The organism is Cohnella thermotolerans DSM 17683 (assembly GCF_000429825.1).
GTDB classification, from domain to species: domain Bacteria; phylum Bacillota; class Bacilli; order Paenibacillales; family Paenibacillaceae; genus Cohnella; species Cohnella thermotolerans.
On record NZ_AUCP01000046.1, the window covers coordinates 1 to 53546 of the forward strand.

Below are 53546 nucleotides of genomic sequence, written 5' to 3' on the forward strand. Positions count from 1 at the left end.
CTAAGTTAATCTGGTATTGAGCCATATCAAATTCTCCTCCTGTTGAATGTTGCATCGACACCATCATTCTAACTGAGGGATTTGAATATGGCTCCCTTTGTTCGTTCTTGGAAGTCTACCATTTTACACAATTATATGGACTCAACTTCTTCATAAGAAGAAGCAGAAACAATGAAATACGTCATTTTTTTGTTTTCACCCCAATTACTCGCAATATTTATATGTTCAAAATTATCATCAAACCAGATGGTACCCAATGTGACAAAGTCCCATGGCTTTGAGGGTTTATGATAAACAAGATTACCCATATTGATCCCATTATTTTTATCAAGTATGTATGTAGGTAAAGTGGAATTTTGTTTTGTAAAATCAAAGCCATCGATCGTCACTGTACCTTTGAATTCGTGTTGGCGAAAAAATGGCCGGTACAAAGTTCCTGATACTCTTATTGAAGTACGATTGATGGAAGAAGAGTCTTTCTCGTAAAAGCTAACAGCAGGACGAACTACATCCACTTTTTGAGGGAATTTATAAAAATATAAAATGAACAATGTTACAATTCCAAATACAATGACAAAATATAATGCAGCTTTAAAAATTTTGGATACCATAAAGAAACCTCATCTCTTCCGGAAAATGGATAAGATTTGTGCGAAGTTATTCATCACACTCCAGCACAAATCTTATCATCTATTATGGCATTACAAATTATTATGGCATTACAAATGGGCTTGAAGGTGTTGCGACAGGCACCGTTTTAATTAATTTATTTTCAAACCCTCTCATCTCAGCTGTTGTCACATAAGAATTTCTCGGTGCATACGGGTCAAGATAAGCAGCAACAGCGAAAGAACCATTCCTATGTGCACTAGTGTTGTAATAATTGAAGGATTTACGACATTACCGAGGTCGGTCAAATAGGAACCGATGTGATTCGCAATCCTTCAACTACATGAAGCACGACAGTAGGAGATATGAAGGTCGTAAATATATCGTTTTCCCGGACCACGTCGGGCACCGTCAAATTCATGATTTACTGCTCATATAGAAAAAAGGACCTATAGGTTGTTAAACCTGAGGTCTTCTTTGTTTCCGATAATTTCCTTAGTACATTGACAACTTCTAAAACACTTGCAAAGCACCAAGAATCAAATAACCAGGTTTGTCTATCTATTCCTTTTCTTTTTAAAGTAGATCGAAGTTGTCCCTACGAGGACTATAACTGCGGTAACAATAAGAAAAATACCATAATATATATGTATTCCGCTTTGAGCTGAAACTTTATAAATACCGAGAGCAAGAACAAGGATAGATAGGATAAAGAAGCCTAAATTATTATCTTTCACGAAAATCCACCCTTTATGTTCGGCTGATATGCCTGTGCTTTTATAAAGCTGAATTTAAAACCTGTTTCCAAAAAATTCGTATTTGAGACTCTTGCCCTAACAGTCCACTTTCTGGTGTCAATAAATTTTTCATTAGAAAAGCAGCAAAAGAATGAACGTTTATAATTTTTGTGTGAGTCAGATTTATTAATTAGTACAGGAAGTATATCATAAATTGTGTCATTTGAAAAAATCTCCAGTAACAAAATAAAGTCAAACCTTACATTTTCAAATTCACACCAGAGATTGATTAAGTCATTTTTGTTATTTAGTGTTTCAGTTCTGTTAATTGGAAAGTATTTTTGATTGGATTGTGAGTATCCTAAATGTTCACAACAATATAAATCGATTATTTTAATCGATTCAAGGTTGTTTTTAATGCTTGTAGGAATTGAATATATTTTGTCATCTTTTCTTATGAAATCTTTACTAAGATCAGGTATAACAATTTCATTGTTAATAATCAACTGATATTCGTCAAGTGATGCAATTACAAGATTCCACGAGTGAGAATCGAACGACAAGGGAATCAGATTATTTTTCATTTTTAGGTGAACCGATGTTACTGGTAGATTCTTGGGATCAAATTGAACAACGTGATTCATGTAGGCACCCTTTTCGTTTATAGGTGGAGGGACTAATAACATTTTACTGTTGGCCAGTCAGATATTTGTTAAGCCCTTTTACTGCATTAATGCCATAGTTTGCTGCAAATTCTACAACAGCTCCCGCAGCAGAGCCTTTGGCAGCGGACAGCACTCTCGAAGCAGCGGCGCCGCTACTAGTTGCTGCGCCATAGACAGTTCCAGAAGCAGGACCAACAATGGAACTACTTTTGACAGTCTGTTTGAAAGGGTCAACGATAATGTCCTTAACCCCTCTGGAAAATTCTTGCTTTACAATTGTTGAAGTAGTATTTACAAAAGACTTAGCATTATTGTAAGTGGAAGTGACTTCCTTTTTTGCACTGCTAAGAGTGCTTTGAATATCCTTCCCTAGGTTGTTCAGGGTCTTCCCAATGTTAACACCCATTATCCTATCCTCTCCCAATAATGGAATTAGTCCCTCCGTTCATAGTAAACATTGAAAGGATAAAAAGGTAAATATCACAAAATGGAGCAAAATTGCTCATTCGAAATCTTTAAACCCATTATTCACCAGCATGAAGGTTTTTTGGTGAGTTACAGTTTGTATCTTTATTGAATTTTTAGCTTTGGGATTCGCTTGAGATAGCTGCGAAAAAACTTGCATTTTGCAATGTTTTGGCATCAAGAAGGCGTATCACTCTATCACCTCCCTTGCTCATACTCTTGTTAGGATATGCGGACAGGCGAAGACGGCTTGAATGAATGGAACCGGGGGCTTATTCAAGGCCATCGTCCTTCGCCGGCGGATGTTCCCCGGTGTCGTTCGCCGGATTCGGGCGATTCACGTGCGTCATTCATCCAAGAACCTGTCCTTCTGTCCGAGTATTTTATAAGTATACTCAGGGAAAGGAGGCCATACGATGGATGTAGCGACGGTATCGTCCGGGCGGCAGCTTGCGAGCAAGTGGATCAAGACGAACGCGCTGTTGTCCAGTCCGTACGTTGCCCGCCATATCCCTCCTTCGAGTCTGTTTAACGCCGGCAATTTAAGATCGATGTTGGGAAGATACGGCATGGTCGTAATCAAACCGGTGTGCGGAGGCGGCGGAATGGGCGTCATGAGAATTACTTACGGAGGCGGCCGCTACAGGTGCACATACATGTCCCGTACGAGATCGTTCACTTCCTTCGCCGGCCTGCTCGCGCATGTGAACCGGTCGAGGCGGGGCAGAGCTTATTTGATCCAGAAGGGGGTCCATTTGGCGACCATTGCCGGAAGGCCGATCGACTACCGGGTAAAATATGTGAAGCAAGACGGCGTTTGGACCTTTCGCTCCATGGTCGGAAGGGTGGCCCGGCGAGGGCTGTTCGTCACCAATCTGTGCAGAGGCGGACACCGGTTGACCGCGGCCCAAGGCATTCGGCGTTCGTTGTCTTCGCGATGGGTCGCCGCCAAGAAGCGCGAAATGAGACAATTGACGAAAGTTGCCACAACGCTGCTGGAGAGCCGTTTTCCGGGCATCGGGCAACTCGGCTACGACTATGGAATCGACCGAAACGGACACGTTTGGATTCTGGAAGTCAACACGCGACCGCAATAATCGTCATCGTTTTACAATAATTTCTATTAAAGGGTTTGATGGCGGCGAAAATCACTATCAAAGTTTTTTATGAAACGCCAGAGAACATTTTCTGTGTATAAGTTCGTCCACATTATCCACCTTGATTTGACTGTGTTCGGGACATTTTTCAACATTAAGTCCACACGTTATCCACGAATGATTGTGGATAATCGGGAGCCTTGTCCCCTTTCCAGACCCATGCTATGATGCCATCAGCCAATCAATCGAATGGAAGGAAAGAAGGGAAAGCGGTGCTAGTGCTTCTATCGGATGAAATGTTGTTGGAAGCTTACCATCATGCGCTTCGGATGCAACTGGACAGGGACTTCATTTATTTGCTGCGTACGGAAATTGTGCGGAGAAATCTTGTGCTGCCGGACGAGCAGGCGGGCTGAAGCCGTCAGAGCGGCCACAACGGGACGGAGACGGTAAAGAGGGTCCCGCACTGCGGACAGCTCGCGGCATGGCGGCAGTGAGGCTGCGCCGAAGAGCCTGCGGCGCCCATGGCGAGCTCGTCGATCGGATTATAAGGGGCGTAAGGGCCGTAGAAGTCGTCCAGACGTCCTTCGTCCGCGGCGTCTCCTCCGCAACGAACGCAACGGGGAGTCAGCGGGGCGAAGGCGTTGCAGGCAGGGCACAGCATCACGGGCATCCTCCTTGGGTACGGATCTTCCATCCGCGTTCTCCAAGGTAGGATGCCCGCTCTGCGTCCAAACTGTTCTTACAATTTCAAATTGCTGCTGTGTCCGGGAGACAATTTGGCCGCGGGGTCCACATACACCTTGGCGTTGTTGATCGCGGTCGGCGCTTCGCCGAACCCGACGGCGATCAGCTTCAGCTTGCCCGGATACGTCGTGACGTCTCCCGCCGCGAAAATGCCGGGAATGTTCGTCTCCATCCTCGTGTCGACGACGATCGAGCCGTTCTCGATGGCGATCCCCCACTCGGCGATCGGACCGAGAGAGCTGACGAATCCGAAATTGACGATCACCGCGTCGACGTCGAGTTGCGTCTCGGCCTTCGTCTTCACGTCCGTCAGCGTCACGCGCTCGATCTTCTCTTCGCCGTGCAAGGCGGTGATCTCGGTCGGCACGACGACGTTCACTTTCGATTTCATGAGCAGCTCGACGCTATGCTCGTGGGCGCGGAACTTGTCGCGGCGGTGGACAAGCGTCACCTGCTCCGCGATCGGCTCCAGCATGAGCGACCAATCGAGCGCGGAGTCGCCGCCGCCGCTGATGAGCACCCGCTGGCCGCGGAAGCGTTCCAGGTCGCTGACGAAGTAGTGCAGGTTCGACTTCTCGAACTTCGCCGCTTCCGGAAGCTCCAGCCGCCGGGGCTCGAACGCTCCCACACCGGCGGTTATGATGACCGCTTTGGCATAATGCGTCGCCTTGTCGGTCACGATCTCGAACAGCCGCTCTTCCACCTTGCGGACGTTCTGCACCTTTTCCTCCAACCGGATGTCGGTCGGGAACAGCTCCATCTGCTTTTTCAAATTGTCGACCAGCTCCTGGGCTTTCACTTTCGGAAAGCCGGCCACGTCGTAAATATACTTCTCCGGATACAGGGCTGCGAGCTGTCCGCCCAATTGCGGCATACTCTCGATCAAGGTAACCGACATCTGTCTCATTCCGCCGTAGAAAGCGGCGAACATTCCTGCGGGTCCGCCGCCGATGATGGCCACGTCCGTCGCTGCAACCGGGTTGCTGCTCATTTCCGACACCTCCGTCTATGCCTGCCCGAACCGGGTTTTGGTTGATCTTCTTCGTCGTCCGGAGACGCCGAAGGCGATTTTGCTTGGCCTGAATCTTTTCTTATTATAAGCTTGCGGTTCCGGCAACGGAATACCCGGAGGGAAAATGTCGAAAACTGTGAAAAGTATGGGAACCAATCCCTAGTCAATTTTGTGTAGATGTCCAAACAATTTCGTGTAAATGAATCTTGAAAATGCCAGGGAAAGCCTATATGATTCAAATGTACGCACGGTAAACCCTTTTCGGAGTCTTTTTGTGTCTTTTTTCACAAATATAGAGTATGAACACAACATCGGATTGGATGGGATCAACCATGAGCAGCATTCCTAAAATCGTCATTTTGGGTGCGGGATACGGCGGTGTGCTGACCTCCCTTCGTTTACAGAAAGAATTGAACTATAATGAAGCAGACGTTACCCTGGTGAATAAGCACGATTATCATTATATTACGACTCATCTGCATATGCCTGCGGCCGGAACGGATCATCCGGACAATGCGCGCGTGAATATTTCCAAGCTGATCGACGAATTCAAAATCGACTTCGTCAAATCGACGGTCGTGCAAATTCGGCCCCAGGACCGCAAAGTCATTCTCGAAGACGGCACGTTGTCCTACGACTATCTCGTGATCGCGCTCGGCGGCGAATCGGAGACGTTCGGTATTCCGGGCCTGGCCGAACACGCTTTTACGATCCGCAGCATCAACTCCGTCCGGTTGATCCGCGAGCATATCGAATATCAGTTTGCCCGCTACAAGCGGGAGCCTCACCGCACCGATTACCTGACGTTCATCGTCGGCGGCGCGGGCTTCACGGGCATCGAGTTCGTCGGCGAACTGGCGGACCGCGTTCCCGAGCTGTGCAAGCAATTCGACGTGGAACCGTCCCTCGTCAAGATTATCAATATTGAAGCGGCTCCGACCGCGCTGCCGGGCTTCGATCCGGAGTTGGTCGAATACGCGATGCAGGTGCTGCAGAAGAAGGGCGTTACGTTCCGCATCGGCACCGCGATCAAGGAGTGCACGCCGGACGGCGTCGTCGTCGGGGAAGGCGAAGAGATCAAAGCCCAGACCGTCATCTGGACGGGCGGCGTTCGCGGCAATCGGCTCATCGAGGAAGCGGGCTTCGAGACGACGCGCGGCCGGGTGAAAGTGGACGAGTATTTGCGGGCGCCGGGCCACGAGAACATCTACGTGCTGGGCGACAACTCGCTCATGTTCAACGAAGAAGGCCGGCCGTATCCTCCGACCGCCCAGATCGCCATGCAGCAAGGCGTCAACTGCGCGCACAACCTGGTGGCGTCCATTCGCAACCAGTCGCCGAAGCCTTTCGTGTTCAGCAACAAGGGCACGGTGGCGTCGCTCGGCAAGGGCGAAGCGATCGGCATCGCCTTCGGCAAGAAGTACAAAGGCCGGGTGGCGGCATGGCTGAAGAAGCTGATCGATCTGCGCTACCTGTTCATCATCGGGGGCATTCCGCTCGTGCTGAGGAAAGGCAAATTCCTGTAATGAGACACTGCAGCGTGCAGGTTCGCGGGCTTCTGACCCGGAGCGAACTGGACCGGTACAACGCGCTCATGGAAGTCGGCGGATACCTGGAGTCGCAGAAGCGATACGACTTGTCCGCGATCGTGCAGGCGGAGGTGGATTTGCTCATCCAGCCGGCGATCGAACGGCTCAAGGAGAAGGGACGCCAGCGCGACCGGATGACCCAGGAGTATCTGGAGGAGCGCCGCCGCGCCGAATGGGAAGCCCAAATGCGGCAGATGAACGACGACGATGACGAATAAGGCGAGTAAGGTTTAGCATTGCCTCCGGTTCCGCGCATGTGGGATCGGGGGCTTTTGAGCTTAGGGCGTGCCTCTGAACGCGCCCAAACAAAAAAGCGGCGCAGGATTCGATCCTGCTGCCGCTTGTCCGCGTCAATCCTTGAGCAGCTCGGCCAAACCGTCGTGCGTCAGCCGGTTGCCGACGTAGAACGCGCCGAACTCGCCATAGCGGGCGCTCACCTCGTCGAAGCGCATCTCATATATGAGCTTCTTGAACTGCAGCGCGTCGTCGGCGAACAGCGTGACGCCCCACTCCCAGTCGTCGAAGCCGATCGAACCGCTGATGATCTGCTTCACCTTGCCGGCGTAGCTGCGGCCGATCATGCCGTGGCTGCGCATCATCGCTTTGCGCTCTTCCATCGGCAGCATGTACCAGTTGTCTCCCAGCAGACGGCGCTTGTTCATCGGGTAGAAGCAAATATGGTTCGTCTTCGGCAGAATCGGCTTCAGCCGCGCGACGATCTCCGGCACCTGCATCGGATCGACGCCGGGCTGCCCCATATAATTGCTCAGCTCCACGACGCTGACGTACGAATAAGCCGGCTTCGTGAATTTGGCGAACGGCGAGCGGTTGAACGCATTTTCCACCGCGTTCAGTTCCTGCAGCGTCTCCCTCAAATGCATGAATACGAGATCGGCTTTCTGGCCGACGATCGCGTACAGCGCGAGGCTCCCTTCCTTGCGTTCCTCAACCTGTTCCCACTCGTTCACCAGACCGAACAGGCTGCGGCGCGCTTGCTCCCGCTCTTCGGGGGAAGCTTCGTTCCATGCCGTCCAGTCGATCGTGCGAAAGTCGTGAAGGACGTACCAGCCGTCCAGCGTTTGCGCTGCTTCGCTCATTTTGTCCCGTCTCCTCGTCTGTCTTCGTTTTTCAACATCTCACCTATCTATTTTAACGGAATCGTCCCGTTTCCGGCAAACAAGCCTTCTGTGAACATTGACTCGAGGGAGTCCGATTTGTAAACTGGAAATGGATACGAAGCTTGGGAGGATAGTTCGTCATGACGGAGATTATCCAAGAGATCGTCGGTACCGTGCTGTTTTTCGTGCTGTTTTTCGGGATCGGCTTTATTCTGAATATGCTGGTCAAAACGACCTGGTTCCCCACGTGGTTTTACGTGGTCGTCGTGCTGCCGCTGAGCGTCTGGTATTTCTGGAAGCCGGGCCTCAGTCTGCTCTCGTTCCTCGGCGTGTTCCTGCTTCCGTTCGCGGCGGGCATCGGCGGGGCGCTGGCGAGCGGCTGGGCCATTCAATCGCTGCGCAAGAACGGATACCGGATGTTCTGATCGCGAGCGGCGGGAGGCGGGAAGAGACGATGGCAAATCGGGAATGGCGGAAAATGGCGAAGTTCGCTCTCGTCGGCGCGATGAATACGGGAGTGGATTTCGCCGTTTTCGCGGCTTTGGTGTACGGGCTGGGCGTTCCTACGGGACTGGCGCAGCCCGTTTCTTATTTATGCGGCTTCGCGAACAGCTACCTGTGGAACCGGAACTGGACGTTCCGCACCGGCAAGCGGGCCGACGCGATGGAACTCATCCGGTTCGGCGCCGTGAACGCGCTGTCCTTCGCGCTCGCCACCGCCGCGCTGCTCGGCATCGAGCAAGGGATCGGATGGAACGCGCTCGCGGCCAAAGCGGCGTCGATCGTCGTCTCGCTGGGGGCGAATTATCTCGGCAGCCGGCTGTGGGTGTTCCGAAGCGGGGACAAAAGCGGGGAAGCGGATACGGTATAAAAGGAAGGACCGGGCGGGCAAGCTAACGGATACGATTCCAGCCTTTCGGAGGGATGTCCGTGCCTTTACTTCACATAAACGGCGCCGAACTGCACTACCATGTCCAGGGGAAAGGGACGCCGGTCGTCTTTATCCATCCTCCGACGATGGGCAGCCGGGTGTTCACGTATTTGCGCAACGATCTGTCCCGGGATCACCGCACGCTGCTGTTCGATTTCCGCGGCCACGGCCGAAGCGCGTCGTCCGCGGCATCGATTGCGTTTCCTCTGCTCGTCGAAGATACTTGCCGGCTGATGGATGCGCTTGACATTCCGTCGGCTTATTTGTGCGCGTACTCGATGGGCACGATGGTTGCGCTGGAAGCGCTGCTGACGCATCCCGGCCGGTTCTGCGGCGCGGCGCTGCTGGCCGGGATGCCGGAAGCGAGCGGACGCGCCGTCCGCTTCCTCGCGAAGGCGGGACTGGCGGCTTCCGCCATGCGCGCCAAGCAGCTCGTGGCCTTGGCGGACAGCTGGGTGCATGCGGACAACATCGAAGCGTTCCGGCGCCTGCGCGCGGAGACGGCGGCGGGGGACCCCGTCAAATGGCGGGAATATATCGCCGCGGGCCTGGCTTATTCGGCGACGGACAGGCTGCCCGCGATCGAAAATCCCGTGCTGCTGATTTACGGCCGGAAGGACAAGACGTTCGCGCCGCATGCGCAGACGCTGCAGGAACGCTTGCCGAACACGGCCACCGCTTGGATTCCGGACGCGGGGCATACGCTTCCGGTCCAAGCGGCCGATACGTGCGGCCAGCTCATACGCGGCTGGCTCGCCGCCTTGGAGGAGAAGCGGACGGACGACGAAGCCCGTGAGGAGTTCGCCTACGGGAGCGCGCCGCTCGCGGATCCGGACGAGTTCGGCCATCATCCGGAGCTGTAAAGTTACAGAGACGCGGACAGCTCGCGGTTGAATGCTTCGAGGAAGCGTCGATCCTCCTGCGTGAAGCGGCCTTTGACCGGACTGTCGATGTCGAGGACGCCGATCAGGCTGCCGCCGGCGAAGAGAGGGACGACGATTTCCGATTGGGAGGCGGCGTCGCAAGCGATATGCCCGGGAAATTGGTGCACGTCTTCCACGACGATCGTCTCCCGCCTGGCCGCGGAAGTGCCGCATACGCCCCGGCCGAGCGGAATCCGCACGCAGGCGGGCAATCCCTGGAACGGGCCGAGCACGAGTTCGCCCTCTTCCAGCAAGTAAAAGCCGACCCAGTTGATGTCGGTCAAATACGTTTGAAGCAGCGCGGAAGCGTTGGCGAGATTGGCGATCCGGTTCGGTTCGCCTTCGATCAGGCCGCGAAGCTGGGCAAGCAACAGCCGTTCGTTCTCCTCGCGGCTGCCGGTATACGTTTGTCTTGTGAAGGACATCAGAATTCCTCGCTTTCTTCGAAAAAAGATAGTTGACGCCGAACATGGCCTGCTGTTACTATCTAATTAAATCCTATAGGCTTTATCGGAATAAATCAAGACTGCCGATCGGACCGCTGAAGGCACCTGTCACGCGCGAAAAATTTTGCACGGGAAGGTGTCTTTTTTTGCCGCTGCCTCCCGCGATTCGGCGCAAGGGGCGGAGCCCGAGTCCGGCCGGAGCTGAAGATGCGGCTTTCTATAGGATAAACTAATCGGAGGCTGATGACGATGTCCGAATTAAGAAATTTGCAACCCGAAACGTTAGCGGTGCATGCCGGCCAGCAGATCGACCCCACGACACTGTCCCGAGCCGTGCCGATCTACCAGACGACCTCTTACGGCTTCCGTGATACGGATCATGCCGCCAACCTGTTCGCGCTCAAGGAGTTCGGCAACATTTACACGCGCGTGACGAACCCGACCTCGGACGTGTTCGAGCAGCGGATCGCGGCGCTCGAAGGCGGCGTCGGCGCGCTTGCCACCGCGTCCGGCCAGGCGGCCATCGCCTATTCGATTCTGAACATCGCGGGCAGCGGCGACGAGATCGTGTCCGCTACGAGCTTGTACGGAGGCACGTACAATCTGTTCTCGACGACCCTGTCGAAGCTGGGCATCAAGGTTCGCTTCGTCGACCCGAGCGATCCCGAGAATTTCCGCAAGGCGATCAACGACAAGACCAAAGCGTTGTACGCCGAGACGATCGGCAATCCGAAGGGCGACGTCCTCGACGTCGAAGCGGTGGCCGCGATCGCCCACGAGCACGGGATTCCGCTCATCGTCGACAATACGTTCCCGAGCCCGTATCTGCTGCGTCCGATCGACTTCGGCGCCGACATTGTCGTCCACTCCGCGACGAAGTTCATCGGCGGGCACGGCACGTCGATCGGCGGCGTCATCGTCGACGGCGGCAAATTCGACTGGACCGCGAACGACAAGTTTCCCGGCCTCACACAGCCGGACCCGAGCTATCACGGCCTCGTCTACACCGAGGCGCTCGGTCCGCTCGCCTATATTATCAAAGCCCGCGTGCAGCTGCTCCGCGATCTCGGGGCCGCCATCTCCCCGTTCAACTCGTTCCTGCTGCTGCAAGGGCTGGAGACGCTTCATCTGCGGCTCGAACGGCACAGCCAGAACGCGCTTGAGGTCGCCCGGTTCCTGCAGGGGCATCCGTCCGTCGAATGGGTCAGCTACGCGGGATTGGAGGGTCATCCTTCCTACGAGCTTGCCAAGAAATATTTGCCGAAAGGCCAAGGCGCCATTCTGTCCTTCGGCATCAAGGGCGGCGTAGAGGCGGGGCGGAAGCTCATCCATTCGGTGAAGCTGTTCTCCCATCTGGCCAATGTGGGCGACTCCAAGTCGCTGATCATTCACCCGGCGAGCACGACCCATCAACAGCTGTCCCCGGAAGAGCAGCAAGCGACGGGCGTCACCGACGGCTTGATCCGGCTGTCGGTCGGGACGGAAGCGATCTCCGACATCCTGTACGATCTGGAACAGGCGATTGCCGCCAGCCAAGCCTGACCCTATCTGTGTATGGTAGAAGAGACTCCTTTTACGGGGTCTCTTTTTTGCGCTGCAAGGACGGTCTTTGTGTTAAAATAAAGAGATCATTCTATGCCAAAAAGGTTGTCGAGTTGTACATGCGAGTGTCGAATCGATTGGAATTCACGGAAAATCACCGTTACGTGGCCTACCGCGATTTCGCGCTAAGCGGACTCGATCGGAAAATGCTCACCCATCTCTATCAGCCGATGGTCGGCGCTTTTGCCGTTGGCCTCTATTTATTGCTCTATCATCATCTCGGCGACGATAAAACCGGATATACGGTGCCCGAGGCGCAGCGCAAGCTGTTCCTCGGCCTCGATCTGGAGATGAATCCGGCCGGCCGGCAAACGCTGATCGACCACTTCTCCCGGCTCGAGGCGGTCGGCCTGCTCCAGACGTACCGCCAGTACGATCCGGCGGCGGAAGAGTCGCTTTACGAATATGTGCTCATCCGGCCGCTGCCGCCCGGCGAATTTTTCTCGAATCTCCATTTGACGCTGCTGCTTCGGGACAAGATCGGCAAGCTCGCGCTCATGGAGCTGAGGGACGAATTGATCGCTTCCCCGCCGGTGGGGCTGGCCCGGTTCATGAATCGCGAGGAGGCAACCGTCCCGTTCTACGAGCTGTTCCGTCTCAGCCCCGGGCCTGTCGATCCGGAGCTGGAAGCGGCGATCTCGGAGAGCGCGCCGGCTCGGGAGAGAACCGGCGGGCCGAAGCTGCCGGAACGGATCCGGCATAGCGAGATGCTGCTCCGCTTCCCGCGAGGGGCGGCCAACCGGAGGTATGTGGAGCGTCTGCACCTGCAGCCGGAAGCGATGGGGCAGATCAACTACATCGCCTACAAATTCGATTTGGACGTGGCGGAAATTTGCCGGCTGCTCGACGAGGACGGCATCTTCGAAACGGACGGCACGCTGCGATGGGACGAGCTGCAGCATCGCGCCAACCTCGTCTACCGCCAGGGCCGGAAGCGGGACGAGGAGCGGGAGCGCTATATGGCTCGCCTGGAAGCGGCGGAAGCCCCGTTGCCGCCGGAAGAACCGGACGACTTGCCTTACGCGGCGCCGCTGCTCGACATTCCGGCCCGGTTCGGCGGTTCGGTGACGGTCGAGGAATACAACCGGATGCTGCGGCACGAGCCGTATACGCGGATGCTCGCCCGCTATTTTCCCGGTGCGGTGCCGGACGCGTTCGCGCGTATTTTCGAGCGGATCGACCTGAACTACAAGCTGCCGGAGCCCGTCATCAACGTGCTTATCCATTACGTGCTCGGGATGGATCACGCGCAGCGGCTGACGAAGAGCTTCATTGACTCGATCGCTTCCAACATGCTTGCCAAAGGCATCGATACGTTCGCCAAAGCCGTCGTTTACGTCCTCGAGCAGCAGAAGCTGAACGAGACGCTGGAGAAGCGCCGCCGGGGCGAGAGCGCCGCAGAAGCGGGCGGAGCCGCTTCCCGGGGACAAGCCGGGGCGGGTTCACGCGCCCGGAAGAGCGGCGGCGGCAGCCGGAAGCCGGCCATGCCGGTCGTCGGCAGCACCGGCCCCGCGCAGGAGATTCCGCCGGAGGAGCTGGAGAAGATGCGCGAGCTGGCCCGGAAGCTTAAAGACAATAAAAATTGAAGCGCGTCTTCGCGCTTGACAGAAGGCATGGAAAGGAGGAACCGAAATGGAATCGTTGGGAGAGGCGCTTCGCAGCTGGCAGCAGGCCGGCCGAATGCAGGACGTGGAGCGGCTCACGAACCGGGTGTTTAACGATCCGCTCGTACGGAAGCTGCGGGAGCGTTATCCGGGGCTGACCGACCGGACGCTGCGCCTGAACTTGAACAAGCTGTACCAGATGACTAACGAATACCGGAACTGCAAGGAATGTCCGGGGCTGGAGCGCTGTCCGAACGACATGCAGGGCCACTCCACGCGGATTGAATGCGAGGAGACGAACGGCGAGTGGCAGCTGTTCGACGTCAAATCGCCTTGCTCGAAATGGACGGCTTATGAACAGCGCGAAATGATTCGCCGCCGCATCACGAGCTATTATGCGGATGTGGATGTCGCCGGCGAAGCGTTCGATTCCGAGCAGATGTTCGAGCTGGACCCGGACCGGAGAACGGCCGTTCACCGGCTGCTCGCCTATATTGAGGAGACAAGCCGCAACGGGCTCGGCAAGAAAGGGCTGTACCTGATGGGCAGCTTCGGTACGGGGAAAACGTACATGGCCGCCTACTTGCTTCATAAGCTGGCCAGGGAGGGATATTCGGGCGTCATCGTCTATATGCCGGAATTCGTGGAAGACGCCAAGGCGCTGATGATGGAGCCGCAGAAGCTGAAGGAGACGTTGACCTTGATGAAGGAGTGCGATCTGCTCGTCTTCGACGACATCGGGGCGGAGAATTTGAGTCCATGGGTGCGGGATCACGTGCTGGGGGCCATTCTCAATTACCGGATGAACCGGAAGCCGACATTTTACACATCCAACCACGATCTCGATTCGCTGGAGAAGCACTTCAGCTTTACGCACAAGGAAGGCGAAGAGATGCACAAAGGGCAGCGGCTGATGGACCGGATCCGTCCGTTCGTCGACGTCGTCCACGTGCAAGGCCGCAACCAGCGGGGCAACGGTTAACACGGCAAAAAGGGGTTATCCCACAGGTCCTCTCAGGGCTTTTGGGATAACCCCTTTTCGGTGTCGGGGCAACGAGAACGATTCTTTCGGTCGCCTCCCGGCACATTTGGTGGGCATTTTATATAGATTATTTTTATAAGTTGTTTTAATAGAACTTATTGACAGTAAGCCTATATGCCTGCTATGATTTCCACATTACCAACTATACGGGTAGGAATTATAAGAACTCAAACTTCCGGATCGCCGGAGAAGGGGTGTTGTCGCATGAAACGATTCAAATCTTTCCGCTTGTTGATCGTGGCTGCCTTGGCCATGGGGGTGTTGTCCGCTTGCGGCTCCAACAACAACAGCGGAAATAACGCCGCGCCGTCCGACGGAGCGTCAAGCTCCGGGCAAAGCGCGAGCGCAAGCGCCAGCGCGAGCGAGCCGGCGAAGAAGCCGGAATCCGTAGAGCTGCTGAACGTCTCTTACGATCCGACCCGCGAGCTGTACGAGGCTTTTAACAAGAGCTTCGCGGATTATTGGAAGCAAACGACCGGACAAACGGTCAAAATCAACCAGTCGCACGGGGGCTCCGGCGCACAAAGCCGCAAGGTGCTCGACGGCCTGGAAGCCGACGTGGTGACGCTGGCGCTCGCCTACGACATCGATGCGCTGGCCGACAAAGGGCTGCTCAAAGCCGATTGGCAGCAATCGTTCGATTCGAACAGCTCGCCCTACACGTCGACGATCGTCTTCCTCGTCCGCAAAGGCAATCCGAAGGGCATCAAGGACTGGGACGATCTGATCAAGAAGGACGTGCAAGTCATTACGCCCAACCCCAAGACGTCCGGAGGCGCCCGCTGGAACTACCTCGCAGCCTGGGGCTACGCCTCCAAGCAATTCGGCGGGGACGAAGCCAAGATTAAAGATTTCATGAAGCAATTGTTCAACAACGTTCCGGTGCTCGATTCCGGAGCCCGCGGCGCGACGACGACGTTCGTCGAACGGAAGATCGGCGACGTGCTGCTGGCGTGGGAGAACGAAGCCTATCTGGCGAAGAAGGAATACGGAGACGAATTCGAGATCGTGACGCCCTCGCTCAGCATTTTGGCCGAACCGCCGGTCGCCGTCGTCGATAAAGTCGTCGACAAGAGAGGCACCCGCGAAGTTGCCGAAGCGTATCTAAAATATTTGTACACGCCGGAAGGGCAGGAGATCGCGGCGCAAAACTTCTATCGCCCGCGTCTCCAGGAAGTGGCCGACAAGTACAAAGACCAGTTCCCGCAACTGAATCTGCTGACGATCGACAAAGACTTCGGAGGCTGGAAAGAAGCGCAGAAAAAGCACTTCGAAGACGGCGGCACGTTCGACCAAATTTACACGAAGGGCTCTTAATTGGAAGAGAAAAAGGATGGTCGAGACATGGCATCGAACCGCATACGCAAAAGTGCGCTGCCGGGCTTCCGTTTTTCGATCGGTTTCACGATCCTGTATTTAAGCTTGATTGTGCTCATTCCGCTGGCAGGGCTGGTCGTCAAAACGGCCGGCCTCACCTTCCCGCAGTTCTGGGAGACGGTAACGAGCCAACGGGTGCTCGCATCCTATCGGGTCAGCTTGCTGACGGCGCTGTTCGCCGCGCTGGTCAACGTCGTCTTCGGGCTCGTCGTCGCCTGGGTGCTCGTAAGGTATCGTTTTCCGGGGAAAAAGATCATCGACGGGCTCGTCGACATCCCGTTCGCCCTGCCGACGGCGGTGGCGGGGATCGCGCTCACGTCGATTTACGCGCCGAACGGTTGGATCGGCCGGCTGCTCGACCCGCTAGGCATCAAGGTGTCCTATACGCCGCTAGGCATTACGGTCGCCCTCATCTTCATCGGCGTGCCGTTCGTCGTACGCACGGTTCAGCCGGTTCTGCAGGAGTTGGAGGCCGAGATGGAGGAATCCGCCGCCCTGCTAGGCGCATACCGCTGGAGAACGTTCCGCAAGGTGCTGCTGCCGGAGCTCGTACCGCCGCTTATTACCGGCTTCGCGCTCGCTTTCGCCAGGGGGATCGGCGAATACGGCTCGGTCGTGTTCATCTCCGGCAACATGCCGCTCAAGACGGAGATTACGCCGCTGCTTATCATTACGAAGCTGGAGCAGTACGAGTACAGCCAAGCGACCGCCATCGCTCTCGTGCTGTTAATCATTTCGTTCGCGCTGCTTCTTCTCATCAATACGCTGCAACGGTGGACCAACCGCCGCCTGCGCTCGGCCTAGGGAGGGAGAACGATGGCAGGAGCCGTTACGACTGTTGCGTCCCTCTCGTCCGAAGCGCGTCCCAAGCATTTGACCGAAGCGAGGCCGGTGCGCTATCTGCTGATCGCCATCGCCTTGCTGTTCATCGGAGTGGTTATCGTTCTGCCGATGATTACGGTTCTGTCTGAAGCGTTCCGCAAAGGCTGGTCCGCCTACATGGACGCGATTCGGGATCCCGACGCGCTGGCGGCGTTGCGCCTCACGCTGCTCACCGCGGCGATCGCCGTTCCGCTTAACACGATTTTCGGCGTCGCCGCCGCTTGGGGCATTACGAAGTTCAAATTTCGCGGCAAAAATTTGCTGATTACGTTCATTGATTTGCCGTTCTCGGTGTCTCCGGTCATCTCCGGTCTCGTCTATATTTTGCTGTTCGGAGCGCAGGGCTTCTTCGGTCCCTGGCTGATCGGCCACGACGTCAAAATCGTGTTCGCGATTCCGGGCATCGTGCTCGCCACCATGTTCGTCACATTTCCCTTCGTCGCCCGGGAGCTGCTGCCGCTTATGGAGGCGCAGGGCGTCCAGGACGAGGAAGCGGCCGTCAGCCTGGGCGCGAAGGGATGGAGAACGTTCTGGAAGGTTACCCTGCCGAACATCAAGTGGGGATTGCTGTACGGCATCATCCTCTGCAACGCAAGGGCCATGGGGGAATTCGGCGCCGTGTCGGTCGTCTCCGGCCATATCCGGGGTGAGACCAATACGCTGCCGCTGCATATTGAAATTTTGTATAACGAGTATCAGTACACCGCTTCGTTCGCCGTCGCCTCGTTGCTTATGCTGCTGGCGATCATCACGCTGGTGATCAAAGGGCTGATCGAAGGCAAGCTCGCAAGCAGCAAGCGCGGGCACTGATCGTCGTATCTGCGGGCATATCAATCCGTCGCCGTCGGGCACAATCGAACAGAGGGAGGAATGAGAGGAATGGCGAAGCCGCTGGAGTTGAATGAGAGCTGGATCGACCGGATTGCCGACGCGGTAACCGGACTGCAGTACGGAACGGTGCAGATCGTCGTGCATGACGGGAGAATCGTACAAATCGAAAGGACGGAGCGCAGACGGTTTGACGAGGTGGCGGAGCGCCGGGCCGCGAATCGCGATCATACCTCCGGCGAGGCGTCAAGGAAGTAGGCAGACGGAGAGTAACGGGCAGTCCGAGCCGCTCAGGCGGTTTCGGGCTGCTTGTCTTTTCCGCGGCAATAAACAAAACGTCCCGGCCTTCGCGCAGCCGCGCTAGGGTACGGGACGTTTTCTTGCGAAACGGTCGGATTAACGATCCTGCTGTCGGTTCAGGAAATCACGTACTTCACGATGACCGCGATCAGGAACACGATGAACATGAAGGCGGACATGCCGCCGAAGCCGACCACCAAATCGTGCAAATCGTCGCGCGGTTCTTCGTTAATATGCTTGCGGGGATCTTGAATGACGTTCTCCATGGTAGACCTCCTGAGACGATCGATATTCCTAGTATACCCAACTTCGCTTTTCGTTGTAAAGGTGGGCGGACGACAAGTTTACGAAGTTGAGGAACTTTTAGGAATCGCGCGATTTTCCCTGGAGAGGAACATCCATTCGCTTCTTCGCTGTGATACAATGGGAATATCGCGGCTGCGGAAGCCGCCAATCTCGGCAGAAGGAGGCGTCCCGAATGGATGCGTCGCGGCCTGTTCATCATACATCCGTCCATGCCTCGGAGGCGTCGGAGAACATTCGCAACAAGCTGGCGCTTTTGCCGGACCAGCCGGGTTGTTACCTGATGAAGAACGGCGAAGGAACGATTATTTACGTAGGGAAGGCGAAGGTGCTCAAAAACCGGGTTCGCTCCTACTTCAACGGCAGCCACAACGGCAAAACCCAGCGTCTCGTCTCGGAGATCCGCGATTTTGAATATATCGTTACGGCAAGCAATGTGGAAGCGCTCATTCTCGAGTGCAACCTGATCCAGCAGCACCATCCTCGCTACAACGTGCTGCTCAAGGACGACAAATCGTTCCCGTATTTGAAAATCACGAACGAAGCCCATCCCCGTCTCGAGGTGACAAGACGGGTGCTGAAGGATAAGGGCAAATATTTCGGCCCTTATCCGAATGCGTTCGCCGCCCAGCAGACGAAGAAGCTGCTTGACCGGCTGTATCCGCTGCGCAAGTGCCGAACGCTGCCGGACAAGGTTTGCCTTTATTATCACCTCGGCCAGTGCCTCGCGCCGTGCGAGTTTCCGGTGCCGGAAGCGGAGAACGAACGCATGGTCTCGGAGATCGCCCGGTTTCTTAACGGCGGCCACGGCGACATCAAGCGGGAGCTTCAGCGCAAAATGGAAGAGGCGGCGGAGGAGCTCGCCTTCGAGCGGGCGCGGGAGTATCGCGACCAAATTCAGGCGATCGAAGCGCTGATGGAGAAGCAGTCGATTACGACGATGGACGCGATGGACCGCGACGTGTTCGGCTACGCCTTCGACAAAGGCTGGATGTGCGTGCAGATTCTCTATATGCGCCAAGGGAAAATGATCCAGCGGCATGTGTCGACTTTTCCTTTCTACGGGGAGCCGTACGAGGATTTTTTGACGTTCGTGACGCAGTATTACAGCGACAATCCGGCGCTTCCGCGCGAAATTTTGCTGCCCGACGCGCCGGCCGAGGAAGCGCGAAGCGCGGCGCTTGCCGCCGAGGCCGCCGCCCTAGGGGGCAAGGCGGCGAAGCAAGGAGCGGCGGCGGATGCTGCGGCGGCAACCCCGGAGGCGGTTGTCGAGCAGGCGTTGTCGGCGGCAGCCGACGAGGAGGAGGAAGAGGCTTTCTCCGAAGAGGTGGGCAGCGAAGCGGCCGCCTTCGGCGACTCGCTGCGGCGCTGGCTGCGCGTCAAGGCGACGGTGCCGAAGCGGGGCTCGAAGCGCCAGATGGTGGCGATGGCTTGCGAGAATGCCAAGCGGGCGCTCGAAGAGAAGTTCCGGCTCATCGAGCGGGATCAGGACCGCAGCGTCCGCGCGGCCGAGAAGCTGGCCGAATGGATCGGCATTCCTGCGGCGCGGCGCATCGAAGCGTTCGACAACTCGAACATGCAGGGCGCGAACCCGGTGTCGGCGATGGTCGTCTTCACCGACGGCAAGCCGGACCGCAAGGAGTACCGCAAATACAACGTCCGCACCGTGCAGGGGCCGGACGACTACGAGACGATGCGCGAAGTCATCCGCCGGCGTTACGAGCGCGTGCTGAAGGAAAATTTGCCGCTGCCCGATCTCATCGTGGTGGACGGCGGCAAAGGGCAGATCGCCTCGGCGATCGACGTGCTTGTTAACGAGCTGGGGTTGGACATTCCCGTCTGCGGCCTCGCGAAAGACGCCAAGCACCGGACGTCCCAACTGCTCGTCGGCGATCCGCCCGAGGTCGTTCCGCTCCCCCGTGACAGCCAAGAGTTCTATTTGCTGCAGCGCATCCAGGACGAAGTGCACCGCTTCGCCATTACGTTCCATCGCGAGAAGCGCGCGAAGTCGATGGTCGCTTCGCGGCTGGATGCCATTCCCGGCATCGGGGAGAAGCGCCGGAAGCAGTTGCTGAAGCACTTCGGCTCGCTGAAGGCGATTAAAGAAGCGAAGGTCGAGGACTTCCGCGCCGTCTCGATCGGCGAAGCGCTCGCCCGGCGCATCCTGAGCGCGCTCAACGAAGACAACAAGGATTCGAAGCCTGTCGGAGCGGAAGGGGAACAGCAAGATTGAAGCGGCTTGGCCGCGATGCCGACGCATTCACGACGGCATCGCGGCCATTCGCATGCCCTTTTCTTTCACAGCCTTGAACACCCTATACATTAGCCGCTCAACACACCAGCGCCCGCCGCCACCGCCCCCACCAACCCTTTTCACCACATTTTGAGCCATATCCCAGTTGCTCAGTTGTGCTCGTTCCGGTAAATCAAACGAACGCCGCGAAAGGATACTTTTTTCAACCTTGTTCGAAACTTCTGGCGTTTTGGGGATGCGGGGGCTATGAGTATAAGATGAGCCGCAAAGCGAGGGACGAAAATCCAGCGGCTGAGGAGCGGGGATGAGCCTCAAAATGAGCTGGAGAGGTGGCTAAGGGTACGGGAGGCGGATTGGAAGCGAGGAAAAAGCCTAACCTGGAAGCCGCAGTCCTTTGCGCTGGGAGCCAGCGGCTTCTACTGGTTTGCTTTATGCGGGAGGCGGCTCCAAACGGTCGGGGCTGCCGTGCCGGCCGCCTGCGGCGCGGGAGCTTCGGTGGAGAAGCCAGATGGCGCCGCCGGCGAGTGCGGGCATGGCGATGCTGAACAGGCCGCTGAGCCAGTCGTAAGGCAGGCCGTCGAACAGAAGCTGGGTGCCGACCAGCGTCGCGTCGAGCGTTACGTGCGTGAAGATGGCGGCCATCAGTCCGAAGCGGAGCATGAACCAGCCGAACAGCAGGCCGAGCAGCGTCAGCTCGATCAACCGGCTATAAACCGGATAGATCGGATAGCCGACGTGGCCGAAAGCCCAAATGACGGATGGCGGGATCATCGCGGCGAACGTCAATGCGGCGGTTGTGCGGCGCGAGGGCTCCCGGCGCAGCAGCAGGCGGGCCGCCCCGGTCAGCCAGCGCCGGAACAGCGCGATGCCGAACAAGCGGTACAGCAGCTCCTCCGAAATACCGGCGCACCAGGCGATGAGCGGCATCAACCAGGGATAGGCCAAATTGTAGGACGATTGCGACGCGTCGGATGAGGTGAACGAACCGAGCAGCTTCTCAAGCGCAATGAGAATGACCGATTGGGCTCCGAGCACAATGAACGCCAGCGCATATCCTTGGCGCACGCTCCGGAGAACGCGGCGGCCGTAGTCGGCTTCCCTCCAGCGCGGCCAGAGCGAGAAGCCCATCGAACGCCACAAGCCGTCTCCGCCGACGGCGGCGAAGTAGGAGAGCAGCGCTGTGGCTCCCAGAATGACGGCGTTCACGACGATCAGCGATTGAACGCTTTGGCCGCTGACGGGCAAGCCCGTCTCGGATTTGGAACGTAAGCCGGCCGTCATATTCAAGGTGAAAAGAACGTAAAGGACGAAGTAAAGCGCCGCAAGCAGGCGTCCCCGCTTGAACGACGTGAAGCTGCCGTAGGAGGCCGCGTAAACGACGGCTAGCACGAACAGGACGATCTCCGGCACGATGTAGCCGAGCATGGACAAGCGGGTCGCGAGCCGTTCCTGGGCATGGATAGATTCCAAGAACGATGCCGGCAGGACGATCCGGTAGCCGAGTTCTTCCCCCGGCTTGACGAGCAGCTGCAGCTTCGCTTCGCCTATGGGCGCCTTGCGCGACTGAAAGACGGTCGCCCTATCCGTGGCGACCGTTCCCACGGGCTCCCAATCGGCCAGGTCGTAGCCCCATTGCGCCAACATGCCGGCTGCGTCCCTTTCCGGATTCGAAGACGCGCCGGCCGCAGCGCCGCCGATTCGCTTCCAGGCGACGAGCTTGCCCGTCTCCATTTGAAGCGACACCTGTACCCACCCTCCGGAGGCAAGCCGAATATCCGCCCGGTAAACGTCGGTCGGGAAGCGTTCGTCCCAGCTCTGATCGTACTCGTCCTTCAGCTTGTACTTGGAGAAATAGCCGACCGCGTCGCTATCGCTAAAGTGCGTCAGATCGACCTTGGCGACGTCCGCCGGGGAGACGCCCAGCCGATTTTCGGCGAACGCCAGGGCCCGATCGCGGGCGATTGCGCGATCCATCACCCGATGGTCGTCGGGCGTGGCGACGAGCGTCTCCAGCGAGGGGAACACCTGCGCCCAGACGAAGACCAAAAATCCGAGGCAAGAAAAAACGAGCCACCTTAAAGAAAACAAACTTCACCACTCCGTTCGTCAGGGACCTTCAAGTAAACGCATACAAGGGGCATCCCGCTTCAAATTGCTGCGGTTAAGCTCGATTTATCTATTAAAACGGGCGCAGGAATGAGAGAAAGCCGAATAAACCCCGTAACGATCCCTGTTTATTGCTTTATCATGCTCGAATACGGGGCACCGGTCCTTAATTGCGCTAATTTAAAGCTTGTTCCTTCTTCATGCACGGACTATAATGCGATGTGACTGTTTGCAAGACCTACTCTCATCATACTCTCCAGCCGAATTTCTGCAAGAAAACGGGGGAACCATTAGTTCGTGTGCGTCGTTACGCACGCGGTTCCGGGGTGAATTCCGTCAGGACGTACCGTCCGCGGATAGGGCAGCCTGTTCTGGCCCGAACCCGTCAGCTAACCTCGTAGGCTGTTCGGAACAGGACTCGTGCGCCGAAAGCACTGGAGTTCCAGTGCTTTTTGTTTTGCGCTCGCGATGGATTACCGGCGAAGCGGCAACGCCGCCGTTTGAGGTGAACCGATTGTACAACAAAGTGAAAACATGGTTCAGCGCATCCCCGGCGCGGGCGCTATCGGTAGGGTTCGCCCTGATCATCGCCGCCGGCACCGTTCTGCTTATGCTTCCCTTATCCGTCCGGCCGGGACAGGAGATCGGCTGGCTGGACGCCCTCTTTACCTCGGCTTCGGCCACCTGCGTCACGGGGCTGGTCGTCGTGGATACGGGCACGTTCTTTACGACGTTCGGCCATTGGGTCATCCTGGCCCTCGTGCAGGTCGGCGGCCTCGGTTTCATGACGATGGGCACATTGTTCGCCCTTTTCCTAAGAAGAAGAGTATCTCTGAAGGAACGACTCATTCTGCAGGAATCGCTCAATCAGGCGAACCTGGAAGGCATCGTCCGGCTCGTCCGCAAAGTGATCGCGTATGCGCTCACGATCGAAGCGGCGGGAGCGCTGCTGTTCACGCTGCGTTTCCTTCCGGACATGAGCGTCGGCAAAGCGCTGTACTTCGGTATTTTTCACGGCGTATCGATTTTTAATAACGCGGGCTTCGATTTGTTCGGCGATTATCGCAGCATGGCCAATTACGTATCCGACCCGTTCGTCAATATTCTGTCCATCGCGCTCATTATTCTCGGCGGCGTCGGCTTCGTCGTGCTGGCGGATTTAGCGGAATATCCGCTCCGCAAGCGGCTGTCGCTGCATTCGAAGGTTGTACTGACCGCCACGGCCGGGCTGTTCCTCGGAGGAGCGCTCCTTATCTTTGTATTCGAATACACGAACGAAAATACGCTTGGACCGCTCGGCTTCGGGGACAAGGTCATCGCCGCCCTGCTTCATTCCGCCTCCACGAGATCGGCGGGGGTCAGCACGATCGACATCGCTTCGACCCGTCAGGCGACGCAATTTCTGATGGTATGTCTCATGTTTGTCGGCGCTTCCCCGGGTTCGACAGGGGGAGGCATCAAGACGACGACGTTCGCCGTGCTGATTATGGCGGTGCTCACCGTCCTCCGGGGCCGGCAAGACGTCGTGCTGTTCCGGAACCGCCTGGACCCGGAGCGGGTGTACAAAGCCATTACGATTACGATCTTCTCGTTCGCGCTCGTCATGGCGGCGACGATGATTCTCTCCATAACGGAGAATCATATGTTCATGCCGATTTTGTTCGAAGCGACGTCCGCATTCGCCACGGTCGGCCTGTCGACGGGCTTGACGCCGAATTTGTCGGACGCGGGCAAAATCATCGTCATCGTCATGATGTTCATCGGCCGCCTCGGTCCGCTCACGCTGTTTTACGCTGTCGGATCGAAGTCGAAGAGAACCCTTTATCGCCATGCGGAAGGCAAAATTATTATCGGGTAGCGAGGTGCGATCGGGATGGGAAAAGTGTTGAAATGGCTGTACGAATCGCCGCCGCGCATTCTGGTGCTCGGGTTTGCGGTCATCATTTTGCTCGGAGCGCAACTGCTCCGGTTGCCGGTTGCCTCCGCAACGGGAGAGCCGACGAGGTGGATCGACGCCTTGTTCACCGCGACCTCGGCCACCTGCGTGACGGGGCTTGTAACGGTCGATACCGGTACCCATTATTCCACGTTCGGGCAGATCGTCATTCTTGCATTGATTCAAATCGGCGGGCTCGGCTTTATGACGATGGCCACCTTGTTCGCCTTCTTCCTGAAGCGGCGCATTTCGCTTAAAGAACGGCTGATTCTGCAGGAAGCGCTCAATCAATCGAGCATCGAGGGCATCGTCCGGCTCGTGCGGCGCGTCGCCTTCTATGCGCTGACGATCGAAGCTGCCGGAGCCTTGCTGTTCACCTTGCGCTTTCTGTTCGATATGAGTCCGGGCCGCGCCGTCTATTACGGCATTTTTCACGCGGTCTCCTTCTTCAATAACGCCGGGTTCGACATTATGGGCAACTTCCGCAGCCTGACCGATTACGTCGGCGACCCGCTCGTCAATATCGTCACGATGCTGCTCATCATCTTGGGCGGGCTCGGCTTCGTCGTGCTGTCCGACTTGACCGATTACCGGCGCACCCGGCGGCTGTCGCTTCATTCCAAGGTCGTGCTGAGCATGACCGGCTTCCTGATTCTGTTCGGCGCCGTCGTCATCTTCGCGTTCGAATATACGAATCCGGGAACGATGGGTCCGCTCGGGTTGGGCGAGAAGGTGCTGGCCGCGTTCACGCAGTCCGTCTCCCCGCGTACGGCGGGCGTGAATACGCTCGATATGGCTTCCTTGCGGCAGGCGACCCAGTTTTTCATCGTCGTGTTGATGTTCATCGGGGCTTCTCCGGGCTCGACGGGCGGCGGGATCAAGACGACGACGTTCACGGCGCTGCTGGGGGCGGTGTTCGCCATGATCCGGGGCAAGGAGGACGTCGTGCTGTTCCGGCACCGTCTGGCCCAGGAACGGGTTTACAAGGCGCTCACCGTAACCCTGTTGTCGCTCACGCTTGTCATGATCGCGACGATGATTCTGTCGACGACGGAAGACCATCATTTTCTGCAAATTTTGTTCGAGGTGACTTCGGCGTTCGGCACCGTCGGCTTGACGATGGGGCTGACGACGCAACTGACGCTTACGGGCAAAATCATCATCATCCTCATGATGTTCATCGGCCGTCTGGGTCCTCTGACGCTCGGCTATGCGCTCGGTCCGAAGCCGGGACGGGTGTTGTACAGGCATGCGGAAGGCAAAATCATAATCGGGTAGGGGAAGAGAAACGGATGAGGGCGACACAATTTGTCATTATCGGACTGGGGAGATTCGGTTCCAGCATCGGCCGCGAGCTCGTGGAGCTGGGATGCGAGGTGCTCGGCGTCGACCGGGACGAAGAGAAGGTTCAGGAGCTGAGCGAAGTGCTGACCCATGCGGTCGTCGCGGACGCCACGGACGAGGAGGTGCTCCGTTCGGTCGGAGCGCGCAATTTCGACTGCGGCGTCGTGGCGATCGGCGACGACATCCAGGCGAGCATTCTCGCGGCGATTCTGCTCAAGGAGCTCGGCGTCAAGAAGGTCGTGGCCAAGGCGGTCACCGAGCTTCACGGGCGCGTGCTGGAGCGGATCGGCGTCGACCGGGTCATTTATCCCGAACGGGATATGGGCATTCGCGTCGCCCACCAGCTCGTCTCTCCGAACCTGCTCGATTATATCGAGCTGTCCAAGAGATATACGATTGCGGAAATGACGGTTCCGGCTTGCCTGAACGGGAAATCGCTGGCGGCCGTCAATCCGCGGGGAAGGTTCGGCTGCAGCGTCGTTGCCATCAACAAGACCAAAGGAATCGTTATCGCGCCTACGGCGGACGACGTGCTGACCGAGAAGGACGTCATGGTCGTCATCGGAACGAACGAACAGATCGAGCAATTCCAGGAATCGATCCGGCGATAGACGTCTTCCGGCGGAGGTTAGGAGGACCATTTTATGCAGGAACAGACGCTGCACACGGTGCATGAATGGCTGATCATGCTGCTGCTCGTACTCGCGGCGGGGATCGTGTCGGGCCGGCTTGCGAGCCGGCTCAAGCTGCCGGACGTCGTCCTGTTCATCGCGGCGGGCATGCTGCTCGGAACGGGCTTGCACTGGATATCGGCTGATAGCGGATCGATCGCCAACCAATTGATTTTGGCCGTCGGCTCCGCGCTTATTCTGTTCGACGGCGGCAAGGGCATTCAGCTGCACGGCTTGAAAAAGGTCGCGCTGACGGTCGGCCTGCTCAGCGTGGTCGGCGTGCTGGTGACGATGGGCGTGGCGGGGGCCGTGGCCCATCTGGCGTTCGGGCTCGATTGGACGACATCGCTGCTGATCGGAGCGGTCATCTCGTCGACCGACCCGGCGACGATCATTCCGGTGTTCCGGCAAGTCCGGGTGAAGGATCGCCTTCGCGAGACGGTTGAGAGCGAGTCGGCGTTCAACGATGCAACGGGCTCGATTCTGACGCTGGCTCTTCTTGCCGTGCTCACCGAAGGCAAGCCGCTCACCGTCGGCGCCTTGTCCGGCGACTTCGTCGTGACGGCGCTCGGAGGGTTGGCCATCGGCCTCGTCTTTGCGCTTATCGTCGTCTGGCTCGTCGCCCACGAGCGCTGGGGCGTGTTCGGCGACTACACGGCGATCGCCATGATTGCGGTCGCGCTGGGCGCTTATTTGCTGGGCGAGATGCTGCATGTTAGCGGGCTGATGGCGACGTTCACCGCCGGCATCGTCTGGGGCAACTCCGCCGGCTTCCGCCTCCCGATGAGCGAAGAGAAGCAGGCGGAGATGGGGCACGTGGCCGACAACGCGACGGTCATGATGCGCATGCTCATCTTCGTGCTGTTGGGCAGCCAGGTGAATTTCAAGCTTCTGGGCGACTATTTCTGGCCGGCGATCGCAGTTGTGGCCGCCTTGGTATTCGTCGCCCGCCCGCTCGCCGTTCTCGCTTCCGCGCTGCCGGACGTCCGGGCCCGCTGGTCGTGGCGGGAGCTTCTGTTCATGTTCTGGGTGCGGGAGACGGGCGTTATTCCGGCCGCCCTGTCGGGCATGATCGTCGCCCGTGGTATCCAGGGAGCGAACCAGCTGTCTTCCGTCGTGTTCATGGCCATCGTCTTCACCATCGTCGTTCAGGCGGGAACGACGGCATGGTGGGTTCGCAAGCTCGGACTCGAGGAAAATAACGACGTTTCTTGAATGAGATCCCTCCCTTTCGCTCACGATAAAGACGAGCACCGGTTGGTCAACAGGGAGTGGAGAGAAATGATGAAACGACCATTCTGTCATTGGGGGCGGCGCGTCGCCGCGTGGGGCTGCGCCTTCTTTTTGCTGTTTGCGGCAGCGGCTCCGGGCTTGGCGTTGGCGGAGAAGGGGACCGAGGCGAGCGAAGCGGCCGAAGCCGCATGGACCGCGCAAGCTTCGCTGGGAGCGAAAGCGGCGGGCGGCAAGCGCCCCGGCGGGGCCGACTGGTCGGAGATGCAGCGGCGCTACCGCGGCGCGTTCGTGCTCTCGGCTCCGAGAAGGACGCGCAAAGTCGCCCTGACGTTCGACGACGTGCCGGATCCGCGCTATACGCCGCTTGTGCTGGCCACGCTGAAGCGGGAGAAAATTCACGCGACGTTTTTCGTCGTGGGCAGCCGCGCGTTGAAGCATCCCGAGCTCGTGAAGCGGATTCAGAAGGAAGGTCACGCCATCGGGAACCATTCGTTCAACCATCCTGACTTCTCGAAGCTGCCGCTGGACGAAGTGAAGCGCCAGATCGAAAGGTCGGAGGCCGCCATCAAAGGCACGGTCGGCTTCGCTCCGCGGCTCGTTCGGCCGCCTTACGGAGAGATTACGCCCTCTCAGCTCGATTGGGCGCGGGCGAACGGGTATACCGTCGTCAATTGGGACGTCGACTCCTCCGACTGGAGGCAGCTGAGCGCGCAGCGCGTCTTTATGAACGTGACGCGTTCGGTCCGGCCCGGCTCGATCATCCTGCTCCATGCGGGAGGAGGCACGGGACAGAATCTGTTCGGCACGGTGGACGCGATCCCGAAGATCGTCCGATGGCTCCGCAGCCACGGTTACGAGCCGGTAACGCTGCCCGAACTTCTCGGCATTCCGGAGCAAAAAAACGGCTGACGCCTCCGCGTCAGCCATCGGTCGGCCGGCTCCCGCTCCGGGGGGGCCGACTTCTCTTATTTCAGTACGTAAAGCTTCACTTGCTGGAAGCCGAATTTCGCGACCTTATCGCGGGAGCCGGGAACGAAGATGTCGATCCGATGCCCTTGAATGGCGCTGCCGGCGTCCGTAGCCGTCGCGATCATGCCGCCTTCCGGGAGGCCGTCGAAGCTGTATCCGGTAATATACACTTTGGTTCCGAGCGGAATGACGTCAGGGTCGACCGCGATCGTGCCGAGCTTCAGCGGATTGCCGAAATAATCAACGGCGCCCCAGGGGCCGTTCTCTTCGGCGGAAGAGGAATAAGCGGTCGCTTTCATGTCGACAACCTTAGAGTAGGAGAGCGCCAGGCCGTCCGCGGTCATCACCGATTTGGCGGTAACGGCTTTGGCTTGCAGCTTGGCCGCCGAGGACGCGGTCGAGGCTTGCGCGGAAGATTTCGCCTTCGCGGCAGCCTTCGCCGGAATGGTCAGCTTCAAGCCTTGATAGATGTTGAGAGGGTCGATCTTGGGATTGGCTTGCATCAGTTGCTTCAGGGGTACGCCGAACTTCTTCGAGAGCGACCAGAACGTGTCGTTGTCGGTGGCCGTGTAAGAAGTGGCCGCAAAGGCGCTCATGGCGGGCAGCGCAAGGGCTCCTCCGAGGGCGAGCGCGATCGCGCGAGTTGCAAGTTTGCGGTTAGGCTTCATCGATTCAGTTCCTCCTCTGTTTGCCGGCGAGGTTAGTTGTCGGGTTCGGGCTGGGAGTTCAGCCCTACGCGATCCTTGCGGACGCGATTCACCCCAAGCGCGCCCGAACCGTTGCCGGTTCGTTGCGCGCGGGCTATCCGGTCCCCCGCACCTGTTCGGTTTTGGCATTTTGGTCACTGCCGCCCAATTGGAAGGACAGCAGGCTCTCTGAGAGGATACCACAGCTTTTTGCCCGGAGGGAACCGGAAAGTATAGCCAATTCGCCGTTCCCGCCGCGGAGGGAGGCGTCCCGCCATTAACCGGAATCTCTCGGCTCGTGCGCGCTTCGCGCGAAAAAGGCGATCGTCTCTTCGATCAAGTAATGCGTCGAGGCGGGCAGCCAGCCGGGGTTGCCGTGAATGAGCGAAGTGGTCCGCTTGGCCAGCTCCAGCTCCTTGATCCGGACGACGTAAAGCTCGTTGTCTTCGAGCAGCTGCGGGCGCAAATACGATTTGGGCAGCAGCGTTCCCGCCCTGCAGGCGGACAGCAGCCGGACGATCGCCTCGAACGAGTCGATCTCCATCCGGACGTCCGGCTTGAGGCCGTACTGGCGGAACAGTTCGTCGGTCATCGTGCGGTACCACGTTCCCGGAGCGAACAGAATCATCGGAAGGCCGTTCAGATCGGCCATCTCCAGATGAGATCTTTCTAATATATAGTGCGTTCGCGGAAGCACGAGCATGAGGCTGTCGTCGAACAGCGGAATGCTCGTAATCGCCGGATCGTCTTCCACGGCGGAGGCGACGATGCCGAAATCGACCTTGCGCTCCTTGACGAGGGTGGCGATCTCGTGCGACTTGCCGGTGACCGCCTTGATCTCGAGATTCGGATGCTTCTCCGTCATTGCCGTAATCAGTCCCGGCAGCGTCGTCTGAAGCGTCGTCAGGCTGGCCCCGATCGTCGCAACGGTCGCTTCCTCCGATTTGAACGCGTTGAGCCGCTGCAGGTATTCGCCGTGGAACCGCCGCAGCTCCAGCGCGAATTCATAGGTCAGCTGTCCGGCCGCCGTCAGCTCCAATCTTTTGCCGATGCGCCGGAACAGCTCGACGCCGACTTCCCTTTCCAAGCGCGCGATTCTTCGGGACAGAGCGGGCTGGGTGACGTTCAGCCGTTCCGCCGCGCGATTCAGGCTCGTCTGCTCGACGACCGTCGCGAAAAGCCTCATATCCTCCAGCAATTGAAAACCTCCTTACACATATACGTTTTCGTTATAAGTTTTAATAAAAAATAAGCAGTTCCATTATAAGCGAAAATAGAGTAACCTAGAAAGCGTGACGAAATGGTGACGGTTGGCAAGGCGCGGCGTCGAACCGTCAACCGAACGGATGCGAAAGGAGAACGCACATCGACATGAGTGGAAATTCGTATTACTCCCGCAAGCTTCATTCGCTGCTCGGAGTGATTCCGTTGGGGCTGTTTTTCATTGAACACGCCTTGACCAATTACTCCGCGTTTGAAGGAGGCAAGGAGAAGTTCCTGGACAGCGTGCACGGCTTGCACGATCTGCCGCTGATCTTTTTCCTCGAGATGTTTATCATCTGGCTTCCGATTCTGTTCCACGGCGTATACGGTCTCTATCTCGCCTTTACGTCGAACCTGAACGTGGGACGCTTCAACTACGGCCGCAACTGGGCGTTCGCCCTGCAGCGGATCACCGGCGTAATCACGTTTATTTTCGTTATCTGGCACGTATGGCAAACGAGAATCCAGGTGGCCCTGGGCAATACGACGTACGATGAACTTGGCGAGCACATGCATTCGATCGTGACCCAGCCGGGTTATTTCACTTTGTACTTCATCGCGGTGCTGGCTGCGGTCTTCCACTTCTCCAACGGTCTGTGGGCGTTCCTCGTCAGCTGGGGAATTACGATCGGTCCGCGGGCGCAGCGCGTATCCTCGCGCATTTGCATGGGGATTTTCGTCATTGTGTCCGTGTTGTTCCTGCTGTCGCTCTTCGCGTTCCGCGGCGATGAGTTCGCTTCGGCGTCCGCAGCGATCGGCACGCTACAACTGGGTTAAGAGGAGGAAGGAACAACTATGGCTAATCAAAAAATTATCGTCGTCGGCGGCGGTCTGGCCGGCCTGATGGCGACGGTCAAAGCGGCCGAAGCCGGAACGCGGGTCGATCTGTTCTCGCTCGTTCCCGTGAAGCGGTCGCACTCCGTCTGCGCGCAAGGCGGCATCAACGGAGCGGTCAATACGAAGGGCGAAGGCGATTCCCCGTGGGAACACTTTGACGATACGGTATACGGAGGCGACTTCCTGGCGAACCAGCCGCCGGTCAAAGCGATGTGCGAAGCGGCTCCCGGCATCATCCACCTGATGGACCGGATGGGCGTCATGTTCAACCGGACGCCGGAAGGCTTGCTCGACTTCCGCCGGTTCGGCGGCACGCAGTATCACCGCACCGCGTTCGCGGGCGCGACGACCGGCCAGCAGCTGCTTTACGCGTTGGACGAGCAAGTCCGGCGCTGGGAAGCGGCCGGCCTCGTGCAGAAGTTCGAACACTGGGAATTCACGTCGGTCGTCCTCGACGACGAGGGCGTCTGCCGCGGCATCGTGGCGCAAAGCCTGCGCTCCATGGAAGTGAAGACGTTCCGCTCCGACGCGGTCATTCTGGCGACGGGCGGACCGGGGATCATCTTCGGCAAGACGACGAACTCGGTCATCAACACCGGCACGGCGGCCAGCGCCGTGTACCAGCAAGGCGTCCATTACGCCAACGGGGAGTTCATTCAGATTCACCCGACGGCCATTCCGGGGGACGACAAGCTGCGCCTCATGAGCGAATCCGCGCGCGGCGAAGGGGGCCGGATCTGGACGTACAAGGACGGCAAGCCGTGGTACTTCCTCGAAGAGAAATATCCGGCCTACGGCAACCTCGTGCCGCGGGATATCGCGACGCGCGAAATTTTCCACGTCTGCGTGGACTTGAAGCTCGGCATCAACGGCGAGAACATGGTTTATCTCGACCTGTCGCATAAAGATCCGAAAGAGCTGGACGTCAAGCTCGGCGGCATCATCGAGATTTACGAGAAGTTTATGGGCGACGATCCGCGGAAAATTCCGATGAAGATTTTCCCGGCGGTTCACTACTCCATGGGCGGTCTGTGGGTCGACTACAACCAGATGACCAACATCCCCGGCCTGTTCGCCTGCGGGGAATGCGACTATCAATACCACGGCGCGAACCGGCTCGGCGCGAACTCGCTGCTGTCGGCGATTTACGGCGGCATGCTGACGGGACCGAAAGCGATCGAGTATATCAAAGGCTTGAAGAAATCGGCCGAGGACATCTCCGAGAGCGTATTCGAAGCCGAGCGCCGCAAACAGAACGACAAGTACGAATCCATTCTGAAAATGGACGGCACGGAGAACGCATATGTGCTGCACAAAGAGCTCGGCGAATGGATGACGAACAACATGACCGTCGTCCGCTTCAATGACAAGCTCGAGCAGACGATCGGCAAAATCAAGGAACTGAAAGAGCGCTACCGCAACATCAACATTAACGACACGGCGCGCTGGAACAACGCGGGCGTCGCGTTCACCCGCCAGCTGTGGAACATGTTGGAACTGGCCGAAGCGATGACGGTAGGCGCCCTGCTCCGGAACGAGAGCCGCGGCGCGCACTACAAGCCGGAATTCCCGAACCGTGACGACGAGAATTTCCTGAAGACCACGAAGGCGACCTGGACGCCGGACGGTCCGCAAATCTCTTACGAGGACGTCGATGTCTCCCTGATCAAGCCGCGGATTCGCGACTACTCGCACGACAAGAAGAAGGAGGGGTAAGCGATGGCTGACACGGCTACCGCCCAACGCACCGTCAAGTTCATCATCACGCGCCAGGAACGGCCGGACACGGCCCCTTATACGGAAGAATTCGACATTCCTTACCGCCCGAATATGAACGTCATTAGCGCGCTCATGGAAATCCAGCGCAATCCGGTGAAGTCGGACGGCACCAGGACGACGCCGGTCGTCTGGGAGTCCAACTGCCTGGAGGAAGTGTGCGGCGCCTGCTCCATGGTCATTAACGGCAAGCCGAGACAAGCGTGTTCCGCGCTGATCGACAAGCTGGAGCAGCCGATCCGAATCGCGCCGATGACCACGTTCCCGGTCGTCCGCGACCTCGTCATCAACCGCGAGCGGATGTTCCAGGCGCTCAAGCGCGTCAAGGCGTGGATTCCGATCGACGGCACGTACGATCTCGGACCGGGTCCCCGCATGGCGGAGACGAAGCGCCAGTGGGCTTACGAGCTGTCCAAATGCATGACGTGCGGCGTCTGTCTGGAAGCTTGCCCGAACGTCAACGACCGTTCGAGCTTCATCGGGCCGGCGGCGATCTCCCAGGTGCGCCTGTTCAACGCCCATCCGACGGGCGAGATGAACGCGCACGAACGGCTCGAGGCGCTCATGACGGACGGCGGCATCGAAGGCTGCGGCAACTCGCAAAACTGCGTGCGATCCTGCCCGAAGGGAATCCCGCTCACGACGTCGATCGCTGCGATCAACAAGGATACAACCAAGCATATGTTCAAGAAGTGGCTCAGCCTGTGACGCTGCGCCGTATCGGCCCCGCTGCAGAGGATGCTCTGCGCGGGGCTTTTCTGTATAATCGAGTGGAAAAGATGAGGTTGGAGGGAATCCGGTGGCGCAGCTCTACTTTAAATACGGAACGATGAACAGCGGCAAATCGTTCGAAATAATCAAGGTGGCGCACAACTACGAGGAGCAGGGGAAGCCCGTCGTCATTTTCTCCCCTGCGATCGATACGCGGGAGGGCGCGGATACGATCGGCTCGCGCGTCGGCATGACCCGCAAAGCGATTCCCGTCGACGAGCATACGGATATGTTCGAGATCGTAAAGAAAGTGCACGGCCAGCCGCAAAAAATTTATTGCGTACTCGTGGACGAGGCGCAGTTTCTGAACAAGGAGCATGTGCTGCAGCTGACGCGGATCGTCGACGAGCTGGACATTCCGGTTATGGCGTTCGGGCTGAAGAACGACTTCCGCAACAATCTGTTCGAAGGCAGCTACAATCTGCTCGTCTATGCCGACAAAATCGAAGAGGTGAAGACGATCTGCTGGTATTGCGACCGCAAGGCGACGATGGTCGTCCGGTTCAAGGACGGCGTTCCGGTCAATGAAGGCGAGCAGATTCAAATCGGAGGCAACGAGGACTACAAGCCGGTCTGCCGCAAATGCTACCGCGAGGTGTTCCGGCCCCAATCTTAAAGCTTCGTTGGGACTGAGATAAGGGAACGATTTCTTCGGTTCGGCGTTTTTTCTTGTCGGTGCGGGGCCATACTGAGGCCGGGGGCTGCGCGAATTCATCTCATTTTGAGATGATAATCATAGGAATTGATTATTTTTAACAGAGCGCTGGATATACTATAATTTCTAATTGATGAGTTCTTATCGCGTCTCTTCACGATCTTAACTAATCCGTATACCGAGGGGTAGGATCATGCCGACAGAAGAACAAATGTGGGAATCGTTTTACGGCCACAACCTGGGCTACATCCAGGAACAGTATGAATTATATTTGCAGAATCCGGAATCGGTTGCGCAGGAATACCGCGATCTGTTCGCGACGAGGGGCGCTCCTCCGCTGGAAGACACCCGTGCCGCCGGCGCCGCGCCCGCCCGGTTGGACGCTGCGCAGCTGAAGCATGCGGTCGCCGCGGGCAAACTCGTCTGGAACATTCGTACTTACGGCCACCTGGCTGCAGACATCGATCCGCTCGATATCGGGCCGAGGGCGGACACCCGCGTGCTCGAACCCGAAACATACGGCTTGAAGCAAGCGGACCTCGCCGCTTTGCCGGCCGAACTCGTATGGGACGGCGCTCCCGCCGACGTTCGGAACGGCTGGGAAGCCATTCAGAAGCTGCGGGAGGCATATACGGGGACGATCGCTTTCGAATTCGGCCACGTGCACGACGAGAACGAACGCAAATGGCTGAACGATTACGCCGAGAAAACCATTCCCGCACAGAAGCTGAACGCGGAAGAACGCCGCAAGCTGATGACCCGGCTGCTCGAAGCCGAGCAGTTCGAAGACTTCCTCCAGCGGACGTTCGTCGGAGCGAAGCGCTTCTCGGTCGAAGGCAACGACGTGTTGGTCGCGCTTGTGGATGAAATCGTACACGAACTTACGAACGCCGGGGTTGGGCACATCACGATGGGGATGGCGCACCGCGGCCGTCTTAACGTGCTTGCGCACGTGCTTGAAAAGCCGTATTCGAAAATTTTCTCCGAGTTCCATCATTCCACGAACAAGAGCGTGACGCCGTCGGAAGGCTCGATCGGCATGAACTACGGCTGGTCCGGCGACGTGAAATACCATCTGGGCGCCAACCGTTCGATCAAGACCGGCGAGACGGTGGAAACCCGCCTGACGCTGGCGAACAACCCGAGCCACCTGGAATACGTCAATCCGGTCGTACAAGGGTTTGCGAGAGCGGCCCAGGAAGACCGGAGCAAGCCCGGCTACCCGGTTCGCAACGAGGACGCCGCCGCTTCAATCGTCATTCACGGCGACGCCGCTTTCCCGGGCGAAGGCATCGTCTCCGAGACGATGAATCTCGGGCAATTGAACGGGTACCGGATCGGCGGGACGATTCATATTATCGCCAACAACAAGATCGGCTTCACGACGGAGAGCTTCGATTCCCGGTCGACCCACTACGCAAGCGACCCGGCCAAGGGCTACGAAATTCCGATCGTGCACGTCAACGCGGACGATCCGGAAGCTTGCATCGCGGTCGGACGTATGGCTAGCGAGTATCGTCGGCTGTTCAAGAAAGATTTCCTGATCGATCTGATCGGTTACCGCCGGTACGGGCACAACGAGACGGACGATCCCGAGTCGACGCAGCCGCTCATCTACAAGAAGGTCAAAGCGCACCCGACGGTCAGCCGGATTTATGCCGACAAGCTCATCGCGCAAGGCGCTTTCGACGAGCAGCAATACCAGCAAATCAAGGGCCAGGTCGTCGAACGGCTGAAAGCGGCCTACGAAGAGATGAAGCAGCGCGAAGGCCAGGAGGCGGTCCATCAGACGCCGGAGCCGGCCGGCGAAGCGAAGGAAGGTCCGACCGGCGTGCCGCTTAAGGAGCTTCGCGCCATGAACGCCGAGCTGCTGAAATGGCCGGAAGGCTTTAAGGTATATCCGAAGCTGCAGCGCATTCTGGAACGCCGGGCGGACGCGCTGAACGACGGCGAGAAGGTCGAATGGGGCCACGCCGAGACGCTGGCGTTCGCCTCGATTCTGGCCGACGGCACGCCGATCCGGATTACCGGGCAAGACGCCGAACGGGCCACGTTCGCATTCCGCAACCTCGTGCTGCACGATCCGGAGACGGGGGCCGTCTTCTGCCCGCTGCACCGGCTGCCGCAGGCGAAGGCTTCGTTCGCGATTCACAACAGCGCGCTGTCGGAATCGGCGATTCTCGGCTTCGAATACGGCTACAACGTATTCGCGCCGGAGACGATGGTCATCTGGGAAGCCCAGTACGGCGACTTCGCCAACGTAGCGCAAGTGCTCATCGACCAGTTCGTCTCCTCGGGACGTTCGAAATGGGCGGAGAAATCCGGCTTGATCATGCTCCTGCCGCACGGTTACGAAGGCGCGGGACCGGAGCACTCCAGCGCGCGCCTCGAACGGTATTTGCAGCTGTCCGCGGAAGAGAACTGGACCGTCGCGAACTTGACGAGCTCCGCGCAGTACTTCCACCTTCTTCGCCGTCAGGCTTCCCTGCTCGGGACGGACGACGTTCGCCCGCTCGTGCTGATGACGCCGAAGAGCCTGATCCGCAATCCGCGCGCCGCTTCTTCGCCGGAAGAGTTCGAGAAAGGCTCCTTCCGCCCGATTATCGAGCAGAAAGGGCTGGGAGGCAATGTCGAGCGCGTCGAACGCCTGGTGCTTTGCACCGGCAAAGTCGCCATCGATCTGGAGGAAGCGTTGGACAAGGAGGAGCCCGGCCATTGGGATTGGCTGCATATCGTTCGCGTGGAGCAGCTTTACCCGTTCCCGGCTCAGGAGATCGCAGCCGTCCTCGCGCGGTTCCCGAACCTCAAGGAAGTCGTATGGGTGCAGGAAGAGCCTCGCAACATGGGAGCGTGGAGCTTCGTCGAGCCGCGCATCCGCGAGATCGCGCCTTCCGGCGCAGCCGTCCGGTACGTCGGGCGGCCCGACCGTTCGAGTCCGGCAAGCGGCTTCCAGCAAGTTCACGCTTTGGAGCAGCAATTCATCGTTACGCAGTCGTTAAAGCCGAGTCCGACGTTGACTCATAACCTGGGGAGGTAGCAGCAGTGCAACAGATCACAGTACCGGCAATGGGCGAATCGATTACGGAAGGAACTATCGCTAGATGGGCCGTTAAAGTCGGGGATGCGGTGAAGCAGGGGGATCTGCTTCTCGAGCTCGAGACCGACAAGGTCAATCTGGAGATTAGCGCCGAATCCGACGGCGTCATTCAGGAAATTACCCGCCAGGAAGGCGATACGGTCAAAATCGGCGAAGTCGTCGGCGTGATCGCCGAGGGAGCCGGCGCTCCGGCCGCTGCGGCTCCTGCGGCGGCAGCTCCGGCGCCGGCCCCGGCACCGGCACCAGCGGCAAGCGCCCCTGCGGCAGCCGCCCCGGCTCCCGCGGCCGCTGCGCCTGCACCGGCCGCAACGACCGGCGCCGTGCCGCCGGCGAGCCCGGCTGCGCGCAAGCTGGCCCGCGAGCAAGGCATTGACCTGAGCGCGACGCCGTCCCGCGATCCGCTCGGCCGCATCTATCCGGCCGACGTTCGCGCGGCAGGCTCCGCTCCGGCGCCCGCTCCTGCGCCGGCGGCAAGCGCCCCTGCGGCAGCCGCCCCGGCTCCGTTCAATCCGGCGAAGCCGACCGAGCGCATGCGGATGTCCCGCCGCCGCCAGACCATCGCGAAGCGTCTGGTGGAAGCGCAGCATACGGCCGCCATGCTGACGACGTTCAACGAAGTCGACATGAGCGCCATCATCGACGTGCGCAAGCGCCGCAAGGATTCGTTCAGAGAGAAGAACGAAGTCAACCTGGGCTTCATGTCCTTCTTCACCAAAGCCGTCGTCGGCGCGCTGAAGAAGTTCCCGCTGCTGAACGCCGAAATCGACGGCGACGATATCATCGTCAAGAAATTTTTTGACATCGGCATCGCCGTCGCCGCCAAGGAAGGTCTTGTCGTCCCGGTCGTCCGGGACGCGGACAAGCTCGGCTTCGCGGAGATCGAGCGCTCCATCGCCGATCTCGCGGCCAAGGCGCGTTCGAACTCGCTCGGACTGGCCGATCTGCAAGGCGGCACGTTCACGATCACGAACGGCGGCACGTTCGGCTCCTTGCTCTCCACGCCGATCCTGAACGCTCCGCAAGTGGGCATTCTCGGCATGCACAAGATTCAATACCGTCCGGTCGCGATCAACAACAATACGGAAATCGCGATTCGTCCGATGATGTACATCGCGCTCTCGTACGACCACCGCATCGTCGACGGCGCTGAAGCCGTTCAGTTCCTTGTCAAAGTGAAGGAACTGCTCGAAGATCCGGAGACGCTGCTGCTCGAAGGCTGATCGATACGCTAATAAACAGGGTCGCCCCGCGCCGAATACGGCGAAGGCGACCCTGTTTTTTGCTTCCCCCGAGGGAGCGCGTCAATGAGAGGAACAAGGCCTAAAAAAGGCCTTGCTTCGTGCCACATAGCCGGCGCGCAGGCAAACATGGCCCAAAAAGGGCCTTGTTCGAGGCATCGATGCCGGGGAGCGAGCGAACACGGCCTAAAAAAGGCCTTGCTTCGTGCCACATAGCCGGCGCGCAGGCAAACATGGCCCAAAAAGGGCCTTGTTCGAGGCATCGATGCCGGGGAGCGAGCGAACACGGCCTAAAAAAGGCCTTGCTCCGTGCTTCCTGGCCGGCGCGCGGGCAAACATGGCCCAAAAAGGGCCTTGTTCGAGGCATCGATGCCGGGGAGCCAGCCAACAAGGCCCCAAAACCGCCTTGTTGGCAGCCCCCCATGCCGATGATCTCGACGTGGGGAAGACCCAGCTTCCGCCGAATTACTCGGCGATCTCGGCAAATTTGATGCAAACCGGCTTGGAAGCCTTCCACTCGCTTCCGGTCGGCTCGAGCTTGCCCGTCTCCGCGTCGCGGCGGAACGTGACGATGTTGTCGGAGTCGCGGTTGGCGACAAGCACGAAGCGTCCGTCCGGCGACAGCGCGAAGTTGCGGGGATGGCCTCCGAGCGTGGATGCGTGCTCGACGAGCCGAAGCTGACCGCTTGAGGCGTCGACGGCGTAAACCGCCAGGCTGTCGTGCCCGCGGTTGGAGCCGTACAGGAACTTACCGTCCGGCGACAAATGGATGTCCGCACAAGCGTTGTCCCCTTGATAATCTTCCGGGAGCGTCGACACCGTCTGCACGACGTCCAGGCGCCCGTTCTCTGCATCGTAGGCGTAGACGGTGATCGTGCTGTTCAGCTCGTTGATGCCGTATCCGTAAGGCAACGTCGGGTGGAAGACGAAATGCCGCGGCCCCGATCCGGGCGCGATGCTCGTCTCGCTATGACGAATCAGCTTTCGACCCGGCACGTCCAGCTTGTAGACGATCAGCCGGTCGAGCCCCAGATCCGAAGCCACGGCGTACCGATTGGCGCGATCGACGATGACCGAGTGCGCGCGGGCCTGGGTTTGCGCGGGCAGGATGCTGGAGCCTTCGTGCCGGTGGATATCGGCTGTCGGACCGATGCGTCCGTCTTCCAGCAAAGGGTTCAGGCCGATCATCCCGCCGTGGTAGCTCGCGACCATAATGCATTGGCGGGAGCGGTCCAGCGTCAGGTGGCACGTTGTCGCGGGGAGCGTGATCTCCTCGTTCAACCGGCGCATTTTGCCGGCAGCCGGGTCGAATTCGTAAGCGGCGGCACCGCCGCAGCGCTGCCCGTCGGCATTTTTGCTCTCAAGGATGACGTAAATCCGTTTCGCTTCGGCGTCCACATCGAGGAACGTCGGATTTTGCAGGCCGTCCGCCCGATCGAGCGGCTCCAGCTTGCCTTCGTCCGCGTCGAACGCGCAGGCGTATAGCCCGGGCCCGCCCGCGTCCGCATAGGAACCGATAAATGCGAATGTTCTTGTTGCCGCCATAACAGGCGCACCTCCATCTCGTACAAGGGCTGTTCGATTCAGTCTTACATTTTACCACAAAACCGCTCTTAGTCAGCATATCCGATCTCGAGGCGCTTTTCAAAGTCTGTCCGGGCATCAACTTTATCGGTGGGTTTAAAAATGGCCAAAACCGTTTGCCCTTCCGCACGGTCTAATAAGCGAGAGGGGGAGGAGCATGACGACGGAAGAGCTGGTTGCGGCCGTGAGCAACGGCGACGACGAGGCTTTCTGCGCATTGGTTCGCTCGGGGAAGCAGCGGCTGTACCGAATCGCCTATGCGTATCTGAAGAACGAGACCGATGCGCTCGAGGCCGTTCAGGAAGCGACCTGCCGGGCCTAACACCCTTTTTGAAGACAAATTCACCGACGCTTAGGGCGCGATCTACGATACGGCCGAGATGAAAAACAGAGTCGGCGGCTCGGCTTCTACTGCGGAACCGGGCAAGCAAGAGTTCTATTTCTACCTGGATAACAAACCTTACAAACAGCCGCTGACGTTGAAAATTTACTCCTATCCCGCCTATATCCGGCAGTCTTACAGCATCCGCATCTGGTGATCGGTTCGCGCGCCGGGCTATAAACGTACGGGGCGGTCCCGGATAGGGCGCGATCGACCGGTTCGGAGGCCGCCTCGCCGCACACGCGCCAAAGCAGCTCAACGGCTGAGCCTCATCGGCGATTTCCGCCGCAAACACGACAAAGAGGCTCAACAATTGAGCCTCTTTCGTCATTTTCCCCGCCAATGTGCAAAAGAAGCTCAACGATTGAGCCTCTTTAGAGGGGATCCGCCGTATTTTTAGTTTCCGAATAGGCCTGCGCCAACGCGCGCTTCGCCGACTCGGTCGTCGTTCGGGTTACGCTTTGGTCGCCCCGTTGAATTTCTCCAAGTACTGCTCCAGCGTAAGGCCCGACCGATACACCGCTTCGGCGACATCCTTGCCGACGTGGCGCACGTGCCACGGCTCGTAGGTGTAACCGGTAATGTCTTGCTTGCCTTTCGGATAACGGATAATAAATCCGTATTCGTGAGCGTGGGAGGCCAGCCATTTGCCTTCCTTCGTGTCGCCGAACGTCGTCTCGAGCGAGTAGTCCGCGCTGGCGCTGGACACGTCCATAGCCAGTCCCGTCTGATGCTCGCTTTGGCCGGGGTGGGCGCTCGTCCGGTTGGCGACTTCATCGCCCTTCTGCTTCGCGTTGGAATCGAAGATCGCCTTCTGCCTGGCGTACGAGCGATAGCCGGATACCGCTTTAAGCTCGATGCCGTCGTCCTTGGCCCCGGCAAAAAGCTCCTCCAACGCCTTCGCCGCATCCTTGCGCATATACTTCTTCTCGGATTCCCCCGAGAACGAGAATTCGACGTTCGGCACGACCAGATCCGGCGGCGTGTAATCCGACGGCAGGTTGCGCTTTTTATTGACCAGAACGAGCAAGCTGTCTTCGTTGTTCACGACGGCCAGCCCGTCGGCGTTCTTTTCGATCGTGCGATCCGGGGCGTTCTCCCGCAACATGGCGGCGACGCTCTCCGCCAGTCCCGCCGAGTCCCCGGAAGCCGACGTGTCGTCCGGTTCGGCGGAAGGCGCAGCGGGAGCTTCCGCCGACGGCCCCGCAGACGATCCGGCCGAAGCACCGGAATTTTCCGCAGCCGGAGCAGAAGCGGAAGGCGGCTCGGAAGGCGATGCCGCGGGCTGCGTTGCGGCGTTGTCTTCTTTGGCTCCCCATACGTTGTCCCAATTGCCCAACCGGGCAGAACCCCATACGATGACGACGGCTGCGGCGGCGACCGCCAGCAGCTTGGTTCCTTTTGGCATGAATCTCTCTCTCCTCTCTACTCTTTCTGACGCCGAAGAAGAGAGAGAAGTTTCGGATTTTGTCGATTCGGAGCGAACTATTTTTTTAAATGGAGGTATCCGATGAAGGCCTAAGCGAACCCTGGCCGGAGGTCGGGGGCTTTCCCGTGCTCGAGCCGCTGACGCAATCGCTGCAGACGTTGGTACAATGGTGCACAAGAAGAACGAAACGGAGCTGTTGACGATGAGAAAATCGAGCGCGTACGACGCTTGGCTCTTATTGCTGTCGGGGCTGCCGCGCGGCATCACGATATTTGTAGTGGCGGTCGCGGGATTGTGTCTGGGACTGGGACTCGCGGTAGTCGGGATCGGCATCCCGATTCTGGCCGGTACGATGGCCTGGTGCGAGAAGCGGATGAGAGAAGATCAGCTGAACTGGGGCCGGTGGCGCCGCGGGGAGAAAAGAAGGGCGGACGCGGCGCCGGCCGTCGCGGCGGACGGAGAGTTCGCGGAAGACGAAGCGGTTCCCGCGCCCGTCTCCCGATGGAAGAGATGGTTCGCTGCGGTTGTGCGGATCGACGGCTATCGGGCTCTCTTCTACAGTATCTTGCAGTTTCCGATCCGCGTCGTCCTGTTCGTGCCGGCGCTGGCGGTTCCGGCCGCCGTGTTCGGACTGCTGCTGCAGCCCGCCGCTTACAAAGTATCGGTTTTCCTTTACGATTACGAGCTTTACTACAACGGCGATTGGCTCGACATGCTGCTCCCGCCGCTGACCCCGTTCCAGCGATCGCTTGTGGCGGCTGGCGTCGGATTGGTGCTGCTGCTGTTCCTGGCTCCTCTCGTGCGCGGCTTCGGCCGTCTCTACGACGCCTGGGTGCGAAGCTTCGCCGCCCGGCGCCGCGGAGTGACGGCGGCCTTCGCCTCTCCGCCCCCAGCGGAACAATTCGAGACGCAAGCGTCCATTCCGCTTCACTGAACAAAAAAGAACCGGGACTTCCACCGAAGTCCGGTTCTTTTTTTACCCGCAGCGAACGGCCTGCGCGCGGCCCGCCGATCCGTTACATCCACTTCTCGGCCCATTCCTGGATGGAATTCGTCACATTCTCCAGATCGCGGCCTTTCTCGGTCAAATTATATTCAATGCGCACGGGCATCTCGGGATAAACGGTTCGTTTGACGACGCCGAACGATTCGAGCTCCTTCATGCGATCGGTCAACATTTTGTCGCTCATATCGGGGATCTGTTCCTTGATGTCTTTGAACCGTTTCGGACCTCCCATTAACACGCGAATAATGAGACCCGTCCACTTTTTGCCGAGCAGTTCGGCGGCCGATTCGTATTTGGGGCACATTTTGGAATAGTCCATCCGTCTTCCCCCTTTCTGTAACCATCATAGCACAATCGGATTCGAAAAGTAAGAAGGAACAATACTTTTTTTTATAACTTGACAAAAGTAAGAAGATTAAATTAGTATTGTAGCCGAGCAAGTCAAATAGAAAATACAGAAGGGTGTGGAGCCTAATGGATTTAGGCTTGCTTATTTTGCGTGTGGTGATCGGAGCTTTGTTCGCGGGTCATGCCATGCAGAAGCTGGCGGGCTGGTTCGGCGGATATGGGCTGAAGGGAACGGCGGGGTACTTCGATTCGATCGGAATCAAGCCCGGATACTTGATGACCTTGCTGGCCGGACTGGCGGAATTGGCCGGGGGGGTATTGTTCGCTTTCGGGTTCCTGACGTGGGCCGGGGCCGCTCTGATCATTCTGACGATGCTGATCGCCGTCTTTAAAGTCCACGGCCGCAACGGGCTGTGGGCAACGAGCGGCGGCTACGAATACAATCTGGTTCTGATCGTCGTCGCGCTGGCTGTCGCGCTGACCGGCCCGGGGGATTATTCGCTGGACGCTGCGTGGTTCAACTAAGCGGGACGTCCGAAGGAGGGCATTCATAGATGATCCGCATTCAAAAAGCCGAAGACCGCCATCATGCCGACCATGGCTGGCTCAAGTCCAGCTTCTCCTATTCGTTCGCCGATTATTACGATCCGCAATATTTGCAATTCGGACCGATGCGGGTGCTGAACGACGATTGGATTGCGCCTGCCGCAGGCTTCGGCATGCATCCGCACCGCGAGATGGAGATCGTGACGCTGGTGCTGAGCGGCTTGCTGGAGCATCGGGACAGCTTGGGCAACCGGGCGGTAACGACGTGGGGCGAAGTGCAGCGGATGTCGGCCGGCACCGGGGTGTACCATTCCGAGTACAACGCATCCGAGACCGAACCGCTGAAATTGCTGCAAATGTGGTTCCAGCCCGCCGAGCGGGGCCTGGAGCCTTCCTACGAGACGACCCGGTTCGATCCCGCCTCGCTTCGAGGCCGCTGGGTGCCGATTGCATCCGTCTCTCCGGAAGCGGGCCGAGTTGCGCATGTCCATCAGGACATGACGATCTACCTGACCGAGCTGGAGGCGGGAACTCGGGCGGAATTCCGGCAGGAAGCGGGACGCCGGATGTTCTTGTTCGTCGTGGAGGGAGAGATCCGGCTGAACGGCACCGAGAGCCTCGGCCGCAGAGACGCCGCGCGTATCGAGGGCGAGACGGAGCTTGCTCTCGAATCCGGCTCCGGCGCTACCGTTATGCTGATCGATTTGCCTTAACTTCGACCGCCGCGTTCCCGATCGGGAGCGCGGCGGTTTTAGGTTGCGCGGACGGCTCCGTCGGCACGGCGCGCCCGCTTCCTTCAGGCTCGCACCAGCGCCAAGCCGGCGAGGAGCAGCGCGAGAGCCGCCATCTGCAGGCGCGTCAGCCTCTCGCGGTAGAGCAGCAGCGAGCCGATGGCGACGACGAGGCTGTTCGTCGCGAAGATCGGGGCGATCAGATGCGACGGTCCGATCGCCAGCGCGGCGGCGTACAACTGAAGGCCGCCGTAGGAGCATACGCCGGCGGCGAGCCCCCAGAGCAGGCCGACGGTGCGGGACGAGCGGGCGGGAGAGGCGGCAACGGCGGCAGCGGGCCGCTCCGGATTCGCCGCCTCGTCGCGCGGCAGCTCCGCGAGCCATGCGCTTCGCCGCTCGAGCCGCGCGGCGAGGGCGAACCAAATCCACGACAGCAGGTAGCCGGCCCACAACACCGAGGTGTTGTCCAAACCGAGCGATTCCGTCACCTTCAGGCCGCCGTTGCGGAACACGAACAACAGCGTCGCCGCCGTGACGAGCCCGTACCATTTATTGCTTCGGATCGCCAAAGAGCTTTCCGATTTGACCGAGAGCAGAACGACGCCGGCCACCAGGCTGACGATTCCCGCCAGCGCGGCGGGATGAACGGGCTCGCCGTACCAGAGGGCGCCCATGGCGACGACGAACAGAATGTTGGCGTTCGTCAGCGGGGATGTCAGACTGGCCGGCCCGTAGTCGAGCGCGCGCATGAACAGCAAGTTGCCCCAAGCGGAACCGAGTCCGACGAGCGCGCCCCAAGCCCACACGCGCCAGTCGAGCGGGTCCCAGCTGTCCGCGAGCAGCGCCTGCGCCCAGAAGCCCAGCGTGCCGGCCGTATACAATCCCAGCAGCAAAGAGGACAGCGCCCCGCCCCGCATCTGGCTGACCTTCATGAGAAAGCCCGCCAGACCGAAGACGAACGCGCTGCCCAGAGCGGTTAGAAACCAGTGCAAGCGTCAAGCACTCTCCTTAAGCCAATCCTTCGGGGGCGTTCGGCCGCAGCAGGGCGTTCTGCTTCTCCTCCTGCTGGCGAAGGAACTGGCGCCCGTATTCGCCGTGCGGGTGAATTGAAGCGTGCTCCATCTGAATCGTCGAGTGGGCGATGCCGTATTTCTTCTGCAGCACTTCGTTGACGGCCAGAATAATGCAGAACGGTTGAATGTCCTCTCGTACGAACATATGGGCCGTCAGCGAATAATGGTCGGACGAGATCGCCCACAGATGCATTTCGTGCACGTCCTCGACGCCTTCCACCTTCCGCAGGTCGGCGCGAATTTCGTCCAGATTGAACTTCTCCGGCACGGACTCCATCAGAATGAGCACGGACTCGCGCAGAATGCGCGCGCCCCCGACGAAGATGATGCCGCCGATGACGATGCTGATCAGCGGATCGAAAAACATCAGATCGGTAAAATAAATAATGATCGCGGACACGATGACGCCGGCCGAGCTGAGCAGGTCCCCGATGAAATGCCATAGCGCGCTCTGCACGTTCAGGTTCTCTTCTTCGTGATGGCTGCGGCTCAGCACGATCGTCAGAACGAGATTGACGACGAACCCGATCGAGGCGATGACGAGCATAAGGCCGAATTCGATGTCGACCGGATGAATGAACCGGTCGATCCCTTCGACGAAGATGCCGATCGAGATGACGCACAGCGCCAGGCCGTTCAAGAAGGAAGCGATAATTTCGAAACGAAGGAAGCCGAAGGTGTATTTGGCGTTCGGCGGACGGGTCGCCAGATAGATGGCGGTCATCGACAGCCCCAGCGCGATGACGTCCGACACCATATGGGCGGAATCGGACAGCAGCGCGAGCGAATGGGACATCAAGCCGCCGACGATCTCCACGATCGTGAAGAACAGGGTCAATATCAAGGTAATCCACAGAGCCCGCTTGGAGCTTGTCTGCTCCTTTACGTGGCCGAGATGGTGGAAATCGTACGCGGGTTTGGCCCGGTAATTCATCAAGCTCACACTCCCCTTGCTGCTTTTGGTAATCATCATATCACGGGAAAGGGGAAGAGGGGAGCGGATTTCATCGCGAAATGTCGAGAGGTTTTTGTCATACAAATGAAATATAGCTGTTACGTCCCTGTCTTACGCGGCGGGTACAATGACTAGCAAGACCCCCTTTTTCATATTTTGAAGAGCCCTTCAGCGGTGAAGGGCTCCTTTTTTTCGGGGGCTTTTGTCACAGTTCCACGACGATTTTCTTCTTCTGCCGGTAGTATACCCAGCGGGAGAATCCGATCTCCTTGAGCCGGCTCCGGACCTGCTCCCATTCGTCGCCGACCCGGCTCGGGACGTGGGCGTCCGACCCGAACGTGACGTCGACGCCGAAATGCAGCGCCCGCTCCAGTATCGCGTCGGAAGGATACCAGCCGCCGACGTCCTTCGTTTTGCCGCTCGTATTGATCTCGATGGCGATATCTTCTTCGGCGACCGCCTTCAGCGCTTCGTCGATCTCCTTCTCCGCGCCGGGAATGTCGGAGAACGCCGGATAGTAGCCCTTCATCGCGTCGATATGGCCGAGCACCTGGAACAGCCCGGTGCGGGCGGATTGGCGGATCAACTCGTAATAGTGCCTTTTCTCGTCGGTATGGAGCGATTTGTCCAATTTTTTCCACCGGTTGCGGTTGAAAATGCTGATTCCGCGGGTTTGATGGACGGAACCGATAATGTAATCGAACGGATAGGAAGCGTACTCGTCGCGGTACACTTCAAGATGTTCGGGGAAGAAGTCCGATTCGACGCCGAGCAGCACTTCGATCTTGTCCCGGTAGCGCTCCTTGAGCCGGAGAACCTCTTCGACGTAGCGGGCAAATTCGCTTCGGGCCATGGCGATTCCGGGATTCGGATGGTCCTCCTCGTGCGCGAAGTAGGGCGAATGATCGGAGATGCCGATTGCGGTCAATCCGGCTTCGATGGCGGCCCGGATGTAATCCTCGATGCTGCCCTCCGCATGCCCGCAGCGGACATGGTGCGTGTGCAGATCAAATTTGTCCATGGTTGTATCCTCCTCTGGCGCTCTACCGGCTGCTTGACGCGGCTGCGCTATTCGCTTCCGATGAATTGATCTTCGGGCATGCCTTTCAAATCGTTCAGAAATTGCCGCATGGCGCTGTTCTTGTACCGGCCCGACTTGGTCATGACGCCGACCGGATGGCTCACTTCCAGCTCGCGGACGGGAATCATCTTCAAAGTGCCCCGCCTCAGCTCGCTCGCGATCGACAGCTTGGAGACGACGGCCGCGCCGAGGTTCAATTCCGCCATCCGCTTGACTTCTTCGCTGCTGCTCAGCTCCATGGCCAGGTTCGGCTGCATCTGGTGCTCCTGGAAGACGCGATCGACGAATCGGCGTCCCTGCGTATCCGGGGAGAGCAGAATCATCGGCACGTCCTTCAACATGTCCAGCGTGACCCGTTCGGCCTTCGCCAGCGGGTGCTCCGGAGAGACGACCAGCTCGAACGTGTCGTAATAGAGCACCGACGTCTCCACGTGCGGGCTTCGTTCGGTCAGGTAGCCGATGCCGATGTCGACCGTGCCGTTCTCCACGCTGGCCAGCACCTGCGACGAGGACATGGACAGAATGGACGTCTTGATGAGCGGGAACTGGTTCTGGAAGTACGACAGCACCCGGGGCAAAATCTGAATGGCGATCGATGTCGTCGTGCCGAGCGAGATATGTCCTTGGGGCGTCTGGTCCAGATCCGTCAGCTTCTGCTTCAGCTCCTCCACGATGGCCAAGATTCGCTCCGCGTGCTCCAAGAAAACTTTGCCCCGATCCGTAAGCGCGACGGGATGATTGCGGTCGACCAGCACGACCTTGAATTCGTCTTCCAAACTTTTGATTTGAGCGGAGACGGCGGGCTGGGTCAAGTTGAGCATCTCGCCCGCCTTGCGGAAACTGAGCGTTTTGGAGATCGTCAGCAGCGTCTCCAACTGGCTAATGTTCAACGAACCGCCTCCTTATACAAATTATTTATCACATTAAATTTAAGAGATAAAAATCCTTTTCTTACTACTTTATTATAGGCCATTTGTTCGGCCGGAGCAAAAGCGCTTTAACGGATTGATCTTTGCTCAAATTTGAGTATAATGGCAAATGTGTATTCAAATTTGAGTATCGGATTGCTTCGAATCCGGAAAGGATGTATCAATGGACGCGAAGAAAAGCAACGTTCGCCTCGTCGTCGCGGGTCTGCTGCTCGGCCTGTTCATGGCGGCGCTCGATCAGACGATCGTCTCCACGGCGATGACGCGAATTATCGAGAAGCTCGGAGGACTGGACAAATTCGTCTGGGTATACTCCGCCTACATGATCGCGATGGTCGTCTCCACCCCGATCTTCGGCAAGCTGTCCGACATGTACGGGCGCAAACGGTTTTTCCTCACGGGAACCGCGCTGTTCATGGCGGGTTCCATTCTGTGCGGCACGGCGCAGAACATGGATCAGCTCATCGTTTACCGCGCCATTCAGGGCATCGGCGGCGGCGCCCTGATGCCGATCGTATTCACCATCATCTTCGACTTGTTCCCGCAGGAGAAGCGCGGCAAGATGATGGGGTTGTTCGGCGCCGTCTTCGGCTTGTCGAGCGTGTTCGGCCCGATTCTGGGCGCCACGATCACGGACAATATCAGCTGGCGCTGGATTTTCTACATCAACGTGCCGATCGGCATTTTGTCGTTCCTGTTCATCGTTCGGGGCTATCACGAATCGGCGAGCCGGCGCAAACAGAACATCGACTGGCTCGGCGCCATTCTGCTCGCCGCCTCGATTCTGTTCTTCATGTTCGCGCTGGAGCTGGGCGGGACGGACGGCTGGGCTTGGGGCTCCTGGAAAATCGTCTCGTTCTTCGTTGCGGCCGGCGTTCTGCTCGCGGGCTTCCTGCTCGCGGAGGCGCGGGCGAAGGACCCGGTCGTCGCGCTCGGACTGTTCAAGAAGCGGCTGTTCACCAGCAGCATGATGATCAGCTTCCTGTACGGGGGCGTCATGATCGCCGCCGCCACGTATATTCCGCTGTTCATCCAGGGCGTCTTCCACAAGACCGCCACGCAGACGAGCACCGTTCTGATCCCGATGATGCTGGCGAACGTCGTCAGCGCCCAGATCGGGGGCCGGGTCGCCACCAAGTTCCCGTTCCGCAACTCGATGGTCGCTTCGGCGCTTGTGCTGCTGGCCGGCTGCGCGCTGCTCGGCTTCGCCATGGATCTGTCGTCGAGCCGGCTCGCCATCGGACTGTTCATGATCGTCGTCGGCCTCGGCATGGGCGTCTCGTTCTCGCTGCTCAACATTTCGACGCTCAGCTCGGTGCCGCCGCAATACAAAGGCTCGGCTTCGTCGCTGATTACCTTCTTCCGCACGATCGGTTCCGCTATCGGCGTCACCGTGTTCGGCGTGCTGCAGAAGAACGACTTCCAGTCCGCGGTCAAGGCGCTGCCCGGCGCGAGCCCGGAGATGGCGGAACGGATCAAAAGCGGCCAGGCGCTGCTCGATCCCGCCGTCCAAGCGAAGATGGGCATCCCGGCCGACGTGCTGAATACGCTGCTGGCGAAGCTGGGCGACTCCATTATTTATGTTTTCCAATGGTCGGTTCTGCTGCCGGCGGTTGCGCTCGTGTTCGCGCTGCTTATGGGGAAAGCCCGGCTCTCGGCTGCGCAAGGCGCCCCGCAGGGATCGCAGGCGGGCGGCCGCGGCTCGCACGGCGGCGAGCCTTCCGGCCAGGCCGAGCCGACGCCCGGGAGTTGAGCCGGCATGTCGATGAAGCTTATGGTGCTCGGCCTGCTCATGGAGCAGGACCGCCATCCGTACGAGATGCGGCAGGTCATCCAAAACCGCAATTGGGATCATGCCTTCAAGCTGCGCGACGGTTCGCTCTATTACGCCGTTGACCAGCTGCGGGAGAGCGGCCTGATCGAGACGGTCGAAGTCGTCCCCGTTCCGGGGGAGAACCGTCCGGACAAAACGATCTACCGCATTACCGAAGCGGGGCGGGAGCGGTTCATGGAACTGTTCTACGCGCAGCTTGAGCAGCCGGCCCACCCGCAGCATCCGATGATGATGGCGATGCCGTTCCTCCGGCACGGCAGTCAGGCGTTGATCGCGGAGATTGCGGAGCGGCAGCTCGAGGCGTGCAGAGCCCGCATCGAGAAGCTCGAACGGACGATCCGCGAACGCGGAGAGAAGATGCCGAGCAGCACCCGCAGGATGCTGGCAGGCATGGTGCTGTACGCCAAGGCGGAGGAAGAATGGCTGCTGGAGACGGTCGCCGAAGCGAAATCCGGACGGTACGCGGAGTACAGGGACGAGGAAGGGCAGTGGCGCCGGAAGGATACAAATAGTTGAAGCGGCGGATTTGTTGGCCGGACTGGCCGACGGCCAGAAGCGGCTGCTGGCCAGGTTTGCGCTGTAGGCGCTTTTGATTAAATCTCTGTAAAGCCCGGCAACGCCGGAGGAAACCGTTCGTCTCCGTCGAAAGAGGTTGGCATAACCTATTGAGAAGAGGGGCGATGGCGTGCAGGACGAACGCAAGTCCGTTCGGGCTTGGATCATGTACGATTGGGCCAATTCGGCTTTTGCGACGACGATAATGGCGGCGGTGATGCCGACCTTCTACGGCAGCGTCGCGGCGTCGGGGCTCGAAGGCAGGGCGAGCGCGTATTGGGGCTTCACCCAGACGACGGCGGCGGTTCTGGTGGCGGTGCTGTCCCCGCTGCTGGGCGCTATTGCCGATCATACGGGCAGCAAGAAAAAATTTCTGCGCTTTTTCACATGGACGGGGGCGCTGGCGAGCGCCGCGATGCTGGGAATCGGCGAAGGGGACTGGCTGCTCGCCTCCATCCTCGTCGTGATCGGCATGATCGGCTTCGGCGCGGGCAACACGTTCTACGACGCCTTGCTGAACGACGTGGCCTCTCCCGCCCGGAGGGAGCGGGTGAGCGCGCAAGGCTACGCCATAGGCTATCTCGGGGGCGGCGTGCTGCTCATCGTCAATCTGGCATTTATCCTGTATCCGTCCGCGTTCGGCATTCCCGATCAAGCGATGGCCTCCCGAATTTCCTTTCTGACGGTCGGCATCTGGTGGATTGTCTTCTCCCTCCCGCTGTTCCGGAGGGTGAAGGAGGCTCCTGCCGAGTCGGTTTTGGGCGGCGCCAAGGAGATGTTTAAGGCGGGGGCCGGCAGGCTGCGGGGCACGCTGCTCGGCATCAGGCGGTACCCCGAGCTGTTCAAATTCATGCTGGCGTACTGGTTTTTCTTCGACGGAATCAACACCGTCATCGTCATGGCGACCAGCTACGGCACCGACATCGGCATCAAGCAGCAGAGCCTGATCGCCGCGCTGCTGCTCACCCAGATCATCGGCTTCCCGGCGACTTGGCTGTTCGGCAAGCTGGCGGACCGGCTGGGGGGCTTCAAAATGCTGTATGTCTCGCTTGTCGGCTACATCGTCATCGTCGTGCTCGGCTACTTCATGGAGACGGCGCTTCATTTTTATATTTTGGCCGTGATGGTCGGCCTTGTGCAGGGAGGCGCGCAGTCGACGTCCCGAGCGATCTACAGCCGCATGATTCCGCAGGGGCGGACGGCGGAATTCAACGGCTTCCTCAGCTTCTCCAGCCGCTTCTTCTCGCTGCTGGGCCCGCTTGTGTTCGGCATCGTCGGCCTCGCGACCGGCTCCAGCCGGCCGGCGCTGCTCGCGATCGCCGCCTTCTTCGTGATCGGCATCGCGCTGCTGGCGCTGGTCAATTACAAGAAGGGCTGCGAGGAGGCGCTGACGCCCTGCGGACCGCACGCCGGTCCGGATAGCGGCTTTCGGGCCTAGAGAATCCGCTTGCAAAATCGGGAAGTCCGATTCTTGACAAGCGTCGCGCGGCGCGGTTCGGCAGTCTTGAAGGCGCAAGGAAAACCCGTTCTTTTTTCGTTCGGAATGAAGGAGAAATTTGGCGCAAATAGGCGAAACGGCGCGAATGGATGATCCGCAGGACCCACCGCTCCCGGAAAAAAGTGTATACTTGTCCGCAATAATTAGGGCTTGCTGAACAAGATCAATTTAAGCTGCTCCCAACGCATGAGCCTAGACCGTGATTTTCTTTGCGGTTTTCATGCAAAAAATCGGACGGAACGCAATGAATCTGAAAAAAGAGAAAAAAAGAACCCGCAGTCGCCGTTCCAGGTTCATAACCAGAAACTGGATAGCGATGACAGTTAAACTTGTATGAGCACCGCGGGAGCAAATTCGGCCCAAACCCAACTTGCGTTTGCCTTCGCCGAACTTTCCTTCGATCGCATTGCGCTGTGCAGCGTCTTGCTTCTCTTGCTTTCGATCATCGGCGTCACGTTGTTCTTTGGATGGCCTGCCAAGCT

Annotated in this window: 53 protein-coding genes and 2 riboswitches; of the genes, 34 read left to right on the forward strand and 19 right to left on the reverse strand. The window is 58.6% G+C overall.

The features are described 5' to 3' along the window. Positions 1–131: 131 nt before the first annotated feature. The 3 genes from G485_RS29810 to G485_RS0109335 form a co-directional block, all read right to left on the reverse strand. Positions 132–611: a hypothetical protein gene (locus G485_RS29810; RefSeq protein WP_156922222.1), complete on the reverse strand. Its 480-nt coding sequence runs from the start codon at positions 609–611 to the stop codon at positions 132–134. A gap of 731 nt (positions 612–1342) precedes the next feature. Next, the gene (locus G485_RS29815) at positions 1343–1990 is read right to left on the reverse strand and encodes a hypothetical protein (RefSeq protein WP_156922224.1); all 648 of its coding nucleotides are present in this window, start codon (positions 1988–1990) and stop codon (positions 1343–1345) included. Positions 1991–2033: 43 nt separating this feature from the next. Beyond that, positions 2034–2417, reverse strand: a complete 384-nt coding sequence (locus tag G485_RS0109335; RefSeq protein WP_027092348.1) for a hypothetical protein — start codon at positions 2415–2417, stop codon at positions 2034–2036. 475 nt (positions 2418–2892) lie between these two features. Here G485_RS0109335 and G485_RS0109340 point away from each other — a divergent pair, with 475 nt between their 5' ends. Further along, positions 2893–3573, forward strand: coding sequence for a YheC/YheD family protein (locus G485_RS0109340; protein WP_027092349.1), 681 nt, complete (start codon positions 2893–2895; stop codon positions 3571–3573). A gap of 272 nt (positions 3574–3845) precedes the next feature. Beyond that, entirely contained in the window at positions 3846–3989 is a 144-nt protein-coding gene (sda, locus tag G485_RS30850; protein ID WP_084423222.1) for a sporulation histidine kinase inhibitor Sda, read from the forward strand. Between the two features lie 5 nt (positions 3990–3994). Here the strand turns inward: sda and G485_RS25760 are convergent, their stop codons facing one another. Together G485_RS25760 and G485_RS0109355 are read right to left on the reverse strand one after the other, a co-directional pair. Continuing rightward, complete coding sequence (locus tag G485_RS25760; protein ID WP_156922226.1) at positions 3995–4240, reverse strand: hypothetical protein; 246 nt, start codon at positions 4238–4240, stop codon at positions 3995–3997. A gap of 75 nt (positions 4241–4315) precedes the next feature. Next, positions 4316–5311 (reverse strand): NAD(P)/FAD-dependent oxidoreductase, encoded by a 996-nt coding sequence (locus tag G485_RS0109355; protein ID WP_027092350.1) that lies wholly within the window; start codon positions 5309–5311, stop codon positions 4316–4318. A 353-nt stretch (positions 5312–5664) separates the two neighbouring features. Here G485_RS0109355 and G485_RS0109360 point away from each other — a divergent pair, with 353 nt between their 5' ends. After that, positions 5665–6858, forward strand: a complete 1194-nt coding sequence (locus tag G485_RS0109360; protein ID WP_027092351.1) for an NAD(P)/FAD-dependent oxidoreductase — start codon at positions 5665–5667, stop codon at positions 6856–6858. Then, on the forward strand, positions 6858–7139 hold the full coding sequence (locus G485_RS0109365; protein ID WP_027092352.1) for a hypothetical protein: 282 nt from the start codon (positions 6858–6860) through the stop codon (positions 7137–7139). Before G485_RS0109360 ends, G485_RS0109365 begins: the two co-directional genes overlap by 1 nt. A gap of 132 nt (positions 7140–7271) precedes the next feature. Here G485_RS0109365 and hemQ read toward each other — a convergent pair whose 3' ends face one another. Beyond that, complete coding sequence (gene hemQ, locus G485_RS0109370) at positions 7272–8018, reverse strand: hydrogen peroxide-dependent heme synthase (protein WP_027092353.1); 747 nt, start codon at positions 8016–8018, stop codon at positions 7272–7274. 161 nt (positions 8019–8179) lie between these two features. Between hemQ and G485_RS0109375 the strand changes: the two genes are divergently transcribed. From G485_RS0109375 to G485_RS25765, 3 genes are read left to right on the forward strand one after another with little or no spacing between them, the layout of a single operon-like run. Beyond that, entirely contained in the window at positions 8180–8464 is a 285-nt protein-coding gene (locus tag G485_RS0109375) for a YuiB family protein (protein WP_027092354.1), read from the forward strand. 29 nt (positions 8465–8493) lie between these two features. Continuing rightward, a complete protein-coding gene (locus G485_RS0109380; RefSeq protein WP_027092355.1) occupies positions 8494–8910 on the forward strand; it encodes a GtrA family protein in 417 nt (138 codons plus the stop codon). 59 nt (positions 8911–8969) lie between these two features. Beyond that, on the forward strand, positions 8970–9833 hold the full coding sequence (locus G485_RS25765) for an alpha/beta fold hydrolase (RefSeq protein ID WP_169732302.1): 864 nt from the start codon (positions 8970–8972) through the stop codon (positions 9831–9833). A 2-nt stretch (positions 9834–9835) separates the two neighbouring features. Here the strand turns inward: G485_RS25765 and G485_RS0109390 are convergent, their stop codons facing one another. Beyond that, entirely contained in the window at positions 9836–10318 is a 483-nt protein-coding gene (locus G485_RS0109390; RefSeq protein ID WP_035155471.1) for a GAF domain-containing protein, read from the reverse strand. 270 nt (positions 10319–10588) lie between these two features. Here G485_RS0109390 and G485_RS0109395 point away from each other — a divergent pair, with 270 nt between their 5' ends. From G485_RS0109395 to G485_RS0109425, 7 genes are all read left to right on the forward strand, one after another. Next, complete coding sequence (locus G485_RS0109395) at positions 10589–11881, forward strand: homocysteine synthase (protein ID WP_027092357.1); 1293 nt, start codon at positions 10589–10591, stop codon at positions 11879–11881. Positions 11882–12018: 137 nt separating this feature from the next. Continuing rightward, positions 12019–13527: a DnaD domain protein gene (locus G485_RS0109400; protein ID WP_240489107.1), complete on the forward strand. Its 1509-nt coding sequence runs from the start codon at positions 12019–12021 to the stop codon at positions 13525–13527. Positions 13528–13573: 46 nt separating this feature from the next. After that, entirely contained in the window at positions 13574–14527 is a 954-nt protein-coding gene (locus G485_RS0109405) for an ATP-binding protein (protein WP_027092359.1), read from the forward strand. A 264-nt stretch (positions 14528–14791) separates the two neighbouring features. Next, on the forward strand, positions 14792–15904 hold the full coding sequence (locus tag G485_RS0109410) for a sulfate ABC transporter substrate-binding protein (protein WP_027092360.1): 1113 nt from the start codon (positions 14792–14794) through the stop codon (positions 15902–15904). 27 nt (positions 15905–15931) lie between these two features. After that, complete coding sequence (gene cysT / locus G485_RS0109415) at positions 15932–16768, forward strand: sulfate ABC transporter permease subunit CysT (protein ID WP_027092361.1); 837 nt, start codon at positions 15932–15934, stop codon at positions 16766–16768. A 12-nt stretch (positions 16769–16780) separates the two neighbouring features. Beyond that, positions 16781–17656, forward strand: coding sequence for a sulfate ABC transporter permease subunit CysW (cysW, locus tag G485_RS0109420; protein WP_027092362.1), 876 nt, complete (start codon positions 16781–16783; stop codon positions 17654–17656). A gap of 69 nt (positions 17657–17725) precedes the next feature. Further along, entirely contained in the window at positions 17726–17932 is a 207-nt protein-coding gene (locus G485_RS0109425; protein ID WP_027092363.1) for a YezD family protein, read from the forward strand. A gap of 158 nt (positions 17933–18090) precedes the next feature. Here the strand turns inward: G485_RS0109425 and G485_RS29820 are convergent, their stop codons facing one another. Further along, entirely contained in the window at positions 18091–18240 is a 150-nt protein-coding gene (locus tag G485_RS29820; RefSeq protein WP_156922228.1) for a YqzM family protein, read from the reverse strand. A gap of 212 nt (positions 18241–18452) precedes the next feature. Between G485_RS29820 and uvrC the strand changes: the two genes are divergently transcribed. After that, the gene (gene uvrC / locus G485_RS0109435) at positions 18453–20510 is read left to right on the forward strand and encodes an excinuclease ABC subunit UvrC (protein ID WP_027092364.1); all 2058 of its coding nucleotides are present in this window, start codon (positions 18453–18455) and stop codon (positions 20508–20510) included. Positions 20511–20960: 450 nt separating this feature from the next. Here the strand turns inward: uvrC and G485_RS0109440 are convergent, their stop codons facing one another. Beyond that, on the reverse strand, positions 20961–22577 hold the full coding sequence (locus tag G485_RS0109440; protein WP_027092365.1) for a CPBP family glutamic-type intramembrane protease: 1617 nt from the start codon (positions 22575–22577) through the stop codon (positions 20961–20963). Positions 22578–22885: 308 nt separating this feature from the next. Continuing rightward, positions 22886–23056, forward strand: a riboswitch (cyclic di-AMP (ydaO/yuaA leader). A 95-nt stretch (positions 23057–23151) separates the two neighbouring features. Here G485_RS0109440 and G485_RS0109445 point away from each other — a divergent pair. From G485_RS0109445 to G485_RS0109465, 5 genes are all read left to right on the forward strand, one after another. Further along, positions 23152–24495, forward strand: a complete 1344-nt coding sequence (locus G485_RS0109445; RefSeq protein WP_027092366.1) for a TrkH family potassium uptake protein — start codon at positions 23152–23154, stop codon at positions 24493–24495. 15 nt (positions 24496–24510) lie between these two features. Continuing rightward, positions 24511–25851 carry a TrkH family potassium uptake protein gene (locus tag G485_RS0109450; RefSeq protein ID WP_027092367.1) on the forward strand — a complete coding sequence of 447 codons (1341 nt, stop codon included), beginning with the start codon at positions 24511–24513 and terminating at the stop codon, positions 25849–25851. Between the two features lie 14 nt (positions 25852–25865). Next, positions 25866–26528 carry a potassium channel family protein gene (locus G485_RS0109455; RefSeq protein ID WP_027092368.1) on the forward strand — a complete coding sequence of 221 codons (663 nt, stop codon included), beginning with the start codon at positions 25866–25868 and terminating at the stop codon, positions 26526–26528. 33 nt (positions 26529–26561) lie between these two features. Next, a complete protein-coding gene (locus tag G485_RS0109460; protein ID WP_027092369.1) occupies positions 26562–27803 on the forward strand; it encodes a cation:proton antiporter in 1242 nt (413 codons plus the stop codon). A 66-nt stretch (positions 27804–27869) separates the two neighbouring features. Then, positions 27870–28730 (forward strand): polysaccharide deacetylase family protein, encoded by an 861-nt coding sequence (locus G485_RS0109465; protein WP_035155477.1) that lies wholly within the window; start codon positions 27870–27872, stop codon positions 28728–28730. A gap of 56 nt (positions 28731–28786) precedes the next feature. Here G485_RS0109465 and G485_RS0109470 read toward each other — a convergent pair whose 3' ends face one another. Together G485_RS0109470 and G485_RS25770 are read right to left on the reverse strand one after the other, a co-directional pair. Then, complete coding sequence (locus tag G485_RS0109470; protein ID WP_027092371.1) at positions 28787–29458, reverse strand: 3D domain-containing protein; 672 nt, start codon at positions 29456–29458, stop codon at positions 28787–28789. 6 nt (positions 29459–29464) lie between these two features. Next, a riboswitch (cyclic di-AMP (ydaO/yuaA leader) is annotated at positions 29465–29635 on the reverse strand. Between the two features lie 118 nt (positions 29636–29753). Further along, positions 29754–30674, reverse strand: coding sequence for a LysR family transcriptional regulator (locus G485_RS25770; protein ID WP_035155479.1), 921 nt, complete (start codon positions 30672–30674; stop codon positions 29754–29756). Positions 30675–30847: 173 nt separating this feature from the next. On the opposite strand from G485_RS25770, the gene G485_RS0109480 reads away from it, so the two are divergent. The 6 genes from G485_RS0109480 (at position 30848) to odhB (ending at position 39095) form a co-directional block, all read left to right on the forward strand. Continuing rightward, a complete protein-coding gene (locus tag G485_RS0109480) occupies positions 30848–31516 on the forward strand; it encodes a succinate dehydrogenase cytochrome b558 subunit (RefSeq protein WP_027092372.1) in 669 nt (222 codons plus the stop codon). A gap of 18 nt (positions 31517–31534) precedes the next feature. After that, positions 31535–33292: a succinate dehydrogenase flavoprotein subunit gene (gene sdhA / locus G485_RS0109485; protein WP_027092373.1), complete on the forward strand. Its 1758-nt coding sequence runs from the start codon at positions 31535–31537 to the stop codon at positions 33290–33292. A 3-nt stretch (positions 33293–33295) separates the two neighbouring features. After that, a complete protein-coding gene (sdhB, locus tag G485_RS0109490; protein ID WP_027092374.1) occupies positions 33296–34060 on the forward strand; it encodes a succinate dehydrogenase iron-sulfur subunit in 765 nt (254 codons plus the stop codon). Between the two features lie 91 nt (positions 34061–34151). Then, the gene (locus G485_RS0109495) at positions 34152–34739 is read left to right on the forward strand and encodes a thymidine kinase (RefSeq protein ID WP_027092375.1); all 588 of its coding nucleotides are present in this window, start codon (positions 34152–34154) and stop codon (positions 34737–34739) included. A gap of 232 nt (positions 34740–34971) precedes the next feature. Next, positions 34972–37815 (forward strand): 2-oxoglutarate dehydrogenase E1 component, encoded by a 2844-nt coding sequence (locus G485_RS0109500; protein ID WP_027092376.1) that lies wholly within the window; start codon positions 34972–34974, stop codon positions 37813–37815. Between the two features lie 5 nt (positions 37816–37820). Further along, positions 37821–39095, forward strand: a complete 1275-nt coding sequence (gene odhB, locus G485_RS0109505) for a 2-oxoglutarate dehydrogenase complex dihydrolipoyllysine-residue succinyltransferase (RefSeq protein ID WP_027092377.1) — start codon at positions 37821–37823, stop codon at positions 39093–39095. 483 nt (positions 39096–39578) lie between these two features. Here odhB and G485_RS0109510 read toward each other — a convergent pair whose 3' ends face one another. Next, a complete protein-coding gene (locus tag G485_RS0109510; protein ID WP_027092378.1) occupies positions 39579–40658 on the reverse strand; it encodes a lactonase family protein in 1080 nt (359 codons plus the stop codon). A gap of 196 nt (positions 40659–40854) precedes the next feature. Here G485_RS0109510 and G485_RS29825 point away from each other — a divergent pair, with 196 nt between their 5' ends. Both G485_RS29825 and G485_RS29830 read left to right on the forward strand, forming a co-directional pair. Continuing rightward, positions 40855–41019, forward strand: a complete 165-nt coding sequence (locus tag G485_RS29825; protein WP_156922230.1) for a sigma factor — start codon at positions 40855–40857, stop codon at positions 41017–41019. A 58-nt stretch (positions 41020–41077) separates the two neighbouring features. Then, positions 41078–41236, forward strand: coding sequence for a hypothetical protein (locus tag G485_RS29830; protein ID WP_156922232.1), 159 nt, complete (start codon positions 41078–41080; stop codon positions 41234–41236). Between the two features lie 297 nt (positions 41237–41533). On the opposite strand, the gene G485_RS0109525 is transcribed toward G485_RS29830, so the two are convergent. Continuing rightward, positions 41534–42487: a M15 family metallopeptidase gene (locus G485_RS0109525; protein WP_027092379.1), complete on the reverse strand. Its 954-nt coding sequence runs from the start codon at positions 42485–42487 to the stop codon at positions 41534–41536. 223 nt (positions 42488–42710) lie between these two features. Between G485_RS0109525 and G485_RS0109530 the strand changes: the two genes are divergently transcribed. Continuing rightward, the gene (locus G485_RS0109530; protein ID WP_169732303.1) at positions 42711–43442 is read left to right on the forward strand and encodes a sensor domain-containing protein; all 732 of its coding nucleotides are present in this window, start codon (positions 42711–42713) and stop codon (positions 43440–43442) included. An 82-nt stretch (positions 43443–43524) separates the two neighbouring features. Here the strand turns inward: G485_RS0109530 and G485_RS0109535 are convergent, their stop codons facing one another. Beyond that, the gene (locus tag G485_RS0109535; RefSeq protein WP_027092381.1) at positions 43525–43833 is read right to left on the reverse strand and encodes a winged helix-turn-helix transcriptional regulator; all 309 of its coding nucleotides are present in this window, start codon (positions 43831–43833) and stop codon (positions 43525–43527) included. Between the two features lie 155 nt (positions 43834–43988). Between G485_RS0109535 and G485_RS0109540 the strand changes: the two genes are divergently transcribed. Both G485_RS0109540 and G485_RS0109545 read left to right on the forward strand, forming a co-directional pair. Continuing rightward, a complete protein-coding gene (locus tag G485_RS0109540; protein ID WP_027092382.1) occupies positions 43989–44387 on the forward strand; it encodes a DoxX family protein in 399 nt (132 codons plus the stop codon). 29 nt (positions 44388–44416) lie between these two features. After that, entirely contained in the window at positions 44417–45121 is a 705-nt protein-coding gene (locus G485_RS0109545; RefSeq protein WP_027092383.1) for a pirin family protein, read from the forward strand. Between the two features lie 83 nt (positions 45122–45204). Here the strand turns inward: G485_RS0109545 and G485_RS0109550 are convergent, their stop codons facing one another. From G485_RS0109550 to G485_RS0109565, 4 genes are all read right to left on the reverse strand, one after another. Next, positions 45205–46131 (reverse strand): DMT family transporter, encoded by a 927-nt coding sequence (locus G485_RS0109550; protein ID WP_027092384.1) that lies wholly within the window; start codon positions 46129–46131, stop codon positions 45205–45207. Positions 46132–46147: 16 nt separating this feature from the next. Then, a complete protein-coding gene (locus G485_RS25775; RefSeq protein WP_051318138.1) occupies positions 46148–47146 on the reverse strand; it encodes a cation diffusion facilitator family transporter in 999 nt (332 codons plus the stop codon). A 226-nt stretch (positions 47147–47372) separates the two neighbouring features. Beyond that, positions 47373–48188 carry a histidinol-phosphatase gene (locus G485_RS0109560; RefSeq protein WP_027092385.1) on the reverse strand — a complete coding sequence of 272 codons (816 nt, stop codon included), beginning with the start codon at positions 48186–48188 and terminating at the stop codon, positions 47373–47375. A gap of 47 nt (positions 48189–48235) precedes the next feature. Continuing rightward, positions 48236–49138 carry a LysR family transcriptional regulator gene (locus tag G485_RS0109565; protein WP_027092386.1) on the reverse strand — a complete coding sequence of 301 codons (903 nt, stop codon included), beginning with the start codon at positions 49136–49138 and terminating at the stop codon, positions 48236–48238. Between the two features lie 202 nt (positions 49139–49340). On the opposite strand from G485_RS0109565, the gene G485_RS25780 reads away from it, so the two are divergent. The 3 genes from G485_RS25780 (at position 49341) to G485_RS25790 (ending at position 53004) form a co-directional block, all read left to right on the forward strand. Beyond that, entirely contained in the window at positions 49341–50930 is a 1590-nt protein-coding gene (locus tag G485_RS25780; protein ID WP_035155483.1) for an MDR family MFS transporter, read from the forward strand. Between the two features lie 6 nt (positions 50931–50936). After that, positions 50937–51527, forward strand: coding sequence for a PadR family transcriptional regulator (locus G485_RS25785; protein WP_051318139.1), 591 nt, complete (start codon positions 50937–50939; stop codon positions 51525–51527). 169 nt (positions 51528–51696) lie between these two features. Then, entirely contained in the window at positions 51697–53004 is a 1308-nt protein-coding gene (locus G485_RS25790) for an MFS transporter (protein ID WP_084423224.1), read from the forward strand. 252 nt (positions 53005–53256) lie between these two features. On the opposite strand, the gene G485_RS25795 is transcribed toward G485_RS25790, so the two are convergent. After that, a partial coding sequence (locus G485_RS25795; protein WP_156922089.1) for a transposase occupies positions 53257–53546 on the reverse strand: 290 nt, incomplete at its 5' end.

What these genes read in the sequence shown, in the direction of transcription:
- G485_RS0109360 (WP_027092351.1), top strand. Translation starts at nt 5,665, where the DNA reads ATGAGCAGCATTCCTAAAATCGTCATTTTGGGTGCGGGATACGGCGGT.
- G485_RS0109405 (WP_027092359.1), top strand. Translation starts at nt 13,574, where the DNA reads ATGGAATCGTTGGGAGAGGCGCTTCGCAGCTGGCAGCAGGCCGGCCGA.
- cysT (WP_027092361.1), top strand. Translation starts at nt 15,932, where the DNA reads ATGGCATCGAACCGCATACGCAAAAGTGCGCTGCCGGGCTTCCGTTTT.
- G485_RS0109340 (WP_027092349.1), top strand. Translation starts at nt 2,893, where the DNA reads ATGGATGTAGCGACGGTATCGTCCGGGCGGCAGCTTGCGAGCAAGTGG.
- G485_RS25780 (WP_035155483.1), top strand. Translation starts at nt 49,341, where the DNA reads ATGGACGCGAAGAAAAGCAACGTTCGCCTCGTCGTCGCGGGTCTGCTG.
- G485_RS0109545 (WP_027092383.1), top strand. Translation starts at nt 44,417, where the DNA reads ATGATCCGCATTCAAAAAGCCGAAGACCGCCATCATGCCGACCATGGC.
- G485_RS0109380 (WP_027092355.1), top strand. Translation starts at nt 8,494, where the DNA reads ATGGCAAATCGGGAATGGCGGAAAATGGCGAAGTTCGCTCTCGTCGGC.
- G485_RS0109465 (WP_035155477.1), top strand. Translation starts at nt 27,870, where the DNA reads ATGATGAAACGACCATTCTGTCATTGGGGGCGGCGCGTCGCCGCGTGG.
- G485_RS0109390 (WP_035155471.1), bottom strand. Translation starts at nt 10,318, where the DNA reads ATGTCCTTCACAAGACAAACGTATACCGGCAGCCGCGAGGAGAACGAA.
- G485_RS25785 (WP_051318139.1), top strand. Translation starts at nt 50,937, where the DNA reads ATGTCGATGAAGCTTATGGTGCTCGGCCTGCTCATGGAGCAGGACCGC.
- G485_RS0109425 (WP_027092363.1), top strand. Translation starts at nt 17,726, where the DNA reads ATGGCGAAGCCGCTGGAGTTGAATGAGAGCTGGATCGACCGGATTGCC.
- G485_RS29830 (WP_156922232.1), top strand. Translation starts at nt 41,078, where the DNA reads ATGAAAAACAGAGTCGGCGGCTCGGCTTCTACTGCGGAACCGGGCAAG.
- uvrC (WP_027092364.1), top strand. Translation starts at nt 18,453, where the DNA reads ATGGATGCGTCGCGGCCTGTTCATCATACATCCGTCCATGCCTCGGAG.
- sdhB (WP_027092374.1), top strand. Translation starts at nt 33,296, where the DNA reads ATGGCTGACACGGCTACCGCCCAACGCACCGTCAAGTTCATCATCACG.
- G485_RS0109365 (WP_027092352.1), top strand. Translation starts at nt 6,858, where the DNA reads ATGAGACACTGCAGCGTGCAGGTTCGCGGGCTTCTGACCCGGAGCGAA.
- G485_RS29820 (WP_156922228.1), bottom strand. Translation starts at nt 18,240, where the DNA reads ATGGAGAACGTCATTCAAGATCCCCGCAAGCATATTAACGAAGAACCG.
- G485_RS0109375 (WP_027092354.1), top strand. Translation starts at nt 8,180, where the DNA reads ATGACGGAGATTATCCAAGAGATCGTCGGTACCGTGCTGTTTTTCGTG.
- G485_RS25775 (WP_051318138.1), bottom strand. Translation starts at nt 47,146, where the DNA reads ATGAATTACCGGGCCAAACCCGCGTACGATTTCCACCATCTCGGCCAC.
- G485_RS0109560 (WP_027092385.1), bottom strand. Translation starts at nt 48,188, where the DNA reads ATGGACAAATTTGATCTGCACACGCACCATGTCCGCTGCGGGCATGCG.
- sdhA (WP_027092373.1), top strand. Translation starts at nt 31,535, where the DNA reads ATGGCTAATCAAAAAATTATCGTCGTCGGCGGCGGTCTGGCCGGCCTG.
- G485_RS29825 (WP_156922230.1), top strand. Translation starts at nt 40,855, where the DNA reads ATGACGACGGAAGAGCTGGTTGCGGCCGTGAGCAACGGCGACGACGAG.
- G485_RS0109355 (WP_027092350.1), bottom strand. Translation starts at nt 5,311, where the DNA reads ATGAGCAGCAACCCGGTTGCAGCGACGGACGTGGCCATCATCGGCGGC.
- G485_RS29810 (WP_156922222.1), bottom strand. Translation starts at nt 611, where the DNA reads ATGGTATCCAAAATTTTTAAAGCTGCATTATATTTTGTCATTGTATTT.
- G485_RS0109530 (WP_169732303.1), top strand. Translation starts at nt 42,711, where the DNA reads ATGAGAAAATCGAGCGCGTACGACGCTTGGCTCTTATTGCTGTCGGGG.
- G485_RS0109535 (WP_027092381.1), bottom strand. Translation starts at nt 43,833, where the DNA reads ATGGACTATTCCAAAATGTGCCCCAAATACGAATCGGCCGCCGAACTG.
- G485_RS0109480 (WP_027092372.1), top strand. Translation starts at nt 30,848, where the DNA reads ATGAGTGGAAATTCGTATTACTCCCGCAAGCTTCATTCGCTGCTCGGA.
- G485_RS0109460 (WP_027092369.1), top strand. Translation starts at nt 26,562, where the DNA reads ATGCAGGAACAGACGCTGCACACGGTGCATGAATGGCTGATCATGCTG.
- G485_RS0109470 (WP_027092371.1), bottom strand. Translation starts at nt 29,458, where the DNA reads ATGAAGCCTAACCGCAAACTTGCAACTCGCGCGATCGCGCTCGCCCTC.
- G485_RS0109525 (WP_027092379.1), bottom strand. Translation starts at nt 42,487, where the DNA reads ATGCCAAAAGGAACCAAGCTGCTGGCGGTCGCCGCCGCAGCCGTCGTC.
- G485_RS0109540 (WP_027092382.1), top strand. Translation starts at nt 43,989, where the DNA reads ATGGATTTAGGCTTGCTTATTTTGCGTGTGGTGATCGGAGCTTTGTTC.
- G485_RS0109335 (WP_027092348.1), bottom strand. Translation starts at nt 2,417, where the DNA reads ATGGGTGTTAACATTGGGAAGACCCTGAACAACCTAGGGAAGGATATT.
- G485_RS0109395 (WP_027092357.1), top strand. Translation starts at nt 10,589, where the DNA reads ATGTCCGAATTAAGAAATTTGCAACCCGAAACGTTAGCGGTGCATGCC.
- cysW (WP_027092362.1), top strand. Translation starts at nt 16,781, where the DNA reads ATGGCAGGAGCCGTTACGACTGTTGCGTCCCTCTCGTCCGAAGCGCGT.
- hemQ (WP_027092353.1), bottom strand. Translation starts at nt 8,018, where the DNA reads ATGAGCGAAGCAGCGCAAACGCTGGACGGCTGGTACGTCCTTCACGAC.
- G485_RS0109510 (WP_027092378.1), bottom strand. Translation starts at nt 40,658, where the DNA reads ATGGCGGCAACAAGAACATTCGCATTTATCGGTTCCTATGCGGACGCG.
- G485_RS0109410 (WP_027092360.1), top strand. Translation starts at nt 14,792, where the DNA reads ATGAAACGATTCAAATCTTTCCGCTTGTTGATCGTGGCTGCCTTGGCC.
- G485_RS0109450 (WP_027092367.1), top strand. Translation starts at nt 24,511, where the DNA reads ATGGGAAAAGTGTTGAAATGGCTGTACGAATCGCCGCCGCGCATTCTG.
- G485_RS29815 (WP_156922224.1), bottom strand. Translation starts at nt 1,990, where the DNA reads ATGAATCACGTTGTTCAATTTGATCCCAAGAATCTACCAGTAACATCG.
- G485_RS0109455 (WP_027092368.1), top strand. Translation starts at nt 25,866, where the DNA reads ATGAGGGCGACACAATTTGTCATTATCGGACTGGGGAGATTCGGTTCC.
- G485_RS0109500 (WP_027092376.1), top strand. Translation starts at nt 34,972, where the DNA reads ATGCCGACAGAAGAACAAATGTGGGAATCGTTTTACGGCCACAACCTG.